Below are 57,073 nucleotides of genomic sequence, written 5' to 3'. Positions count from 1 at the left end.
ACGCCGGGACGACCGCGGGCCGTGCCACGTCCCGGACGCGGACGCCTCCGCGCGCCACCAGGCGCGGGGCGAGCGCGGCGACGGTGGGGGCCTCGAACACGTCGGCGATGGAGAACTCGGCGTCCAGGACGGTCCGGACGCGGGCGGCGAGCTTGGCGGCGAGCAGCGAGTGGCCGCCGAGCGCGAAGAAGTCGTCGTCGACGCCGACGCGTTCGTACCCGAGCAGCTCGGCGAACAGATCGCACAGCGCTGCCTCGCGCGCGTCGCGGGGCGCCCGGCCGTCCGTGCGGGCGCCGGGGGCGGGGAGCGCGCGGCGGTCGAGCTTGCCGTTGGCGGTCATCGGCAGCGCGTCGAGCCGGACGAGCGCGCCCGGCACCATGTAGGCGGGCAGTTCGGCGGCGAGCACGGTCCGCAGCCCGGCCTCGTCGGCCGTGTCGGCGCCCGGGACGTAGTAGCCGACGAGGCGCGGCTCGCCCGGCCGGTCCTCGCGGACGACGACGGCGGCCCGCGCGACGCCCGGCAGCGCCGCCAGCACGGCCTGCACCTCGGCGGGCTCGATCCGGAAACCGCGGATCTTCACCTGGTCGTCGGTGCGGCCGAGGTACTCGACGGAGCCGTCCCGGGTCCACCGCGCGAGGTCGCCGGTGCGGTACATGCGGGTGCCGGGCGGGCCGAACGGGTCGGCGACGAACCGCTCCGCCGTCAGGTCGGGGCGTCCGACGTAGCCGCGGGCGAGCTGCGCGCCCGACAGGTACAGCTCGCCGGGGACGCCCGGCGGGACGGGTCGCAGCGACGCGTCCAGGATGTGCGCGCGGGTGTTCCACAGCGGGCGGCCGATGCCGGGCTCCGGCAGGACGGCGGCGGTCGCGTAGATGGCGGTCTCGGTCGGCCCGTACATGTTCGCGGCGCTGCGCGCGCGGGCCGTCAACTCGGCGGCGAGCGCGGCGGGCAGCGCCTCGCCGCCGGTGATGATCCGCAGCCCGTCGAGCGCGGCCGGGTCGAGGGAGCCGAGCAGCGACGGCGTGCCCTGCAGGTGCGTGACGCCGCGTCCGAGGAGGCGGGCCAGCGCCGCCGGGTCCCGGACGGTCTCCCGCGGGGCGAGGACGATCGCCGCGCCGGTGACCAGCGGCAGGAGAACCTCCAGCGTCGCGATGTCGAACGCGATGGTCGTCACCGCCGCCCACCGGTCGCCGGGGCCGATCGGATGCTCGTCCCGCATCCGCGCGAGGAGGTTCGTCAGGGCGCGGTGCGGGACGGCGACGCCCTTGGGCCGGCCCGTCGAGCCGGAGGTGTAGATGACGTAGGCGAGGTCGTCCGGGTGCGGCTCGTGGACACCGTCCTCGGCGCCTTCGGCATCGAGATCGCCGTCGAGGGCGATGGCGTCGGCCTCGTCGGGGAGCAGCCCGGCCGTCTCCGGCGCCGCGACGGCGCACAGCGCGCCCGCGTCCTTCAGCATGTAGGAGACGCGGTCGCGGGGGTGGCCGGGGTCGAGGGGCAGGTAGGCGGCGCCCGACTTCAGCACCGCGAGGACAGCGATCACGAGGTCGGCGGTGCGCGGCAGCGCGAGCGCCACGACGGCGTCGGGCCCGGCGCCCCGCGCCCGCAGGACGCGGGCCAGCGCGGACGACCGCCGGTCCAGCTCGGCGTAGGTGAGGGGCTCGCCGGACCCGGTCTCGACGGCGGGAGCGCCCGGCGTGCGGGCCGCCTGCTCGGCGAACAGCGCGACGGCGCCGGGGCCGGGGACGTCGCGGGCGGTCGCGTTGGCCGCCTCCAGCCGCGCCTCTTCGGCGGCGTCCATGAGCGCGAGCGCGCCGATCGGACGGTCCGGGTCGGCGATCGCGTCGCGCAGCAGCGTCTCCAGATGGGCGAGGAGGGCGTCGATGCGCTCGTCGTCGAACAGCTCCCGGCGGAACGTGGCCTCCACCGTCATGCCCTGCGGCCGGACGAACGCCTCCAGCGACAGGTCGAAGTGCGTCATGCCGTTGTGGACGTGCGTCCACGACGTGGTGAGGCCCGGCAGCTCCAGCTCGCCGATCTCCTGGGCGAGGAACAGCAGCATGGTGTCGAAGAACGCCGACCGGCCGTGGCCGCGCGCGGGCCGCAGCTCGCGGACGAGCGCGTCGTACGGCGCCGCCTGGTGCGCGAACGCGTCGGTCACCGTCCGCCCGGTGCGTCGCAGCGCCTCGCGGAACGTCGGCCCGCCGGTCAGGTCCGTCCGCATCACGAGCGTGTTGCCGAAGTTGCCGGCGAGCCGCTCGACCTCCACGTGCTCGCGGTTCATCACCGACGACCCGACCGCCACGTCGCCGGAGCCGGTGTAGCGGTGCAGCAGGACGGAGTAGGCGGCGAGCATCACCGTGTACTGGGTGACGTTCTCCTCCTTGGCGAGCCGGCCGAGCCCCTCGGTCACGTCGTCGCCGAAGCGGCGGGCGCGGCGTCCGCCGCGCTCGGACGCGGCGGCGGAGCGCGGCCGGTCGGCGGGCAGGTCGAGCGGCGGGGGCGGCGGGTCGAGCCGGGCGCGCCAGTAGGCGAGGTCGTCCTCGGCGAGGGGCCGCTTCTGCTCCCAGTCGGCGAAGTCGGCGTACTGGACGCCGAGCGCGGGCAGGCCGTCGGGCTCGCCCGTCACGGCCGCCCGGTAGAGGGCCGACAGGTCGCGCGACATCGAGCCCCAGGTCATGCCGTCCCAGGCGATGTGGTGGACGACCAGGACCAGCGCGTGCTCGTCGCCGGCCACGCGCAGCAGTTCGAGCCGGACGGGCCTTTCCGCGCGCAGGTCGAACGGCGTCGCCGCGAGTTCGGCGGCGCGGGCATCGGGGTCGGCGCAGTCGACCGGCGCCAGGTCGAGCGAGTCGTCGCCGGTGACGATCTGCACCGCGTCCTCGCCGTCGCCGGCGTAGACGGTGCGCAGGACGGCGTGGCGCCGGATGAGGCCGCGCAGCGCCTCGCGGAGCGCGGCGGCGTCGAGCGGTCCGGCCATGCGGATCAGCAGGCACACGTTGTAGGCGGGGCTCGCCGGGAACGCCCGGTGGTGCAGCCACATGCTCTGCTGCGCGTAGGACAGCGGCGCGGGCCCGCCGGTCTCGCGCGGGCCGGGGCGTCCGGCGTCCGGTCCGCGCCGGTCCGCCGGGAGGCCGGCCTCCGCCATCCGCCGCCGCATCAGCTCGCGCCGCAGTTCGTGACCCTGCGCCGCCGTCGTCGTCTGCTCCTGCACGCCTCAGCTCTTTCGTCGTCGGCTTGATCAGCAAAAGTTAGGTTAGCCTTGCCTACAAAAATCGCACAAGGTTAGGCTTACCTAAGTTTTCGCCCGGATTCCCGACTCGGTCGGATTTCGTCACCCAAGGGAGCCCACTGCCTTGTCCCCCGGTCCGCGCACTGACGAGAAGCCCACCGAAAAGGTGGTCGAGGCCGCCCGCGCGCCGCTCGACCTGATGACCCGGCTGGCCGGATCCGGCCTCTTCGCCGACCACGTCGTGTACGAGCGGCCCGGCCGCTGGACGTTCGCCGGCGGCGTGCTCGGCGAGGTCGTCCTCGACGCCGGCGCCGTGCACGCCCGCTGGCCGGGCCGCGCGCCGGAGACCGCGCCGTACACCGGCCGGCCCGGCGCCGCGCTGCGCGAGGCGTTCGCCGCCGCGCCGCTCCCGGCCTGGAACGCCTACGGGTGGATCGCGTTCGAGTTCGCCTCGGCGCGCCCGTCCGGGCGGCTCGCGCACTTCGTCGTCCCGCGCGTCGAGGTCCGGGTGGAGGACGGCGCGGCCCGCATCGCCGGCGCCGATCCCCGCGACGTCGAGCGCGTCGCGGACCTGCTCGCCGCGGACGTCCCGCCCGCTCCCCCGGCCCCCGCGCCGGTGGACGTGCGGCAGGGCGGCGACGCCTACCGCGCGCGCGTCGCCCGGGCCGTCGACGACATCGCGGCGGGCCGCTACCAGAAGATCATCGTGTCGCGGCGGCTGGACGTCCCCTACCCCGTCGACGTCGTCGCCACCTACGCGTGCGGGCGGGCGGCCAACACCCCGGCGCGGTCGTTCCTGCTCGACCTCGGCGGCTTCCAGGCCACCGGGTTCAGCCCCGAGGTCCTCGCGAGCGTGGACGACGGCGGGCGCGTCATGACGCAGCCGCTCGCCGGCACGCGCGCCTTCGGCCTCGGCGGCGACGCCGACGCGCGCACCCGCCGGGAGCTGGAGACCGACCCGAAGGAGATCTTCGAGCACGCCGTGTCGGTCCGCACCTCGCAGGAGGAGCTGTACCGGGTGTGCGACCCGGACGGCGTCCACGTCACCGGGTTCATGACCGTGAAGGAGCGGGGCAGCGTGCAGCACCTCGGCTCCAGCGTCGGCGGCGTCCTCGCGCCGGGCCGCACCAGCTGGGACGCGCTCGACGCGCTGTTCCCCGGCGTGACGGCGTCCGGCATCCCGAAGGCCGAGGCGATCGAGGCGATCGGGGAGCTGGAGGAGCGCCGCGGCCTCTACGCGGGCGCCGTCGCCGCCGTGTCGCACACCGGCGCGCTCGACGCGGCGCTCGTGCTGCGCGCCCTCTACAACGAGGGCGGGCGGGCCTGGCTGCGCGCCGGCGCCGGCATCGTCAGCGGCTCGACGCCCGAACGCGAATACGAGGAGACCTGCGAAAAGCTCTCGAGCATCGCTCCGTACGTCGTCCCCCTCCCCTGAACGACCTGCCACACCATGTCCGATTTCAGGGCTTTTGTGGCCCGTGGTGAGGGGCGTCCGGTCCGGCCGGCAGCGAAGACTTGGGGGGAACGCGCATCCCGCGCACCGGAAGGAACGGAATGTCTGCACCTCCCACCGTCGTGCTCGTCCACGGGGCCTTCGCCGACGCGGCCAGTTGGTCGCCGGTGACCCTTCGGCTTCTCGAGCAGGGCCACAAGGTCCTGGTCCCGCCCGTCTACAACCGCAGCCTGTCCGACGACGCGGCTTCGATCAGGGCCTTCGTCGAGCGGATCGACGGGCCGGTCCTCCTCGCCGGCCACTCCTACGGCGGCGCGGTCATCACCGTCGCCGGCATGGCGGAGAACGTCGCGGGCCTCGTCTACGTGGCCGGCTACGCGCTCGAGGAGGGGGAGAGCCTCGGGCAGCTGCAAGGCGGCTTCCCCGACTCCGACCTGGCCGCCAACCTCGTCTACACGCCGTACCCGGTGGACGGCGGCGAGCCCGGGACGGACGTCTCCGTGCGGATCGAGGCGTTCCCCGCAGTGTTCGCCGCCGGGGTCGACGCGGACACCGCGAAGGTCCTGGCGGTGTCGCAGCGCCCGCTGTCGGCCGCCGCGTTCGGCGAGCCCGCCTCGGCGGCCGCGTGGCGGGCCAAGCCCGCCTGGGGCATCGTCTCCAGCGCCGACCGCACCATCAACCCCGACGTCGAGCGCTTCGGCTACCAGCGGGCCGGACTGCGCAAGGTGCTGGAGCTCGACGCTCCCCACCTGGTGATGCAGACCCACCCCGCCGAGGTCGCGGAGTTCATCGCCGGCGTGATCCCCGAACTCGGCTGATCCCGGCAGGGAACGCGTACCCCTCATCCATACGACAGGCAGATAGGAAAACCGCCATGGCAGGCAACCCGCTGGGCATTTCGCTGGAGAAGGCGGCGCAGGAGTTCGTCGACGCGACGTCCGAGCCGCCGTTCCTCTACCAGCTCGCCCCCGAGGACGGGCGCAAGGCCGTCGACGGCGTCCAGGACAGCCCCATCTCCAAGCCCGAGATCGACGAGGAGTGGATCACCGTCGAGGGCGGCCCCACCGGATCGGTGCGGGTACGGATCGTCAGGCCGCCGGCCGCGACCGGGCCGCTGCCCGTGATCGTCTACACGCACGGCGCCGGGTGGGTGTTCGGCGACGCGCACACCCACGACCGGCTCGTCCGCGACCTGGCCATCGGCGCCGGCGCCGCCGTGGTCTTCCCCGAGTACGACCGTTCGCCGGACGTGCGCTACCCCGTGGCGAACGAGCAGTCGTACCGCGTCGCCCAGTGGGTCGCCGAGCAGGGCGCCGAGAAGGGGCTGGACCCGTCGCGGATCGCCGTGGCCGGGGACTCCGTCGGCGGCAACATGGCGATCGCGCTGACGCTGATGGCCAAGGAGCGCGGTGACGTCTCGTTCGTGCAGCAGGTGCTGTTCTACCCGGTCACCGACGCGAGCTTCGACACCGGCTCGTACCACGAGTTCGCGGAGGGCTACTTCCTCGCCCGCGAAGGCATGAAGTGGTTCTGGGACCAGTACACCACCAGCGAGGAGGAGCGCGCCCAGATCACCGCCTCGCCGCTGCGCGCGACGCCGGAGCAGCTCGCGGGGCTGCCCCCGGCGCTGGTCATCACGGCGGAGGCGGACGTGCTGCGCGACGAGGGCGAGGCGTTCGCCGCAAAGCTGCGGGCCGCGGGCGTGCCGGTCGCGCAGGTCCGGTACGGCGGGATCGTCCACGACTTCGTCATGGTGAACTCCCTCCACGACACCGAGGCCGCCAAGGCCGCGGTGGCCCAGGCCGCCGCGACCCTCAAGCGGGCCCTCCACGGCTGACCCGCCCGGAGACCACCACGGGGGCGCCTGATCCGCTGAGACGCGGGTCGGGCGCCCCCGTTCGTCGTGCGGCCCGCGGTCGTTCCCGGCCGCACGGCCGCCGCGGCCTCAGGCGGCGCAGTACGGCGGAAGGTTCGCGCAGGAAGTCCGGGCTATCGCGTGCAGCCGTTCCGTCGGGACGCCCAGGCGGCTGAGCTGGATCAGCCCCTGGGAGACCAGCACGATGTGCGCCGCGAGCGCGTCGATCTCCACGTCGATCTCAGTGTCGATCTCACTGTCGATCTCTGCGGCGTCCGCGGCGGAACCGGTGACCGCGGCGCGGATCCGGGCGGCGACGCCGGACTCCATCCGCTCCGTCGCCCGCCGCGTGATCGCGACGACCTCGGGCATCCGGGTCCCGAGCTGGGCCATGCTGTTGATCATCAGGCAGCCGCGGCGGCCCGGCTGGGCGGCGCAGTCGGCGATGACGGCCTCGAAGTACCCGCTCACCGCGGACGCCGCCGACCCGGGACGCCGCACGGCCGCGCGCACGAAGTCGGCGCGCCCCTCGCAGTACCGCTCGAAGAGGGCGAGGAACAGGCCCTGCTTGCTGCCGTAGGCGGCGTAGATGCTGCCGTTCCCGACGCCGGTCGCGGCGGAGACGTCCTCCACGGACGTGTCGTCGAACCCCTTGCTCCAGAACAGCTCCGTCGCCGCGTCGAGCAGGGCCGCCTCGTCGAACCGCCGTGGACGTGCCATCCGGGCATGCTACCCAAGCGAGGCGCCCGTGAGCCCGGTCACCCCGAGTTGATTTTGGAGCGACGCCTCCATAATGTTGCGCCATGAACCTCCGGCCACCCGCCCTCCGGCGCCGCATCGGCTTCCTGGTCTTCGACGGCGTCAAGATGCTCGACTTCGCCGGGCCCGCGGAGGTCTTCGTGGAGGCCAACCAGGCGTCGGCGGCGTCCTACGAGGTCGTGCTCGTCTCGCCGGACGGCGGCGACGTCACCACGTCCATCGGCGCGCGGGTCGCCGTGCGGTGCGCGGCGGGAGCCGGCGGGCGGTTCGACACGGTCGTCATCCCCGGCAGCGAGCTGCCGCCGGCCGCCTTCGTCACGCCCGAGGTGCTGGCGGCGACCCGGATCCTCGCCGCGGGCACCCGGCGCCTGACGTCGATCTGCAGCGGCGCGTTCGTCCTCGCCGAACTGGGGCTCCTGGACGGCAAGCGGGCCACGACGCACTGGAAGTTCACCGACGCCCTGGCGCGGCGCCACCCGGAGGTCCGGGTCGAACCCGACTCCCTCTTCATCCGCGAGGGCAACACCTACACCTCCGCGGGCGTCGCCGCCGGCGTCGACCTCGCGCTCGCGCTGGTGGAGGAGGACCACGGCGCGGACGCGGCGCGGGAGGTCGCCCAGGCGCTCCTGGTGTACATGCAGCGGCCGGGCGGGCAGTCGCAGTTCTCGGCCTCACTGGCCGGGCCGGTCCCGCGCAGCCCCCTCGTCCGCGCGGTCGCCGACCTGGTCTGGGCCGATCCCGCCCGGCCCTACACCGTGCAGGAACTCGCCACCCACGCCAGGGTCAGCGTCCGCCACCTGACCCGCCTGTTCCGCGCGGAACTGCAGACCTCTCCGGCCGAGTACGTCGCCTTCGTCCGCTTCTGCCTCGCCCGGGAGAAGCTGGACGCCGGCCACACGGTCACGGCGGCGGCCGCCGCGACCGGATACGGCAGCTACGAGGCCATGCGGCGCGCCTTCGTGACCCGCCTGGGCATCTCGCCGAAGAAGTACCAGCAGCGTTTCCGCTCGACGGTCCGTCCACCCGGCATCCCGGCGGTGAGCCACGCGGCAACGGGCTGATCCCCGCGTGGCCAGCTGGCTGGCTTGAGCGGTCGTGGCGGCCTTCGGCGCACTCGAAGATCGCGCCGGCGAGTCCGCGGCGTGCCTCTCTAATGCAGGCCGGCGGCGAGGGCCTTCTTGCTGACCTTGCCCACCGGGGTGCGCGGGAAGGCGTCGGCGGTCTCCAGGCGGTCGGGCCACTTGTAGGCGGCCAGGCCGCGGTCGCGGAGGAAGTCCTTGATCTCGCGGAGCGTCGGCGGAGTGCCCTTCGCCGCGTCGCGGAGGATGAGGAACGCGCAGGTCCGCTCCCCCATCATCGGGTCGGGGACGCCGACGACGGCGGCGTCGTGGATCGCCGGATGGGCGAGGAGATGGTCCTCCAGCTCCTCGGCCGACACCTTGTCGCCGCCGCGGTTGATCTGGTCCTTCTCGCGGCCCTCCACGACGAGGTGCCCGGAGGGCAGCTCGCGGACGAGGTCGCCGGTGCGGTAGTAGCCGTCCGGCGTGAACGCGCGGGCGTTGTGCGCGGGCGCGCGGTAGTAGCCGCGCAGCGTGTAGGGGCCGCGGGTGAGCAGTTCCCCGACCTCGCCGGGCGCGACCGTCCCGCCGTCGGCGTCCACGACGCGGATCTCGTCGGCCGGGGACAGCGGGCGGCCCTGCGTCCGCTCGACCAGCTCGGGCGGGTCGTCCAGGCGGGTGAAGTTGAGCAGGCCCTCCGCCATCCCGAACACCTGCTGCACGCGGCAGCCGAGGACCCCGGGGACCTCGGCGGCGCGCTCGGCGGCCAGCTTGGCGCCGCCGACCTGCAGCAGCTCCAGCGAGGACAGGTCGTCCTCGGACCACGTGGCCGCGTCCAGCCACAGCAGCGCGATCGGCGGGACGACCGCGCAGGCCGTGGCGCGCTCGCGCTCGACGAGCGGGAACGCCTCGTCCGGCGACCCGGACGGCGCGAGCACCACCGTCCCGCCGGTCGCGAACACGCCGAGCAGGCCGGGGCAGGCGAGCGCGAAGTTGTGCGCGGCGGGCAGCACGACGAGGTAGACGGTGTCGCGGGTGAAGCCGCACACCTCCGCGCTGGCCTCCAGGTTGTAGACGTAGTCGCGGTGCGTGCGGGGGATGAGCTTCGGCAGCCCCGTCGTGCCGCCGGACAGCAGGAGGACGCCGACGTCGGAGGGGTCCGGGCGCGGGTGCTCGACGGGCTCGGCGTCCAGGTCGGCGAGCGCGGTGAACTCCTGGGCGTCGCCGTCCACGACGACGTGCTCGACGGGGAGCGTCCGGGCCATCGCCCGGTAGTCGAAGTCGCCGTCGGTCTCGCCGCAGACGTAGGCGCGGGCCTCGGCCAGCTCGCACAGGTAGCGGATCTCGCTCTCGCGGTGCGCGGGCAGGGCAAGGACGGGCGCCGCGCCGATCCGCACGAGGGCGAGGAACGCCACGACGAAGCCGGCGGTGTTGGGCAACTGGACCACGACGCGGTCGCCGTCGCGGACGCCGAGCCGCAGGAATCCGGCGGCGGTCCGTTCGGCGCGCCGGTCGAGGTCGGCGTAGGTGAGGCGGTCGCCGCCCGCGACGAGCGCGACACGGTCCGGGTCGCCGCGCAGGACGTCGCCGAGGACGCGGTCCTTCCAATAGCCCTCGGCCTTGTAGCGGGCTTCCAGGTCGGCGGGCCAGGGGGTGAAGCCGTCCACGGTGCTCAGCGTCCGGCGAGCTGGGCGGCGGCGCCGGGGACCGGCTCGCCCGGGTCGGAGCCGAGCGCGACGATGCGGTTGGCGTCGTCCACGTGGACGACGCGGGGCCGGTGGGCGGACAGCTCGGCCTCGTCCAGCGCCGCGTAGGTGATGACGATGACCAGGTCGCCGGGCTGGACGAGGCGGGCCGCGGCGCCGTTCACGCCGATGACGCCGCTGCCGGCCTCGCCGGTGATGGCGTAGGTGACCAGGCGGGAGCCGTTGGTGATGTCGACGAGGTGGACCTGCTCGCCCTCGGCGATGCCGGCGGCCTCCATCAGGTCCGCGTCGATCGTCAGCGAGCCCACGTAGTGCAGGTCGGCCTGGGTCACGGTCGCTCGGTGGATCTTTCCGTTCATCAGCGTGCGCTGCACCGGGAGGTCCCCTTCTCTCACGATCAACTAAGGATAGGCTTACCTTAGCCACTCCCCCATCCGAGGAGAACCCCCGACGATGCTCCGGCGCCTCGCCCTGGACATCGGCCCGCTGCGCGACAGCCGGCCGTTCCGCAACGTGTTCATCGCCCGCACCGTCTCGGTCTTCGGGATCGGCATGCTGGCCGTCGCCGTACCCGTGCAGGTCTACGACCTGACCGGCTCCACCGTGCAGGTCGGCGCCGTGTCGGCCGCCGAGGGCTTCGCGCTCCTCGTCGGGTTCCTGTGGGGCGGCGTGCTCGCCGACCGGCAGGACCGGCGGCGGCTCATGCTGCGCGCCCGCACCGCCTCCGGGATCGCGTTCGCGCTGCTCGCCCTCAACGCGTTCCTGCCGTCCCCCTCGTCCGCGGCGCTCTACGCGCTGGCCGCCTGGGACGGCCTCGCCACCGGCGTCGCCATCACCGCGCTGCTCGCCGCGACGCCCGCGCTCGTCGGCCCGGACAAGCTCGTCGCGGCGGGCGCGCTGAACGCCCTGACGGTCCGGCTCGGGTCGATGCTGTCGCCCGCGCTCGGCGGGCTCGTGGTGTCGGCGTTCGGCGTCGGCTGGAACTACGCGGCCGCCGCCGCCGGCACCCTCGGCACCCTCGGCCTGCTGACCTCGCTGCCGACGCTGGAACCCGCCCGCGGAGACGGGACGGACGCGCATCCGCTGAAGTCGATCGGCGGCGGGCTGCGCTTCGTCGCCTCCCACCGCGTCGTCGGCTCGCTGATGCTGCTCGGCCTGCTGTTCATGGTCGCGGGCGGCATCCCGGTGCTGATGCCGGCGTTCGCCGAACGCGGCCTCGACGGCGGCCCGACCACCGTCGGCCTGCTGTACGCCGCACCCGCCTGCGGCGCGGTCCTCGCGTCCGTCACCAGCGGCTGGGCGGGCTCGGTCAAGGCCCCCGGCCTCGCGCTGCTCGCCGCGTCCGTGACCGGGTTCGCCGCGCTGGCGTGCACGGGCCTGGCCCGGCATCCCGCGCTCGCCGTCGCGATCCTGTTCGGGTACGGATTCGCCGCGTCCGTCGAGGAGATCCTGCGCTACGGCCTCATCCAGTCGCACACCCCCGACTCCCATCTGGGCCGCGTCAACTCCCTGTGGGCGGCGCAGGAGACCGGCGGCTCCGCCGTCGGATCCCTCGGCGCCGGCGCCCTCGGCCGCGCCATGGCCCCGGGCCCGGCGATCGTCGTCTACGGGACGATCAGCGCCGTCCTCGCCCTGGCGCTCGCCGTCACCCTCACGACCCTCCGCACCGCCACCCTCACCCCCGCCCCCGAGCCCGAGCCCGAACGTTGAGGCGCAGCGCGTCGGGTTCGGTCAGCCGGCCAGGTGCGACTCGACCTCTTCGTCGGACATGGAGTCGATCTCCAGCCAGATCGCGGCGACCGCCTCCAGGCGGCCCGGGACGTCCTCCAGCTCGGTGAAGCGGCGGGCGATGCGGGCGATCGTCCGCTCGGCGAACAGGATCCGGACCGGGAGGGCGGAGGTGTCGAGGGCCTCGCGCAGCCGCGCGACCAGGGTCGTGGCGAGGACGGAGTCGCCGCCGAGGGCGAAGAAGTCGGCGCCCGCGCCGACGCGTTCCCTCCCCAGCACCTCGGCGGCGATCCGGGCCAGCACCCTTTCCAGGGACGTCCCGGGCTCGGTGTAGGGCGCGGCGTCCTCGCCCGCCTCGGCGGCGGCGAGCGCGGCGAGCGCCCTGCGGTCCACCTTGCCGTTGGCGGTGAGCGGCAGCTCGGCGACCGGTACGAGCACCTCCGGGACCATGTGCGGCGGCAGCAGGTCGCGGACGCGCGCCAGTACGGCGTCGGCGGGGACGCCCGCGGGCGTGACGGCGGCGCAGAGGCGGTCGCCCGCGAGCAGCGCGACCGCGCGTCCGACGGCCGGGTGGTCGCGCAGCGCCGCCTCGATTTCGCCGAGCTCGATGCGGAAGCCGCGGACCTTCACTTGGTGGTCGCGGCGGCCGAGGAACTCCAGCGTGCCGCCGGTGCGGTAGCGGGCGAGGTCGCCGGTCCGGTACCAGCGGGTGCCGTCGCGGACGACGAACCGGTCGGCGGTGCGCGCGGGATCCCCGGTGTAGCCGTCGGCGACGCCGGCGCCGCCGATCCACAGCTCGCCCGCGACCCAGTCGGGGCGGTCGCGGCCCAGGTCGTCCACGACGCGGCAGGCGACGCCGCCGAGCGGCACCCCGTACGGGACGGCGCGCCAGTCGGCGGGGACCTCGCCCGCGACCTCCTGCACCGTCGAGTGGATCGCCGTCTCGGTGGTTCCGCCGAGCGCCGCGAACCGGGCGCCCGGCGCCCGCTCGGCGAGCAGCCCGGGCAGGTGCGTGCCGACCCAGTCGCCGCCGAGCAGCACCAGCCGCAGGGACGGGACGGGCCCGGAGCGCAGCAGCATCTCCAGGACGGACGGCACGCTGTTCAGCACGGTGACCGACCAGCGGGCGGCAAGGGCGTTCCAGCGGGCGGCGTCGCGGCGCTCGTCCTCGTCCGGGACGACGACGGCGCCGCCCGCGGTCCAGAGGGCGAACAGGTCGAACACCGACAGGTCGAAGTCGAGGGCGGAGACGGCGAGGGCGACGTCGTCCGGTCCGAGCGAGAAGCGCCCGACGAGGTCGCCGATGGTGTTCATCGCGGCGCCGTGCGCGACCTCGACGCCCTTCGGCTCGCCCGTCGACCCGGACGTGAACAGCACGTACGCGACCTGGTTGGGGCGGACCGCGACGGGCTCGGCGAGCGGTTCCGCGGCGGGCGCGAACGCGGGGCCGATCGACGCGGCGACGGCGGCGCTCGTGCGGATCCGCTCGCGGCGCGCGTCCGGCTGCTCGGGGCCGATCGGGACGTAGGCGGCGCCCGCGGCGAGCACGCCGAGCGCGGCGACGGCCTGGCCGGGCCCCTTGGGAAGCTCGATCGACACCCGGTCGCCGGGTCGGACGCCCTGCGCGACGAGGGCGGCGGCGATGCGCAGCGCCCGATCGGCGAGTTCACCGTAGGTGAGGGTGCCGTCGTCGCCCCAGTGCAGGGCGGGGGCGCCGGGCGTGCGCCGGGCGTGCTCGAAGAACCCCTTGGTCAGGGTGGAGGGCGGCGGGGCCTCGGTGGCGTTGAGGCGGTGCCGGACGCGGAGCTGCTCCGGCGTCGCGCCGATGCCGAGCGGCGCGTCCCAGTCGGCACCGTCCGCGCCGAGCCGGGCGATCGCGGCGGTGTAGGCGGCGAACATCGCCTCGGCGACGCCGTCCGGGAACGCGGGGCGGCGGACGTCCCAGTTCAGCAGCAGTCCGCCGGACACCTCGGTGACCTGGGCGTCCAGCAGCACCTGCGGGCCCTGGGAGATGATCCAGGCGGGCTCGCCGAACCGCTCGCGGACCGCGTCGCCGAACAGCTCGCCGAGGTTCAGCGCGCTGGTGTAGACGATCGGGGCGAGCACCTGCTCGCCGCGCAGCCGCGACAGGTCGCGCAGCACCTCGAGGCCGGAGTAGTCGCTGTGCGCGCCGGCGGTGTGCAGGTTCGCCTGCAGGGCGCGGGCGCGCGCGACGAACGGCAGCTCCTCGGTGAGGTCGGCCTCCAGCATGATGGAGCCGGTGAAGTCGCCGACGACGGAGTCCACGTCGGGGTGGACGGGCTCGCGGTGGAACAGCGGCAGGTTGAGCAGGAACCGCGGCGTCGCCGACCACGCGCCGATGACCTCGGCGAACACGGCGGCGAGCGCCATCGCCGGGGTGACGCCCTCGGCGTGCGCGCGGGCGATGAGCCGGGCCTTCTCCGCCGGCGCCAGCCAGTGGTGCAGGCGCTCGACCTCGTCGCCCGGTTCGGGGACGACCGGCAGCTCGGGCGGGCCGGGCAGGTCGGCGAGCCGGTCGGCCCACCACCGCCGGTCCTGCTCGCGGGCGTCGGCGCGCGGGTCGTCGGCGAGGTAGCGGGCGTAGCCGTAGCGGATCGGTGCGAGCGCCTCGCCCTCGTAGAGCGCGGCGAGGTCGGCCAGCATGACGCGGTAGCTCATCGCGTCGGCGGCGACCATGTCGACGTCGAGGTGGAGCCGCGCGGTCCCCTCGGGGAGCAGGCTGAGGCGGGCGTCGAAGACGCGGCCGTCCTCGATGGGGAGCCGCTGCCGCGACATCTCGGCGCGAATCCGGTCCAGTTCGGCGCCGGGGTCGGCGGCCTCGCGCAGGTCGTGGACGGTCACGGCGGGCCCGGGGCGCTCCGGCAGGATCCGCTGCGTCCCGTCGTCGCCGACGGCGACGCGCAGCATGGGGTGCCGTTCGGCGAGCGCGCGCACGGCCGGCTCGAAGCGGGACGGGTCGATGGCGCGGCCGTCCAGCTCGACGTAGAGGTGCGCGGCGACCGAGCCGAGGGACTGGCCGGAGTCGCGGCCGATCCAGTACGCGTGCTGCATGAGGGCCAGCGGGAACGGCCCGCCGGGTTCGCCTTCGTCCGGCTCCGGAGCGGGCTCCGGCGGGCGGGCCTCCATCTGGCCGCGCTCGGCGAGCAGGTCCCACCAGCCGGCGAGGGTGGGCCGCTCGGCGAGCTCGGCGAAGCGGACCTCGACGCCGCGGCGGCGCAGCCGCCCGGTCAGCTGCATGAGGCGGATCGAGTCCATCCCGAGCTCGATCAGGTTGTCGCCCGGCTCTGCGTCCTCGCCCAGCACGTCGGTCAGCGCGGCGTGCAGCTCATCCCAGGTCAGCACGGAACTCCCCTCAACTTAGGTAAGGCTAACCTAAATTGATCGCCGCCCCGCCGTCAATGCGGGCGCCGTCAGGCGGCCGCGCGGCGGCCCGAGGTGAGCAGCAGCCACGCCAGGTAGGCGCCGCCGAGCACGCCGGTCACCACCCCGACCGGCATCGCCACCGGCAAGTGCAGCGAGATCAGGTCGCCGCAGGCCAGCAACGCGGCGCCGGTCAGCCCGGCGGGCAGCAGCTGCGCGCCGGGGCGGCGGGTCAGCCGGCGCGCCAGCTGCGGCGCAGCGAGCGCGACGAACGGCACCGGGCCCGCCGCCGCCGTCGCCGCCGCGACGAGGCCGACTCCCACCACCATGAGCAGCGCGCGCGTCCGCTGGACGGGCACCCCGAGCGCCCGCGCCGCGTCGTCGCCCATCTCGCCCATGCCGAGCGGGCGGGCGAGCAGCAGCGCCATCGGGACGAGGACCGCGAGCGCGGCGGCGAGCGGCACCGCCTGCGCCCACCCGCGCCCGTTCAGGCTCCCGGTCAGCCAGAACGCCGCCTCGTACGCCTCGCGCAGCTCGGCGCGGGTGATGAGGTAGGAGTTGGCCGCCTCCAGCATCGCGGCGGCGGCCACCCCGATCAGGATCAGGCGGACGCCGTGCACGCCGCCGCCCCGCCGGTAGGCGACGACGTACACGCCGGCGGCGGTGATGAACGCGCCCGCGACCGAGCTGACGGTGATCGCGACCGCGCCGCCGCCGAACACCAGGATCTGCAGCAGCGCGCCCGTCGCCGACCCGGTGGTGAAGCCGATGAGGTCGGGGCTGCCGAGCGGGTTGCGCGACATGCTCTGGAAGATCGCGCCGCTCATGCCGAGCGCCAGCCCGGCGAGCAGCCCGGTGACGGCGCGCGGCAGCCGCAGCGTCCGGACGATGAAGTCGGTCGCCTGGTCGCCCTGCCCGACGAGCGAGCGCACCACGTCCGCCGGCGGGACGGGGAACTCGCCGGACCCGACCACGAGGACGGCGGCGCCCACCGCGACCAGCGCCACCAGCCCGCACACCAGCGCCGCCCGCGGCTCCCACCGCACCGACACCCCGCCGGCCCGCACGACGCGGCTCACAGGTCACGCGTCCTTCCGCGCCGGACGATCAGCATGAACAGCGGCGCGCCGAGGAAGGCGGTGACGATCCCGGTCTGCAGCTCGCCGGGCGCGACGACGCGTCCGGCGATGTCGGCGGCGAGCAGCAGGACGGGCGCGAGCAGCAGCGAGTAGGGCAGCACCCAGCGCTGGTCGGGCCCGACGAAGGCGCGGACCGCGTACGGGACGGCGAGGCCGAGGAACGTGATGGGCCCGACGGCCGCCGTCGCCGCCCCGCACAGCAGCACGACCGCCAGCGCGCCGAGCGCCCGCGTCCGGCCCGGATGGGCGCCGAGCGCGCGGCCCGCCTCGTCGCCGAGTCCGAGGGCGTTCAGCGGGCGGGCCAGCAGCAGCGCCAGCACCGTCCCGGCGGCGATGAACGGCAGCACCCGCAGGAACACCCCGGTGTCCCGCCCAGCGAGGCTGCCGACCTGCCAGAACCGGAAGCCGTTGAAGGCGCGCGGGCTGAGCAGCATCAGCCCGGCGGTCAGCGCGCTGAACACGGCGTTGACGGCGGCGCCCGCCAGCACCAGCCGCGCGGGCGAGGTCCCGCCGCGCCCGCGCGCGCCGATCGTGTGGACGAGGACGGCGGCGCCGGCGGCCCCGACGAACGCCGCCCACACGTAGACCAGGACGTCGTCGGCGCGCAACGCCCCGATGACGATGACGACCGCGAGCGCGGCGCCGCCGTTGACGCCGAGCAGGCCGGGTTCGGCGAGCGGGTTGCGGGTGAGCGCCTGCATCACCGCGCCGGCGAGGCCGAGCGCGACGCCGACGCCGACGCCGAGGAGGGTGCGCGGGAGCCGCAGCTCCCGCACGATCAGCGCGTCCCGCGACCCGTCCGGCGCGAACACGGCCGGCGCGATCTTCCCGATCGGGATGTGCTCGGCGCCGACGGCCAGGCTCGCCGCGGCCGCCAGCAGCAGCAGGACGGCGAGGACGCCGAGCCCGGCCCAGCGTCCGGCCGGGTGCCGGACCGGAGGCGCGGCGGCCTCCTTCGCCGGGGGCGTGCGGGGGGTTCTCCGCGCGAGGGACAGCACGGTTAATAAGGCTAGCCTAAGCTAACTCGCCGCCTCCACCCCTCCCCGTTCCCGATTTCCCGGACCTCCTCGCGCCAGCGCCAATACACGCGTATGGTATACATGCGTATTGGAGATTGAACGCTTGTATTGGAGGGTTCGGAAGCGTGACGGAGACGAGCCCGGCGCAGGAAGACCTGACGGCGCGCGCGCGGATCAGGGACACCGCGCTGGAGATGTTCGCCGAGCACGGGATGAAGGGCGCGACGTTCCGCGGCATCGCGGAGGCGGCCGGGGTGTCGGTCGGGCTCGTCCAGCACCATTTCGGCTCGAAGCAGGAGCTGCGCGAGGCCTGCGACGCCTACGCGCTCGACACGATCCGCCGGCTCAGCTCCGAGAAGATCGACGGGATCGGCGACCCGGGCTTCCTCGCGCGGGCGATGCGGATCGACCTGCCCGTGCGCCGCTACCTCGCGCGCGCGCTCGTCGACGGCTCCCCCGCCGCGGCGCGGGTGTTCGACGACCTGGTCGACACCACCGAGACCTACTTCGCGTCCGACCTGCCGCCCGGGGTGAACGCGCCCGTCACCACCGACGTGCACGCCTACTCCGCCGCGCTCGTCGCGATGACGATCGGGATGGAGGTGCTGCACGACCACCTGTCGCGCGTGCTCGGCGTCGACACCTTCACCCCCGAAGGCGCGCTGCGGCTGCGCCGCGCCCTCTTCGACATCTTCAACGACCGGCTGCTGAGCCCGGAGCTCGCGGCGCGCGCCCGCGCCGCCATGCGGGAGTACGAGAGCGGCGCCTTCGGGCCGGCCGCTCGCACCGGAAAGGACGCCCCCACCGGGGAAGGTCCAGGAGAGAAGGCAGGATGACCGAGGCGGTACGGGCCGAGGGCCTGGTCAAGACGTTCGGCCGGACGCGCGCGCTCGACGGGCTGGACCTGCGCGTGGAATCCGGCGAGGTGCACGGCTTCCTCGGTCCCAACGGGGCCGGGAAGTCCACCGCCATCCGCGTCCTGCTCGGGCTGATCCGCGCCGGCGCCGGGACGGCCCGGCTGCTCGGCGGGGACCCGTGGCGCGACGCCACCACCCTGCACCGGCGCATCGCCTACGTCCCCGGCGACGTCACCCTGTGGCCGAACCTGTCCGGCGGCGAGGTCATCGACCTGCTCGGGCGGCTGCGCGGCGGGCTGGACGCCGGCCGCCGCGACGACCTGCTCGCCCGCTTCGAGCTCGACCCGAAGAAGCGCGGACGCGCCTACTCCAAGGGCAACCGGCAGAAGGTCGCCCTGGTCGCGGCGTTCGCGTCCGACGCGGAGCTGCTCATCCTGGACGAGCCGACCTCCGGCCTCGATCCCCTCATGGAGGAGGCGTTCCAGGAGTGCGTGAGGGAGGAGCGGGCGGCCGGGCGCACGGTGCTGCTGTCGAGCCACATCCTCAGCGAGGTCGAGGCCCTGTGCGACCGGGTCACCATCATCCGCAGGGGGCGCACGGTGGAGACCGGCACGCTAGCGGAGCTGCGCCACCTGACCCGCACGTCGATCCGGGCGGAGCTGGCAGGCCCGCCCGACGGCGTCCCGCTGCCCGGCGCGCACGACGTGCGCATCGACGGCGACACCATCACCTTCGAGGTCGAGACGGCGGAGCTGGACGCCGCGCTGCGGCAGCTCACCGAGATCGGTGTCCGGGCCCTGACCAGCCGGCCGCCGACGCTCGAAGAGCTGTTCCTGCGGCACTACGAGAACGACCACGCCGGGCGGGCGCTGCAGGAAGGCGGCGTGTCGTGACCGCCACGACCGTGCGTCCCCCGGCGCGCGGGGAAGGCGGCTTCGCGGGCGCAGGCACGCTGCTGAAGATGTGGCTGCGCCGCGACCGCGTGATGATGCCGGCCTGGATCTACGGGCTGACCGCGCTGGTGTCCAGCACCGTCTACAGCTTCAAGAGCGGGTACGACGCCCCGGGGTCGCTGGAAAGCTTCGCGCGCGGCATCAACGGCAACCCGTCCATGCGGGCACTGTACGGGCCGGTGCTGAACGAACGCACGGCCGCGGGCGTCAGCGCGTGGCGCGTCGGCGCGACCGGCGCCGCCCTCACCGCGGTCATGTGCGTGCTGCTCGTCGTCCGGCACACGCGCGCCGAGGAGGAGACCGGGCGGCTGGAGCTGGTCGGCGCCGCCGCCGTCGGGCGCCGCGCGCCGCTGACCGCGGCCCTGGCCGCCGCCGTGACGGCCGCCGCCACCCTGGCGGCCGTGGCCGCGCTCGTCATGATGCTGTTCGGGCTGTCGGTCGCCGGATCGATCGCGTTCGGGCTGTCCTGGTTCGGGGCCGGGCTGGTGTTCGCCGGGGTCGCCGCGCTCACCGCGCAGCTCGCGGAGACGTCCCGGCTGGCCAACGGGCTGGCGTTCGCCGTGCTCGGCGCCGCCTACCTGGTCCGGGGTGTGGCCGACGCCGGTTCGGCGCACTGGGTGTCGTGGCTGTCCCCGATCGGCTGGGCGCAGCGGGTACGCCCGCACGCGGGCGAGCACTGGGCCGTGCTCCTGCTCCCCCTCGCCGCGTTCGTGCTCCTGGCCGCCGCCGCGTACGCGCTGGCCGGGCGCCGCGACCTCGGCGCCGGGATGCTGGCCCCGTCCCCCGGCCCCGCCCGGGCCGCCCCGTCCCTGCGCGGCCCGCTCGCCCTGTCGTGGCGGCTGCAGCGCGGGACGCTGATCGGCTGGTCCGCGGCGTTCCTGGTGTACGGGCTGGCCATCGGCGGCGTCGCGGACGGCGTCGGCGACCTGGTCGACGGCAGCGACGCAGTGCTCGACGACATCCGCGAGATGGGCGGGCAGCAGGACATCGCGGACGCCTTCCTCGCCACCGCCATGGGCCTGATGGCCCTGTTCGCCTCGGCCTACGCGGTGCAGGGCGTGCTGAGGATGCGGGCCGAGGAGAGCGGGGGCCGCCTGGAGCCGGTCCTCGCGACCGCCGTCGGCCGCGTCCGCTGGGCCGCCGCGAACCTCGCCGTCACCGTCGCGGGCACGGTCGTCCTGCTGGGCGCCACCGGCCTCGCCGTCGGCCTGGTCCACGGAGCCCGCTCCGGCGACCTGGGCGGGCAGCTCCCCCGCCAGCTCGGCGCGGCGCTCGTCCAGCTGCCGTCGGTCTGGGTCATCGCCGCCGCGGCCGCGCTGATCTTCGGCCTGGTGCCCCGCGGGACGTCCGCCGGGTGGGGCGTGCTGACCGTCTGCCTGCTCCTCGGCCAGGTCGGGCCGCTGCTGAAGCTGCCGCAGGCGGTCATGGACGTCTCGCCGTTCACGCACACGCCGAAGCTTCCCGGCGGCGGTCTCGACGTCCTGCCGGTCGCCGCGCTGACCGCCGTCGCGGTGGCCGTCGCCGCGGCGGCCCTGCTCGCCTTCCGCCGCCGCGACATCGGCTGAACCGGGGTGCCGGGGCGGCCGGCCCCGGCACCCCTCCTCAGGACGCGCCGTGGCCGGGGTGGGAGAGCAGCCACGCCCAGATCTCGGCCGGGTCCTCGGCGGTGCGGCGGGCGCCGCAGTGGCAGATGCCGGTGAGCCGGTCCGAGCCGGGGGACCATTCGACCCGCAGGCGGCCCCCGCCCGCCGTACCGGCGCTCACCGCGCCGCCGTGAGCCGCTGGAGCAGGCGGCGCGCGGCAAGGCCGCCGGTGTCGATGTTGATGGACAGCTCCTGGTAGCCCTCCGGCTCGGCGGCGATCACCTTCTCCAGGGTGTTCAGCGCCGTGACGTCCTGCAGGACGACCGTGCGGTTGTTCTCGCGGAGGAACTCCGACACCCGCTCGTCGTCGAGCGCGAAGTCGCGGGCGACCCACCAGAAGTCGTGCGTGGTGGTCTCGGTCTCCGGGACGATCGCGTAGCCGACCTCCACGTGGAAAGCGCGCGGGTCGTCGCCGTCCGGGCCGGGCTCCACGCCGGTCGGCGCGATGCGGCTGTGCAGCAGGTAGAAGCACGGCGGGTGGTACTCGATGTCCTGCCACCGGTCGATGCGGCCCTCGACGCCGGTCGACTCGGAGTAGAACGGCGGGCACTCGACGTCCTTCATGCGGCGGCTGACGTAGACGACGCCGGCCTCGTCGTCCACCTCCGTGGTGATCGGCGTCTGCGCGACCTCCGGCGTGCCGATGTAGCCGGCGTGCAGGTACGTCTCGTGGGACAGGTCGAGCAGGTTGTCGACGAGCAGCTCGTACCGCGCGGCGAGCGGCTCCATGCCGCGGACGGTCGTGTAGTCCGGCGAGCTCAGCCAGGGGGCGCGCGGGATCGCGGCGGCGTCGCCCGCCCCGTCGCCGATCCACACCCAGACCAGCGAGTCCTGCTCGACGACCTGGTACGCGGGGACGCGGGCGGTGCGCGGGATCCGCGTCTGCCCCGGCACCGCGACGCACGCCCCGTCGGGCGCGTAGGTGAAGCCGTGGTAGCCGCAGACGATCCGGTCGCCGTCGCGGTTGCTCTCCGAGAGCGGGAAGCGGCGGTGCACGCACCGGTCGGCGAGCGCGACGGCCTGCCCCGCGCCCGTCCGGTAGAAGACGAGCGGCTCCCCGCAGATCGTCCGGGCGAGCAGGCCGTCGCCGACCTCCTCGCTGTAGGCGGCGACGTACCACTGGTTGCGCGCGATGGCCATGGGCTGCTCCTCGGCGGTGAACGGCGGGCGGTGCGGTCGCCACGACCTTCGCCGCCGCCCGCGAGGCCGGGCCACACCGATTCCGTCTAACGGAAGAAGCCGCCCGCGGCGCCCTGCGGGAGGTGCGCCGTCAGCCCTCGCGCCGCGCCGACTCCGGGCGCCGCAGGGCACGCGGGGCGCCGAGGGCGCGGGAGATGCCGCGGGCGGCGGCCCGCACGACCGGGACGAGCGAGCGCGCCTCCCAGCCGGATGCCGGGACCACGATCGCGACGGCCGCCACCACCGTGTCGTCCGGGCCGAACACGGGCGCGCCGACCGACATCGCGAACGTCTCGACCTGCCCGTCGCTGACCGCGGCCCCGGTGCGGCGGACCTCGGCCAGGACGCGGCGCAGCTCGGGGCCGGTGGTGATGGTCTTGGGCGTGAAGCGGCGCAGCGGCCCGGCGATCGCCCGCTCCTGCAGCTCCGGGTCGGCGTGCGCGAGCATCGCCAGGCCGACCCCGGTCGCGTGCGCCGGCCAGCGGCCCGCGACGCGGGAGAAGACGTGCACGGCGTCGCGGGCGGAGATCCGCTCGATGTAGACGACGTCCAGGCCGTCCAGCACGGCGAGGTGGACGTTCTCGTGGGTCGCCTCGTACAGGTCCTCCAGGAACGGCATCGCCGCCTCGCGCAGCACCGGGCCCCGCGCGAGCGCGCCCACCTCCCACAGCCGCAGGCCGATCCGGTAGAGGCCCGTGCCGTCGCGTTCGAGCGCGCCCCAGCAGGTCAGCTCGCCGACGAGCCGGTGCGCGGTGGACAGCGGCAGCCCGGCGCGGCGGGCGATCTGGGTGATGGTCAGCGCCGGGCGGTCCGGCGTGAAGGCGCCGATGATGTCCAGGACCCGGCTGGTCACGGTGGGACGCGGCACTGGGCCGGCGGGCAGCGGGCCGGCGGCCGTCCCGGCGGTCATGGGCGCCCGCCGCGCGGCGTCACCTCGAAGGCGCCGCGGGCGGTGCCGCGCGGCGGCGCGGGCGCGGGCCGGGAGCCGGGTCCTCCGTTGCGCATGCGGACCGTCCTCTCCGAGCGTCGACCCAGAAATTAGGCGCAATGCGCACAGCTGTCAATTATGTGCCGAACATCGGCCCGGGGGGTTCAGTCCGCCGCCGTCATCTTCGGCACGGTCTCCTCGATCAGGTGCATGATCGTCTCTTCCAGCAGCACGTGCACCTGGGCGCGGGTCAGCCTGCCGTGCCGCAGCCACTCGCGGGTGGCCGCCTCCGCCATCCCGCTGAACCCGCGCAGCGCCGAGCGCACCTCCGGATGCCCGGCGGCCAGCCGGGACAGCCCGACCACCTCGGTGACGTGGTCGACGGCGCCCTCGCGCGCCGCGTCCACCAGCCGGGCGAGCTCGTCGTCGCCCGCCGACCCGGCGGCCATGTCCAGCGCGACGAGCCAGGTCCCGGCGTTGCGCTCCAGCAGCTCCAGCCAGCCGGTGATGCTCTCGGTCACCCGCTCGCGGACGCTCGCGCCCGGCTCGTAGGCGGGCACCGGCACCGGCGGGATCTGCAGCATCCGCTCCACGACCGCCAGGTACAGCTCCCGCTTGGTGCCGAAGTAGTGGTTCAGCAGGCCGCGGCTGACGCCCGCGACCGCGGCGATCTCGGTGTTGGACACCTCCTCGTACGGCCGTTCGCTGAACAGCTCCCGCGCGCACACCAGGATCTGCTCGCGCCGCTCGTCACGGTCCTTGCGCACCCGTACCCGCACCCGCTCGTCCATGTCTCCCTGTCCGCGCCCTCATCGCCCGCCGCCGCTCGATGACGTGCTCCCGCGGCGGGGCGGGTCCCAGTGTTCCAGAACGGCGGCCGCCCGCGCCGTGCCGCGACGAGGTCGGAGCAGGCGGCCCGGCGCGCCCCTCCGGACCCGCCCGGGCCGCAGGACCTGTGCGTGGACGCCCGCGCGCGGCCCGCCCGTCAACCATCGGACCTCGGCAGGATGATCCGGACGGTGGTGCCCGCGCCGGGCGGGCTCTCGACGTCGACGTGGCCGCGCAGCGCGCGAACCCGGTCGGTGAGGCCGGCGAGCCCGCCGCCGGGGACCGGGCGGGCGCCGCCCGCGCCGTCGTCGCGGGCCTCGGCGACCACCCGGCCCGGCTCGTCCCGCACGCTCAGCCGGACCTCGCGGGCGCCGGCGTGCTTGGCGGCGTTCGCCAGCGCCTCGCAGAGCGCGAAGTACAGCGTCGACTCGACCTCCGGCGGGTACCGGCGGGCGGGTACGTCGAGCCGGACGGACGCGGCGGCGCGGGCGGCGACCGGCCGCATCGCGGCGGCCAGTCCCGCGTCGGTCAGGATCGCCGGATGCACGCCGCGAGCCAGGCCGTCCAGCTCGGCGGCCGCCTCCACCAGCTCGTGGCGGCACGCGCGCGCCTGCTCGCGGGCCCGCGGGCCGGCCGCCGCCTCCAGCCCGGCGAGCAGCGCCTCCAGCGCGCGCAACCGCTGCTGGGCGCTGCGCTGCAGCTGCGCCGCGACCCGTTCCCGCTCCGCCGCCTGGGCGCGGACCAGCCGCTCCCGCGCGTCCCGCGCCCGTTCCAGATGCGCCCGCGCCGCGGCCTGCAGCCGGACGGTCTCCAGCGCGCGGCCCCCGGCGACCAGCGCCGCCTCGACGAGCGCCCCGTGGCCGCGCAGCCGGTCGTCGGCGTCGACGGTGGCGAGCGGCTCCCCGCCGGACATGCGGACCTCGTGCCGCCAGCGGCCCGCGGCGGGCCCGGCGGCGGTGCCCGGCCCGGGGCCGGCGGCGATGGGGCGCCCGGTGATGTCGACGTAGCCGCCGTCGGCCCACAGCCACAGGTCGAGGGTGCCGTCGTGCAGGACGCGGCGCAGCGCGTCCCGCACCTTCTCCACCGACACCGGGTGGCCGGTGAGGCGCTGCATCCGCGCGGCGGCGGTGAGCTCCGCCAGCCGTGCGCGCAGCGCCGCGGCGAGGAACGCCAGTGGCAGCACCGTCGCGCACACGCCCTGGAACAGGTAGACCTCCATCACGTCGTCCAGGCTCACGTGGCCGCCGATGAGCGAGCCCTGCACCGCCAGCGCCCCGGCGACGCCGACCGTGACGGCGGCCGCGATCGGCACGGTGAAGCGGCGGTCCAGCCGGCCGGTCCCCGGCAGCCGCAGCAGCAGGATGATCACCAGCGCGCCGGCCAGCGCCGCCTCCACGGTCGTGATCGCGCGGTAGGCGCACTGGAACGCCTCGCGGCCGGGGGCGACCGTGGGCCACGCCGCCGAGGCGGCGAACCCGTTCCACTCGGGCCGCGACACCGCGCACAGCAGCGCCTGCCCGCCGACCATGACGACGGCCGTGACGCCCGTCCACAGCCGGGCGACCGTCCCGTCGAGCCGGCCGCCCGGGTAGACCAGCACGCCCACCCCGATCGTCACGAAGAACACCGACTGGGCGAACACCGACGCCACCGGCCCGGCGCCCGCGTTCCAGCTCGCCGCCCACGTCAGCGCCCACGCCGCCGCGGCGGCGGTGAACGCCGCGCCGGTCCGCCGGCCGAGCCGCCCGGCGGCCAGCAGCCCGCCCGCGACGGCGAACCCGCCGCAGCACAGCAGCGTGACCGCGGCGGCGGCCGGATGCCCGCGCCAGTGCGGCCAGCCCGCGGCGAGCGCCCCCGCCGCGACCGCGGCACCGCCCGCCGCCGCGCGGCGCAGCGGCGCGGCGAACCACAGCGGCGCCCGCACGCGCACGGACCTCACGACCGTCCCTTCCCTGTCGGGGCCCGCGCCGGGCCCGCGCCGGAGCCCGGGTCCCGTGGCCGCCCAGGGCACGCCCGCGGCCGGGGCCCCGGGGAACCACCGGACGGGCATCGGGTTTCCCCGGATGCGCCCGGGGCGCGGCGGCGGGAGGATGGGGGCGCCGGACGGCCACGGGCACCACGTCCGCGGCACGCCTCGGTGGCGTGCGGGGGCCACCACCGGTGTCACGTACCGCGACCGGGCTCGTACCGTAAGTCTTCCTCACCGCGCCGCCGCGCGCGAGAGCCCGTTACCCGATCGATGCGCGGGGCGGGTGGGACGAGCGCGCCCGGCTCCGGGCGGTCAGCGCGTCTCGGCGGCGCGCAGCCAGGTGAGCACCGCCAGCACCCGCTTGTTGCTGTCCTGCGGTCCCGGCGGGCCGCCCGTCGAGGTGATCTTGAGCTTGGTGAAGATGGCCCGCACGTGGTCCTCGACGGTGCGGGCGGACAGGTGCAGCCGCCTGCCGATGCCGGCGTTGGAGTGCCCCTCCGCCATCAGCCCGAGCACCTCGCGCTCGCGGCCGGACAGCCGGGACAGCTCCCGCTCCCGGTGCCGGGCCTCGACCAGCCGGCTCACCACGTTCGGGTCGATGACGACCTCCCCGCGCATCACCCGCTCCAGCGCGCCGCGCAGGTTGTCGACGTCGGTGACGTGGTCCTTCAGCAGGTAGCCGACGCCGCGCGGCTGGTCGCGGAACAGCTCCATCGCCTGCGGCGTCTCGTTGAAGGCCGACAGCACCAGCACGCCCATCCGGGGATGGCCGCGCAGCAGGGTGCGCGCGGCGACCACGCCCTCGTTGGTGTAGGTCGGCGGCATGTGCAGGTCGAGGATCGCGACGTCCGGCGGGTCCTCCGCGATGCGGGCGAGCAGCTCCTCCCCCGAGGCGGCGGACACCGTGACGTCGATGCCGACCGTGGTGAGCAGGGTGACCAGCGCCTGCCGGAAGATCCCGCTGTCCTCGGCCACGGCTACTCGCATGGCAGGACCATCCTTACCGTCGTGCCCCGGGTGGGATCTCCGTCGACTTCCATGTGCCCGCGCAGCGCCCTGATCCGCCCGGCCATGCCGGCCAGCCCGTCGGGCACCGCGCCGGGCTCCCCGCCCGGCCGCTCGCCGTCGTCGCTGACCTCGGCCACCAGCCGGTGGCCGTCCGGACGCACCCGGACCGTCACACGGGTCGCACGCGCGCGGTCGACAGCGTACGACAAAGCCTCGCAAAGTACGGAGTAAAGAGCGGACTCGACCTCGCGGGAGTAGCGCTCGCCGGTCACCTCCAGCAGCACGCGGGTGCCGAGCCGCTCGGCGACGACCTCCAGCGCCGGGCCGAGGCCGTCCTGGACGAGCAGCGCCGGCTGCACCTCGTGGGCGAACGCGCGCAACTCGGCCAGCGCCGCCATCAGCTCCTTGCGGCACTCGCGCGCATGGTCCTTCACCGCCGGGTCAACGGCGAGGGCCTCCAGGGTGGCGAGCATCGCGCCGAGCGCGAGCAGCCGCTGCTGCGCGCCGTCGTGCAGGTCCCGGGCGAGGCGCTCGCGCTCCACGGTCTCGGCGCGCAGCAGCCGGCCGTACGCCGACCGCACCTGCTCCAGTCCCGCCTGGACGTTGGACTGCAGCCGCGCCGTCTCCAGCGCCCGGCCCCCGGCCTCCAGCGCCGCCTCGACCAGCGACCCGTGGTCGCGCAGCGACCCGGCGAGCTCCACGATCGCCAGCGGCTCGCCGGCGGCGGTCTCGACGCGCCGCCGCCACCGCCCGGCACCCTCCTCCGGAGGGACGTCGGCGTCCGGGCCGCCGGGGTCGCCGCCGTCCAGGCCGGCGACGGGCCGTCCGGCGGTGTCGACGTAGACCTCCTCCGCCGGCGCCCAGAACCACAGTTGCAGGGTCGGGTCGTGCAGGACGTCGCGGAGGGCGTCGCGGACGCGCTCCACCGACGGCGGCGCGGTCAGCCGGAGCATCCGCCCGGCGACGGACAGCTCCGCGAGCCGGGTGCGCAGCCCGGTCGCCAGCAGCGCGAGCGGGACGAGCGCGACCACCGCGCCCTGGATCGCGTACACCTCCAGCAGCGCGTCCAGCGAGATCGACTCCTCCATGATCGGCCGCTGGGTCAGCGCCGCGGAGATCCCGACGAACGCCAGCGCGACGGTCACCGGCAGCGTGACCGCCCGCCGCATCCGGCTCATCCTCGGCAGCCGCAGCAGCAGGACGGCCGCGAAGGACAGGGCGAGCACGATGTACAGGACGGCGGAGACCTCCAGGACGACCCGGAACGCCGCGTGGTCGGGGAACGGCGCCGGCCACCACACGTGCCGGCCGCGGAAGGCGGCCCACTCCGGCCGCGAGGTCGTCCACAGCGCGGTCGGGCAGCCCCACAGGACCGCGCAGGCGAACACCGTCCAGATCCGGTCGGCGGCGTACTCCAGCCGTCCGGCCGGATACAGCAGCACGCCCGCGGCCAGCGCGAGGTAGAAGTCGGCCTGGGCGTACGGGGACAGCAGCGGCCCGGGGCCGGTGTCCCAGCTCGCCAGCCAGCTCAGCGCCCAGCAGAGCGACGCCGCCACGAACAGCAGGCCCGTCCGCCGGCTCCGGGCTCCCGTCGCCAGCAGCGCGCCGACGACCGCGATCCCCGCGGTGCCGACGAGGCTGACCGCCGCGGCGGCGGCGTGGTCGCGCCAGTAGGGCCATCCGGCGGCGAAGGCGAGCGCGGCCACCGCCAGGCCGGCGACGAGGGCACGCCTCGTCTCCGCGCCGAACCACGGTGGCGACCTGCGCCTCCGCGGGGCGGATATCACCACGACCACCCTTTCCATGCTCGGACCTGGAGGGCTCCCCTGGTACCGGGATCCCACGGGCACGCGCACCGTGGTTTCCCGGACGCGCACCGGAAGTGTCCCCGGTCCGGCCCGTCCGGGAGAAGGCCGTTACCCGATCGCGACGCACGCCGCCGGACGCGCGCCGCCGAAGGGGACGGCGGCGGATGTTTGCGCTACCACGATTGTGTTCAGGCTCTTGACATCGGTTCGCGTTATCGCAAACATTCAGGGCACCCGACCGATGTGGAGCAGATCACAGTGACCACCGCAGCGCCCCCTCCCCCGTCCGGCACCGGCTCGCCCGGTGCCGGGACGGGCGGCGGGCGGTCGCGCGCGGCGGTCATGGAGGACGTGGCGGCGCTCGCCGGGGTCTCGGCGATGACGGTGTCGCGGGTCCTGAACGACCCGGGCAAGGTCGCACCGCGCACCCGCGAGCGGGTCCTGGCGGCGATGCGCGATCTGGACTACCGGCCGAACTCGGCGGCGCGCGTGCTGGCGACCGGCCGGTCTGGGGTGCTCGGCGTGGTCAGCTTCGACACGACGCTGTACGGGCCCGCCTCGACCCTGTACGGGATCGAGCGCGCCGCGCGCAGCGCCGACTACATGATCAACATCGCCAGCCTCGGCTCGCTGACCCGGCGCTCCATCGAGGACGGGGTGCAGCGCCTGCGCTCCCAGTCGGTGGACGGGATCGTCATCATCGCGCCGCACCAGTCCGCGGCCGAGGGGCTGCGGCGGCTGCCGCCGGACATGCCGGTGGTGGCGGTCGGCGCGGGCGACGACCTGCCGGTCCCGGTCGCGTCGGTCGACCACCGCGCGGGCGCGGTCCGGGCCGTCCGGCACCTGCTGAGCCTCGGCCACGAGACCGTGTGGCACATGGCCGGCCCGGCGGACTGGATCGACGCCAGCGCCCGCGTGGACGGCTGGCGGTCGGTGCTGGCGGAGGAGGGCCGGGAGGCCCCCGAGCCGCTGGCCGGCGACTGGAGCGCCCGGTCGGGGTACGAGCTCGGCCGGCGGCTGGCCGCCGACCCGGCGGTGACCGCGGTGTTCGCCGCGAACGACCCGATGGCCCTCGGCCTGCTGCGCGCGCTGCGCGAGGCCGGCCGCCGCGTCCCCGAGGAGGTGAGCGTGGTGGGCTTCGACGACGTGCCGGAGGCGCCCTACTTCGCACCGCCGCTGACCAGCGTCCGGCAGCCGTTCGGCGAGGTCGGGCGGCACGCGTTCCAGCTGCTGCTGGAGCGCGTCGACGATCCCGGCGGCGCGCCCGGCGGCCCGCCCGCGCGCCGCAGCGTGGAACCGGAGCTGGTGGTGAGGGAGAGCACGGCCGTGCGGCCCGGAGGCCGCTGACACCGAGCACGCGGGAGGACGGCTTCCGCGGCCCGCGAATGTTAGCGCTAACACAAGCTAGTGCCAGGTTGAGTTGAGAGGGGCGGCACGTTGCGCATCACCGAGATCGGCACCCATGTCCTGGGCACGCCATGGCGGAACCTCACGTTCGTGACCGTCCGCACCGACGAGGGGCTCACCGGTGTCGGCGAGGCCCGGATGCTCGGCCACACCGACGCGCTGATCGGCTATCTCACCGAGGCGGCGCGCCGCCACATCGTGGGCAGCGACCCGTTCGACATCGAGGACCTCGTGCGCCGGATGAAGTACGGCGACTTCGGCCGGGCCGGCGAGATCGTCATGTCCGGCATCGCCTGCGTCGAGATGGCGTGCTGGGACATCGTCGGCAAGGCGCTCGGCCAGCCGGTGTGGCGGTTGCTGGGCGGCTCGGTGCGCGACCGCGTGAAGGCGTACGCCAACGGCTGGTACACCGTCGACCGGACGCCGGAGGAGTTCCACGCGGCGGCCAAGCGCGTGGTCGACAGCGGCTACCGGGCGCTGAAGCTCGACCCGTTCGGCGCCGGCCGGATGGAACTGGACCACGCCGAGACCGTGCTCGCCATCGACCTGGTCGAGGCGGTGCGCGACGCGGTCGGCCCGGAGACCGAGCTGCTGGTCGAGATGCACGGCCGGTTCTCCCCCGCGACCGCGATCCGGCTCGCCGGCCTGCTCGCCCCGTTCGACCCGGCCTGGCTGGAGGAGCCCGTCCCGCCGGAGAACCTCAAGGCGCTCGCCAAGGTGTCCGCGCACACCGGGCTGCCGATCGCCACCGGCGAGCGCGTCCACGACCGCATCGAGTTCCGCGAGCTGCTGGAACTGCAGGCCGCCGACATCCTGCAACCCGACGTCGGGCACACCGGCGGCATCTCCGAGGTCCGCAAGCTCGCCGCGACCGCCGAGACCTACTACGTGCAGGTCGCGCCGCACAACGTCGGCGGCCCCGTGCTGACCGCCGCGAGCCTCCAGCTCGGCGTCTGCACCCCCAACTTCAAGATCCTCGAACACTTCAACGACTTCGCCGACGCCGCCGTCAAGGACGTCGCGAAGGGCGCCCCCCAGGTCGTCGACGGCTACTTCGCACGGCCCGAGGCCCCCGGTCTCGGCGTCGAGCTCGACCTCGACGCGATCGCCGCGTTCCCCCAGCAGGACGCCGACTTCGACCTGTACGCCGGCGGCTGGCACTTCCGCGGGACGCGCAGTTGAGCCGCGCCGTGCTGGTGGACGCGCCGGGCCGCTGGCGGATCGACGCCGGCGACCCGCCGGAGCCGGGCCGCGGCGAGGCCCGCGTCCGGGTCGCCGCCGCCGGGCTGTGCGGCAGCGACCGGGAGCTGTTCGACGGCGCGCGTCCCGAGGGCTTCGCCCGCTACCCCGTCGTCCCCGGGCACGAGTGGTCCGGCACGGTCGAGGCGGTCGGCCCCGACACCGACCCCTCGCTGGTCGGCGCGCCCGTCGTCGGCGAGGGCTTCCGCGGCTGCATGGCGTGCGGGCGCTGCCGCGAGGGCGCCCCGAACCTGTGCGCCGCCCGCTACGACGAGACGGGCTTCACCCGGCCCGGCGCGTTCGCCGACCACCTGCTGGTCCCGGCCCGGCTGCTGCACGTGCTGCCGCCCGGCGCCGACCTGCGCGCGGCGGCGCTGCTGGAACCGGCCGCGGTCATCGCCGGGGCCGTCCGGCACGCGGCGCCGCGGCCCGGCGAGACGGTCGCGGTGGTCGGCGCCGGCACGCTCGGGATGCTCGCCCTGCAGTTCCTCGCCGCGTCGTCGCCCGCCCGGCTCGTCGCGATCGACCCGCGGGTGGAGCGCGGCGAGGCGGCGCTGGACGCGGGGGCGACCGCGTTCAGCCGGCCGGGCGAGGCCGACGAGGGCGCGTTCGACGTGGTCGTGGAGACCGCCGGGGCGGCGGGCACCGCCAGCTCGGCGGTGCGGCTGGCGCGGCGCGGCGGCCGGGTCGTCCTCACCGGCATCCCCGCCGACCCGGCCGACGCCGTCCCGACGTCGCTGCTGGTCACCCGCGCCCTGTCGCTGCACACCGTGTTCGGCTCCGGCCCCGCCGACTGGACGTACGCGGTGCGCGCGTTCGGCACCGGCGTGCTGCGGCCGGCGCCCCTGATCACCCACGAGCTGCCGCTGACCGAGTTCGCGGCGGCGCTGAAGCTCAGCGGCTCCCCCGACGCCGGGAAGGTGCTGCTGCGCCCCGACCTCGACACGACCCCGAACGGCGGGAGGACCGATGGACCCGTTCTCTGACGAACCCGGCGCCGGCCGCGCGCCCGGCGAGGAGGCGCTGCGCGCGCTCGGCCTGCCCGGCCGGGCCGCACCGCCGCCCGCGTCCGGCCTGCGGTTCCCCGACGGCGGCGCCTGGCGGACGGAGCTGCCCTCCTGCGAGGGGCCCGCCGTCCTGGCGGCCGTGCTGGAGGAGAGCGACCGGCTGGAGGTGCCGCTGCACCGCATCAGCCAGGGCAGCGGCGTGTGGATGCTCACCGACGCCGAGATCGGCGAGATGGTGGACGCCTGCGACGCGCGCGGCATCGAGCTGTGCCTGTTCCTCGGCCCGCGCGGCACCTGGGAACCGGGCGCCGGAGGCCGCTCCTACAACGCCTCCGGCCCGCGGGCCCGGGGCCGCGACCAGCTCGCCCAGTGCGTCGAGGACGCCGAGCGGGCCACCGCGCTGGGCGTGCGGTCGCTGCTGGTCGCCGACGAGGGCGTGCTGTGGACGCTGCACCGGCTGCGCGAGGCCGGGCACCTGCCCGCCGGCACGACCTTCAAGGTGTCCGCGCTGGTCGGCCCGGTGAACCCCGCCTCGTTCGCGGTGTGGGAGGGGCTCGGCGCCGACTCGGTGAACGTGCCGAGCGACCTGACGCTCGCCCAGCTCGCGGAGATCCGCGCGGTGAGCGCCGCGCCGATGGACTTCTACGTCGAGGCGCCCGACGACCTCGGCGGGTTCGTCCGCTTCTACGACGCCGCGGAGCTGATCCGCTGCGGCGCCCCCATCTATCTGAAGTTCGGGCTGCGCAACGCGCCCGCGCTCTATCCGGTCGGCCAACACCTGCTGCCCGCCGCCGTGGCGAGCGCGCGGGAGCGGGTGCGGCGCGGCCGGCTCGTCCTGGACACCCTCGCCCGGCTCGGGGCGGGCGGGGGGATGTCCCCGATCGGGTCCCGGGACCCGGGGCCGCTGCGCCGGTTCCCGTCCGTGCCGGAGACCCTGCCCGCGTCCGCCGTTCCACGCTGATTCGTTCCGCTGCCCTCCCCCCACCCCGAAGGAGAACGAGATGAGAGTCCGGCGCATCACCACGGTCCTGTCCGCGCTGGTCCTGGCGACCACCATGACGGCGTGCGGCTCCAGTGAGAAGACCGTCGACAAGAAGCCCAAGGCGGGCGACGCCAAGGGCGCGCTGATCGGCGTGACGATGCCGACCAAGTCGTCCGAACGCTGGATCCGCGACGGCAACACCGTCAAGGCCGACCTGGAGAAGCTCGGCTACAAGGTCGACCTGCAGTACGCCGAGAACGACATCCCCACGCAGGTCAGCCAGATCGAGAACCAGATCACCAAGGGCGCCAAGCTGCTGGTCGTCGCCTCCATCGACGGCACCGCGCTGACCAGCCAGCTGGAGGAGGCGCACCAGAACCACATCCCGGTGATCTCCTACGACCGGCTGATCATGCGCAGCCCGGACGTCGACTACTACGTCACCTTCGACAACTACAAGGTCGGCGTGGAGCAGGCGACCTCGCTGCTCACCGGCCTGAAGGTCAAGAACGAGGACGGCTCGGAGGGCAAGGCCAAGGGCCCGTTCAACATCGAGCTGTTCGCCGGCTCCCCCGACGACAACAACGCGCCGTTCTTCTACAACGGCGCGATGTCGGTGCTCAAGCCGTACATCGACAAGGGCACCCTCGTCGTCAAGAGCGGCCAGACCGACTTCAAGACGATGGCGATCCTGCGCTGGGACCCGGCCACGGCGCAGAAGCGGATGGAGGACATCCTCACCAAGACCTACCGGGGCGGCGCCAAGGTCGACGGCGTCCTGTCGCCCTACGACGGGCTCTCGATCGGCATCCTGTCGGCGCTCAAGAGCAACGGCTACGGCACGGGCAGCCAGCCGTACCCGGTGGTGACCGGGCAGGACGCCGAGCGGGCGTCGGTGAAGTCGATCCTCGCCGGCGAGCAGTACTCCACCATCTTCAAGGACGTCCGCAAGCTCGCCGACGAGGCGGCGAAGATGTCCGACGCGATCCTCAAGGGCGGGAAGCCGCAGGTCAACAACACCACCGACTACAACAACCAGAAGAAGGTCGTCCCCACCCAGATGCTCCAGCCGGTCATCGTGAACAAGGCCAACGTGCAGACCGAGCTGATCCAGTCCGGCTACTACACGCAGGCGCAGCTGGGATGACGCCGTGACCACCGACGAGACCAACGGCACCGCGGAACGCGACGACATCCTGCGGATGCGCGGGATCACCAAGACGTTCCCCGGCGTGAACGCGCTGGCGGAGGTCGACCTGACGGTGCGCCGCGGCGAGATCCACGCGATCTGCGGCGAGAACGGCGCGGGCAAGTCGACGCTGATGAAGGTGCTGTCCGGGGTCTACCCGCACGGCTCGTACGACGGGGAGATCCTCTTCGACGGCGAGCCGTGCCGGTTCTCCGGCATCCGCGACAGCGAGGAGCGCGGCATCGTCATCATCCACCAGGAGCTGGCGCTGTGCCCGCAGCTGTCGATCGCCGAGAACATCTTCCTCGGCAACGAGCGGGCGGCGCGCGGGTTCCTCGGGCTGCGCGGCCTGGTCGACTGGAACCGCACCAACCACGAGGCGGGCCGGCTGCTGGAGCGGGTCGGGCTGCCGGAGAACCCGGTGACCCCGATCGCCGACCTCGGCGTCGGCAAGCAGCAGCTGGTGGAGATCGCCAAGGCGCTGTCCAAGCGGGTGCGGCTGCTGATCCTGGACGAGCCGACCGCCGCCCTGAACGACGAGGACTCCGCGCACCTGCTGAACCTGATGCGCGGGCTCCGCGACGACGGCATCACCTGCGTGATCATCTCGCACAAGCTGAACGAGGTGCTGGCGATCGCCGACACCGTCAGCGTGCTGCGGGACGGCCGGATGATCGAGACGCTCGACGCGTCCGGCGGCCGGGTCACCGAGGACCGCCTCATCTCCGGCATGGTCGGCCGCGACCTGGAGCACCGCTTCCCGCCGCGCGAGCCGGAGATCGGCGAGGAGGTGCTGCGGATCGAGGACTGGACCGTGCACAGCCCGGCGCAGCGCGACCGGGCGGTGGTGTCGGAGGCCGCCCTGACGCTGCGGCGCGGCGAGATCGTGGGGCTGGCCGGGCTGATGGGCGCGGGCCGCACCGAGCTGGCGATGAGCGTGTTCGGGCGGTCCTACGGGGTGGACATCTCCGGCCGCGTCTACAAGGACGGCGAGCCCGTGCAGCTGCGCACCGTCCGGGACGCGATCCGGCACCGCATCGCCTACGCCACCGAGGACCGCAAGCGCTACGGCCTCAACCTCATCCAGGACATCAAGAGGAACGTGTCGGCCGCCCGGATCGGGAAGCTGGCCAGGGCCGGGTGGGTCAACGAGTTCGAGGAGTACAAGGTCGCCGAGGAGTTCCGCGGCGGGATGAACATCAAGGCGCCGAGCGTGCTGGCCGCGACCGGGCAGCTGAGCGGCGGCAACCAGCAGAAGGTCGTGCTGTCCAAGTGGATCTTCACGGATCCGGACGTGCTGATCCTGGACGAGCCGACCCGCGGCATCGACGTCGGCGCCAAGTACGAGATCTACACGATCATCAACCGGCTCGCCGCCGAGGGCCGGGCGATCCTGCTGATCTCCTCGGAGCTGCCCGAGCTGCTCGGCATGTGCGACCGGATCTACACGATGGCGGCCGGCCGGATCACCGGCGAGGTGCCGCGCGCCGAGGCCACCCAGGAGCGCCTCATGACCTACATGACCATGGGAAGGGAGCAGGTCGGATGAGCCGGACCGCACCCGCCGGGACCGACACCGCGGCCACCGCCGGCACCGCGCCCGCACCGCGGGCGGCGCCCGGCCGGGCACGGCTGACGATCAACATCCGGCAGAGCGGCATCTACATCGCGTTCGCGCTGATCGTCGTGCTGTTCGCGGTGCTGACCGGGGGTGATCTGCTGCAGCCGCAGAACATCTCCAACATCATCGTGCAGAACTCCTACATCCTGATCCTGGCGATCGGGATGATCCTCATCATCATCTCCGGGCACATCGACCTGTCGGTGGGCTCGCTGGTCGGCGTCACCGGCGCCATCGCCGCCTGGCTGATGGTCAACCACGATGTCGCCTGGCCGCTCGCCCTGCTGCTGACGCTCGTCGCGGGCGCCGCGATCGGCGCGTGGCAGGGGTACTGGACGGCCTTCTTCGGCATCCCGTCGTTCATCGTCACGCTGGCCGGGATGCTGCTGTTCCGCGCGCTGACCATGACGGTGCTCGGCAACCAGGGCCTCGGGCCGTTCCCGGACCAGGTCCGCACGCTGTCGAACGGGTTCACCTCCGGCTACTTCGGCAACGTCGGGCTCGGCCCGCTGGGCGGCGCGGACCTGTTCAGCCTGCTCGTCGGCATCGTGGCCGTCGCGGGGCTGGCGGTGTCGCGGTGGCGCACCCGCACGACGCGGCTCGGCTACGGGCAGACCGTCGACCCGGTGCCGGTGTTCCTGCTGAAGGTCGTCGCGGCGGGCGCGCTCATCATGGCGGTGACCGTGCAGCTGGCCCGGTTCCACAACCTGCCGTGGGTGCTGGTGCTGCTGGCGGTGCTGGTGCTGGGGTACTCGCTGCTGACGGGCCGGTCGGTGTTCGGCCGGCACGTCTACGCGGTCGGCGGCAACCTGCAGGCGGCCGTGCTGTCCGGCGTGCGGGCCAAGTCGGTGGTGTTCTGGCTGTTCGTCAACATGGGCGTGCTGTCGGCGCTGGCCGGGATCATCTTCGCCGGCCGGCTCAACCAGGCGGGGCCCACCGCGGGCAACACCTTCGAGCTGGACGCGATCGCCGCGGCGTTCATCGGCGGCGCCGCGGTGCAGGGCGGCGTCGGCAAGGTGGTCGGCGCCATCACCGGCGGCCTGATCATGGGCGTGATCAACAACGGCATGTCGCTGATGGGCGCCCCCAGCGAGCGGGTGATGCTGGTCAAGGGCCTGGTCCTGCTGGCCGCCGTCGCGTTCGACGTCTGGACCAAGCGGCGGGCCGGCTCGCCGCTGCTGCGCTGAGCCGGCGGCGCCCCCCCACCACTTTCCGGCCGCACGACCGGGGGGCCGGCGGCGATCCGCCGGTCCCCTTCCCAACAGAACACGCAAGTCCGTCTCCTCCCTCCCCCCATGCGAGAGGAACACCGATGAAGCGCGTCCCACCCCTCACCGTCCCGCTGGCCACCGCCGCCCTGCTCGCGGGCGGCCTGCTCGCCGTCCCGGCCACCGCCGCGTCGTCCGGGCCGACCATCGCCAAGGAGCCGTTCGGCGCGCTGCCGGACGGCACGAAGATCGACCGGTACACGCTCGGCAGCGGCCACGGGATGAAGGTCCGCATCCTCACCTACGGCGGCATCGTCCAGTCGCTCGACGCCCCCGACCGGCACGGCCGGTCCGGCAACGTCGCGCTCGGGTTCGGCAAGCTCGACGGGTACCTCAGCGACACCTACAAGGACGCGAACCCCTACTTCGGGGCGCTGATCGGGCGCTACGGCAACCGGATCGGCGGCGCCCGGTTCACCCTCGACGGCAAGACCTACAAGGTCCCCGCCAACGACGGGAACAACAGCCTGCACGGCGGCACGACCGGGTTCGACAAGCGGGTGTGGACGGCGCAGCCGGCCAAGGACGGGGACGGGGCGTCGCTGCGGCTGTCGTACGTCAGCCCGGACGGCGAGGAGGGCTACCCCGGCACCCTCCGCACCACCGTCACCTACACCGTCACCCGCGGGAACGACCTGCGCATCCGCTACCAGGCGACCACCGACAAGCCGACCGTGGTCAACCTGACCAACCACACCTACTTCAACCTGGCCGGTGAGGGGTCCGGCGAGGTCTACGACCACAAGGTGCAGATCAACGCGTCCCGCTACACGCCGGTCGACTCCACCCTCATCCCGACGGGGCAGTTGGCCACCGTGCACGGCACGCCGCTGGACTTCACCCGCCCGCACACCATCGGCGAACGCATCCGCGACGGCCACCAGCAGATGGTGTACGGGCGCGGCTACGACCACAACTTCGTGCTCGACGGCACCGGCATGAAGCTCGCCGCCCGCGTCACCGAGCCGGCCACCGGCCGGGTGATGGAGGTCCGCACGGACCAGCCCGGCCTGCAGTTCTACTCCGGCAACTTCCTCGACGGCCGGCTCGTCGGCACCGGCGGGAAGATGTACCGGCAGGGCGACGGGTTCGCCATGGAGTCCCAGCACTTCCCCGACTCGCCCAACAAGCCGCAGTTCCCGAGCACCACGCTGCGGCCCGGCCAGACTTACGACTCCACCAGCGTCTACTCCTTCTCCACGTCCTGATCCGAGCCGGGGGGGGGGGCCCCGGGGGGGGGGGGGACCGGGCCCGCCCGCGCCGGGGAGCGGGCACCGGGGGTCGCGCGCGGGTGCCCGCTCCCGGCCGTCCGGACCGACCGAGGAACCCATGGACCACCGCATCGAGATCGCCCTGCCCTCCCGCGTCCGGCTCGGAGAGGGACCCAACTGGCACGCCGCCGCCGGCGTGCTGCTCTGGGTCGACATCCTCGGCAACGAGGTGCACGCCTACGACCCGGCCACCGGCGCCGACACCGTCCGCCACACGGCCCAGCACGTGGGCGCGGCGAGGCCCCGGGCGGGCGGCGGCCTGGTCGTCAACCTCCGCGACGGCGTCGGGCTCTACGACGCCGGCGGCGCCTTCCGCTGGCTCGCCGAGCACCCCGTCCCCGGCTGCCGCGGCAACGACGCCGCCGTCGGCCCGGACGGTGCGCTCTGGGCCGGGACGATGCGCTACGACGAGGCGCCGGGAGGCGGCCGCCTGCGCCGCGTCCGCCCCGATGGCGAGACGGACACGGTGCTGGACGACGTGACGATCAGCAACGGGATCGCCTGGAGCCCCGACGGGCGCCTCATGTACTACGTGGACACGCCCACGCGCCGCATCGACGTCTTCGACTTCCGCCCCGAGGAGGGCGCCACCCGCCGGCGCGCGTTCGTCTCCGTTCCGGGACAGCCGGACGGGCTGACCACCGACGCCGACGGCCGGATCTGGGTGGCCCTGTGGGGCGGCGGCCGCGTCCTCTGCTACACGCCCGGCGGCGACCTCGACCGCACCGTCGAGGTGCCCGCCGCGCAGACCACCGCCTGCGCGTTCGGCGGCCCGGACCTCCGCGACCTCTACATCACGACGGCGACCGTGGGCGCGCCGAAGGACGATCCCCATGGCGGATCGCTGTTCGTCGTCCCCGGCGCGGGGCAGGGCCTGCCCTCCCCCGCGTTCGCCGGCTGACCCCGCGGGCGGGTCAGGCGCGGCGGCCGACGCCCGCGAGCGTGAACGTCCGCTCGGGGTGCCCGATCTCCGCGCCGGGCTCGGGCCGCCACAGCGGGGTGTAGGTCAGGCCGGGGTCGAGCAGCTCGAACGGCGCGACGAGGGCCTCCACCTCGGCCCGGGTCCGGCCCCAGAAGTGCCAGGTCGGCTTGAACACCTCGGTCACGTCCCTGCTGGACTCCGGCTGGGGCTCGTGGGTGATGTGGGTGAACACCAGGTGCCCGCCGGGCGGCAGCGCCGCGTGCAGCCGCCGGACCGTCTCCGTCGCCGCGGCGGTGTCGCGGATGAAGTGCAGGACCCGGTCGAGCACGATCGCGACCGGTTGGGAGAAGTCGATGTGCTCGCGCACGAGCGGGTCGTCGGCGAGCGTCTCGGGGCGCGTGAGGTCGCACTGCACGACCGCCGTGCGCTTCGTGCCGGCCAGCAGCGCCCGGGCGTGCACCAGGACGACGGGGTCGCCGTCGGCGAACACGACGGTCGCGTCCGGGGCGACCTCGGCCGCGACCTCGTGCACGTTGCCGGCCGCGGGCAGCTTGCTGCCGACGTCGATGAACTGCCGCACGCCCCGCCCGGCGAGGTGCCGGACGGCGCGGCCGACGAACCCGTGGTTCTCCCTGGCCGCCGTCCGCGCCTCCGGGATGACGGCCAGCAGCTGCTCGGCGACCTCGCGGTCGGCGGCGTAGTTGTCCTTGCCGCCGAGCAGGTAGTCGTAGATCCGCGCCGTGTTGGGCGTGGTCAGGTCGACGCCGGCGGGGGACCACCTCTCCTCGGCCATCGCAGTCTCCGCTTCGTCCCGGGGAGAACGATCGTCTCATGGGACGCGCCGTGCTCGCGCCGGGACGCACCGCGTCCGCAGGCGAACGGCGGCGCGGGCCGGCGGCGCGGGCCGGCGGCGACGGCCTCGGCACCGCGGAGGGGACTGCGCCGCGCTCAGGGCCGGGCGCCGCCGAGGTCGTCGGAGCGCCCGGCTTCGAGACGGGACAGCTGCGCGGTCGGACGCCCGCCGGTCCGCCAGTTGTGGCCGTCGCTCTCCCACGGGCGGGGCCACCCGGCAGGCGAGTCCTCCCAGCCCTCCTGCCGCCCGTACACGGTCATGTCGAGCAGCCCGCAGGTCGGGGCCATCGGCTCCACGCCGCGGCCGGTGGTCCAGTACGTCTCGAACACCCGGTCGCCGTCGCGCAGGTAGCACGCCAATCCGAAGCTGCTCCGGTCCGCGTGCAGGGCGCCGATGGAGTCCCGTGCCGAGTACCAGGGCACGTCCCAGCCCATGAAGTCCCGGTAGCGGACGCTGGTCTCGTACGGGCCCTTGCAGAACGTGGCGTAGGTGACGTCACGGGCGTGCAGGTAGGACAGCTCCCGCACCTGCGAGTTGAAAAACGTGCATCCCTCGCACTGCTCGGCGGCCGGGTGGCCGTCGTGCCACATGTGGTGGTAGGCGATCAGCTGCCGCCGGCCCTCGAACGTCTCCAGCAGCGTGACGGGCCCGGCCGGGCCGGTCAGCGGGGCGGCGGCGTCCACCTCCACCATGGGCAGCCGCCGGCGCGCCGCCGCGATCGCGTCGCCCTCGTGGGTGTGCGCCTTCTCCCGCACCAGCAGCGCGTCCCGCTCGGCCTGCCAGGTGGCCCGGTCGACGATCCTGGGCAGCGCCTCGGCGGCCGCCGTCGTGTCCGTCCTGCCGTTCATGATCCCCTCCGTGTGCCGGCGTCCGCCGGCCGTAGGTGGTGTCCGGGTCATTGCTCGAGGTGGTCCTTGAGCGCGTCGAGCCGGTCGTCCCAGTCGCCGGCCAGCACGTTCAGGAACTGCTGCGCCACCCGCATCGGCGCGGTGCGCACCCGGTAGCGGACCCGGCGCCGCTCCCCGGGTTCGGCCGTCACCAGGCCCGCCCCGGTGAGCAGGGCGAGGTGCTTGGCGATCGCCTGCCGCGTGATCGGCAGCCGGGCGGCCAGGTCGGTGGCGGTGGCCGGCCCGTCCGCGGCGAGCGTCGCCAGGACGGAGCGCCGGGACGGGTCGGCCAGCGCGGCGAAGACCCGCTCGGCGGTCGCCTCCAGGTCAGGCCGCATCGAGGTGCCCGGCGAGTTCGCCCAGTTCCGCCGCCCAACCGCCGACGTGCGCGTCGTACTCCTCCTGGTACACGTCCTCGGGGAGCTGGGCGAAACCGGTCTCCACCACGTGCAACCGGGTGCCCGCGCCGGACGGTTCGAGGGTGAACTCGACGTAGGTGCGGCGCGGGTCGTCCGCGGGCAGCCCCTTGAGCTGCCAGGTGAAGCCGAACACCCGGGGCTCCTCGATCCGTTCGACGCGCATGGCGACGGCGGACCCGTCGCTCCAGCCCATCCAGGCCCGCCCGCCCGGACGCGGGTCGATGGCCGCCTCCTCGCCGAACCAGGCGGCCAGCCCCTCGGCCGTGGTGAGCGCCGTCCACACCTTCCCCGGCGGGGCGGCGAGCTCCACGGTCCGTTCGATCCGATCGGGAAACCCCATGGCGACCTCCGTATAGCAACCCAACGGTTGCCACACTATGGCAACCGTTGGGTTGCGTCAACGGGTCAGGGACCGAGCAGGTCGATCACCTCGGCGTCGAGGCCGATGCCCGGGTCGGCCGCGCGCGCGGCGCGCAGGGCGGCGGCCAGGGTCGCCGCCGCGAGGACCGCCAGCCGGTCGCGCGGGACGTCGCGGTGCCGAAGATGGTCGATGACGACCTCGTCCAGGTAGCCGACCCAGCCGCGCATCGTGGTGCGCAGCACCGGACGGGCCGGATCGGGCACGCCGAGCGCGTCCAGCAGCCGTTGCGCGCCCTGCCAGCGCAGGTCCTCCACGATCGCGCGGACCTCGGGGTCGGAGCCGTTGCCGCCGCGCATGACCGCCAGGAACCCGGCGGCGTTCGCCTCCATGAAGGCGATGTGCCGGTCGAGGGCATCGCGCAGCTGCTCCCCCGGCGTCGCGCCTTGCGGCTCCGCCTCGTGGACGACCCGCAGCCGGTCGGCGGCGGCGCGGATCGTCGCCAGGTACAGGCCGCGCTTGTTGCCGAAGTGGTGCGCGATCAGCCCGTAGGCGACGCCCGCCCGCCGGGCGATCTCGGTCGTGGTGACCTCGTCGTAGGCGCGTCCGGCGAACAACTCGGCGGCGGCGTCGATCAGCATCTGCCGGCGGTCGGGCCGGGGCATCGGCGGCTCCCTCGGATTGACGTGCGGTCGCGGGCGAGTCTAGCCTCTCGAACTGATTGATAATCAGTCAACATCGGGAGGCGATGATGGCCCGGATCGAGCTGACGGACGCGCCGGTCCTGCTCACCGGCGCGTCCAGCGGGATCGGCCGCGCCCTGGCGTTCGCGCTGGCCGGGCGCGGCGCGCGGCTGGCGATCGCGGCGCGCCGGCGGGACGCGCTGGAGGACGTGGCCGACCGGATCGCGGCGCGCGGCGGGACGCGCCCGCACGTCATCGAGGCCGACCTGTCGCGTCCGGGCGCCGCCGCCGCGCTGGCCGGCGCGGCGGAGCGGGCGCTGGGCGGTGTGCGCGTGCTGGTCAGCAACGCGGGCGCGGGGCTCGTCGCGGCCCAGGGCGAGCTGGGCGACGGCCCCGACGCGCGGGCGCTGTTCGAGACGAACTTCTGGTCGCCGCTCGCGCTGGCCCGCGAGCTGCTGCCCGGGATGCGCGGCGGCGGCGTGATCGTCAACGTCACGTCCACGCTGCAGGCGCTGCCGGTTCCGATGCTCGGGTACTACGGCTCGGCCAAGGCCGCGCTCGCGCACGCCACCCGCACGATGCGCAACGAGCTGCGCGGCACCGGCGTCACCGTCCTGGAGTACGTCCCGGGCGCCACCGACACCGATGCCCGCGACGTCGGGCTGCTGCCCTGGCGCGGCCGGCCGGTGCGCACGCTCCCGCCGGTCTCGCCCGAGTCCGCCGCGCGGGCGATCGTGCGGGCGATCGAGCGCGGCGAGCGCCGCCGCGTCCACCCGTTCCCCTCGCTGCTGCCGCTGGAGGTCCCGGCGGTCGGGCGCCTGGCGGCACGGGCCGCGGCGCGGCGGATTCAGGTGCCGCGGAGCTTCTGAAGCCCCCGATCGGACGCGCTGCCCGGCGCCGCCGTGTACAGGACGACCCGGTGCTCGCCGCCGCCGGGCACCGGCAGGATCTCGCAGTCGAGTTCCAGCTCGCCCGCGACGGGGTGGACGGCGCGCTTGGTGATCGTCCGTTGCACCTCGATCTCGCGGGCGGCCCACATCCCGGCGAACTCCGGGCTGGCGGCGGACAGTTCGGCGACGATCGCGCGCACGGCCGGGTCGCCGGGATAGCGGCCGCTCGCCCGCAGGTCGGCGACGCATCTGCGGGCCAACTCCAGCTTGGCGCCATCCAGCGGCCCGCCGAAAAGCCAGCGCAGCGTGTTGCGCCGTTCCGGCGGCGCCTGCGCCAGGTCGCCGATCAGCGCGGTCAGCATCCGGTTCCACGCCAGCACGTCGTAGCAGACGTTGATCACCATCGCCGGAACGCCGTCCAGCCGGTCGAGCAGCCGCAGCACGTTGGCGGGGACCTCCGCCGCGGCGGGCGCGGGCGGCGGCGCGGCGAAGCCGAGCAGGTAGCCGGTCTCGTCGCCGGTCAGCCGGAGCGCGCGGCCGAGCGCGGCGAGCACCTGCGCGGACGGCCTCGGCCCGCGCCCCTGCTCCATCCGGATGTAGTAGTCCACCGAGATGCCCGCCAGCAGCGCGACCTCCTCGCGGCGCAGCCCGGGCGTCTGGCGGCGCCCGCCCGCGGCGAAGCCCGCCTCGTCCGGCCGGACCCGGTCGCGCCGGCTGCGCAGGAAACCGGCCAGCTCTCGCCTGTCCATCCCCACCCTGTCCATCCCTGTCATGATGCCGCCATCCGGGTGGTACCGCCGGTCCCAGGCCCGGCCGTGCCTACCCGTCCCGGCCGGCGCGGCACCAGCCTGGAGCCATGACGATCTTGGTCACCGGAGCGCGCGGCAACGTCGCGCGCAGCCTCGTCCAGCAGCTCCTCGGCGCGGGCCTGCCCGTCCGCGCGGCCGGCCGCGACCCCGCGGCGGCGCGCCTTCCCGGCGGCGTCGAGGCCGTCCGCGCCGACCTCGCCGATCCCGCCACGCTCGGCCCGGCGCTCGACGGCGTCGCGCGCGTCTTCCTCTACGCCGAACGGCAGGGCCTCGGCGGCTTCACCGAGCGGGCCCGCGCCGCCGGCGTCGAGCACATCGTGCTGCTGTCGGCCGCGGGCGCCGACGCCGCGTCGGCGGACCCGATCGCCCGGCTGCACGGCGAGGCCGAAGAGGCCGTCGCCCGCTCGGGCATCGCCTGGACGTTCCTGCGCCCCGGCGGCTTCGCGACGAACGCGCTGCAGTGGGCGGGCACGATCCGCGCGGACGGGACCGTCCGCGACCCGTTCCCCGAGTCGTGGACGGCGCCGATCCACGAGGCCGACATCGCCGCGGTCGCGCTGCGCGCCCTGACCGAGCCGGGGCACGCGGGGACCGCGCCGGTCCTCACCGGGCCGGAGCGGCTGACGAGGCGGCAGCAGGCCGAGCGGATCGGCGAGGCGATCGGCCGGCCCATCGCCGTCGAGCGGCAGGACCTGGACGAGCACCGCCGCGACCTCGCCCGGTGGGGGCCGCCGGAGGTCGCCGAGGCGCTGATCCGGCACTCGGTCGCCGCCGTCGACGCGCCGCCGCCCGTCACCGCGGACGTCCGGCGGATCACCGGGCGCCCGGCGCGCACGTTCGCCGCATGGGCCCGCGACCACGCCGCCGACTTCGGCTAACCGGACGGCTCGTCGGGCAGGGTCGGCACCGTGATGCCCGGGTCGCGGCCGAGCAGCACCGCGCGGGTGATCGCGGCCGCCCCGAACCGGCCGCGGACGCCGTCGACGGCGGCGTCCGCGGCCGCGCCCGCCTCGAACGGCAGCGCGAGCTGGACGACCCGGTCGTCCTGCAGGGAGCCGAGGGACACCCCGATCAGCGTCAGCCCGCGCTCGGCGACCAGCGGGGCGGCGCCGCCGAGCAGCCGGCGCGCCGCGTCCAGCAGGACGGCCGTCTCGGCCGTGGCCTGCGGCAGCGTGTGCGAGCGGGTCGCGCGCGCGTAGTCGCCGAACCGCAGCCGCAGCGTGACCGTCCGGCACACCCGGTGCGCGCCGCGCAGCCGTCCCGCGAGCCGGTCCAGCAGGCCGACCAGCATCGCGTCCAGTTCCTCGGGTGTCCGGGCCCGCCGGCCGAGCGCGCGCTGGGCGCCCATCGACCGGCGCCGGACACCGGTGCGGACGGGCCGGGGGTCCCGGTTGCGGGCCAGCGCGTGCAGGTGGCGTCCGGCGCCGGGGCCGAGCAGCGCCACCAGCGCCGCCTCCGGCATGTCGGCGACCTGGCCGACCGTGGTCACGCCGTACCCGGCGAGCTTGGCGGCGGTCGCCGGGCCCACGCCCCACAGCCGCCGCACCGGCAGCGGGCGCAGGAAGTCCAGCTCGCCGTCCGGCGGGACGACGAGCAGCCCGTCGGGCTTGGCGACGCCGCTGGCCACCTTCGCCAGGAACTTCGTGCGCGCCACGCCGATGGTGATCGGCAGCCCGACCTCCTCGGCCACCCGGCGGCGCAGCCCCGCCGCGATGCCGGCCGGCGTCCCGGAGATCCGGCGCAGGCCGTCCACGTCGAGGAACGCCTCGTCGATCGACAGGCCCTCGACGAGCGGCGTCGTGGCGCGGAACAGCGCGAACACCGCCTTGCTCGCCTCGGCGTAGGCGTCCATCCGGGGCCGGACGACCACGGCGCCCGGGCACAGCCGCCGCGCCTGCCCGCCGCTCATCGCGGTCCGGACGCCGTGCGCCTTGGCCTCGTAGCTGGCCGCCAGCACCACGCCCCCGCCGACGATCACCGGCCGCCCGCGCAGCGCGGGGTCGTCGCGCTGCTCGACCGACGCGTAGAAGGCGTCCAGGTCGGCGTGCAGGATCGTGGCGGCGCCGGACACGAACATATGTTCGCATACCCGTCCCGGACCTGGGCCGGTACGCTCCCCGCGTGACCGAGGTGGGGTACGCCGCGTCCAGGGACGGGACGGTCGTCGGCTACGAGACGATCGGCGAGGGACCGCCGATGGTGCTCGTGCACGGCGCGGCCGTCGACCGCCGCTGCTGGGCGCCGGTGCTGCCGCGGCTCGCCGAGCACTTCACGGTGCACGTGATGGACCGCCGGGGGCGGGGCCGCAGCGCCCGGGAGGGCGGCCCGTACGCCGTCGAGCGCGAGGGCGAGGACATCGCCGCGGTCGTCGAGGCGGCCGGACGGGACGTCTTCCTCGTCGGCCACTCCTACGGCGCGGTGTGCTCACTCCACGCGGCCATGGCGACGGACGCGATCGGGCGGCTGGTGCTGTACGAGCCGCCGATCACGACGCCCTGGCGCGAGGCCGCCTCCCCCGAACTGCTGGAGCGGCTCCGCGGGTTCGCCCGCGAGGAGGACTACGACCGGCTCCTGGAGACGGTGTTCCGCGACGTGATCGGCCTGTCGCAGCGGCAGGTGGACGCGCTGCGCGGAGCCCGCCGGTTCTGGGCGGCGTACCTGGGCAACGCGCCGCCGCTCGTCCGGGAGAGCGAGAGCGTGCCGCGGATCGAGGACTGCGCCCGGTTCGCCGGGATCGGCGTGCCCGTGCGGCTGCTGGTCGGGGAGGCGAGCCCGCCGTACCAGCGGCCGACGGCGGACGCGCTCGCCCGCGTCCTCCCCGGCGCCGAGGTCGTGGAGCTGCCGGGACAGGGCCACATGGCGATGGCGGCCGATCCGGACCTGTTCGCCAAGGCGCTGACGGCGTTCGCGGGGTGAGCGGTCATCCCTTCGTCGCGCCGGCGGTCAGGCCGCCGATCAGCTGGCGCTCGGCGACGGAGTAGAACGCGATCGCCGGGACCATCGCCAGCACGATGTAGGCGATGACGAGCGCGTAGTTCGTCGCGTACTGCCCCTGGAACTGCTGGATGCCGACGGGGATCGTCTGCCATTTCGGGGTCCCGAGCACGAGCAGCGGCAGCAGGAAGTTGTTCCAGCTCGTCACGATGGCGAGGACCGACACCGTGCCGAGCGCGGGCCGCGCCATCGGCAGCAGGATCCGCCAGAAGAACCCGAACCGGCTGCAGCCGTCGATGACGGCGGCCTCCTCCAGCTCGCCGGGGATCGTCCGGAAGAAGGACCGCAGGATGATGAGCGTCATCGGCAGCGCGAACGCGGCCTGCGGGAGGATCACCCCGAGCGGGTTGTCGAGCAGCCCGAACGAGCGCAGCAGGACGAACAGCGGCAGCACCGCCACCGCGGGCGGGAACATCAGGCCCGCCGCGAACAGCGTGAAGAAGAACTCGCGGCCGCGGAAGGCGTAGCGGGCGAACGCGAACGCGGCCAGCGCGGCGGCCGCCACGGTGATCAGCGTGGTGGCGACGGCGATCAGCACGCTGTTGCCGATCTGATGCCAGAACGTGCCGGACGTCAGGATGCCGGTGTAGTTCGACACCTTCCACGGGTGCGGGAGCCCGATGGGGTCGGTGGTGAGGTCGCCGGTGGTCTTGAACCCGGAGACGACGGCGTACAGGAGCGGGACGACGACGAAGGAGCCGAGCACCCACACCAGCACGTGGCGGGACAGGCCGCGGACGGCGGCCGCCCTCATCGCCGGCCTCCCGCCGAGGTGACCGCGCCCCGCAGGTCGCGGCGCAGCGCGAAGCGCTGGTACAGCAGGGAGAAGACCATGCTGATGAGGAACATCGCCACGCTGATCGCGCTCGCGTAGCCCATCTGGTACCGCTTGAAGCCGAACTGGAACATGGTGACGGCCATCGTCTCCGTGGAGTTGGTCGGCCCGCCGGTCGTGGTCACCCACACCAGGTCGAAGAGCTGGATCGAGCCGATGACGGACAGGAACACGCTGATCCGCAGGGTCGGCGCGAGCAGCGGCAGCGTGACGGCGCGGAACCGGCGCCACGGCCCGGCCCCGTCGATGGCGGCCGCCTCCAGCACCTCCGTGGGGACGCCCTGCAGCCCGGCGAGGTAGATCATCATGTGGAAGCCGAAGTACTTCCAGGTCATGACGGCGAACAGGGTGGGCAGCGCGGTGCCGGGATCGGAGAACCAGGTGCCGGCGAGGCCGCCGACCAGGGGCAGGCCGCCGACGACGTGGTCGGCGAGCCCGCCGCCGGGCAGGAAGATGATGCCGAACAGCACGCCGGCGATCACCTCGGACAGGATGTAGGGCGCGAAGAAGACCGCCCGGTACACCGCGCGGCCCCGCATCCGCTGGTTCAGCAGGACGGCGGTGCCGAGCGCGATCGGCAGCTGGACGGCCAGCGACAGCAGGACGATCAGCAGCCCGCGCCACAGGTCGCCGCGGAAGACCGGGTCGCCGGACAGCTTGCGGTAGTTGTCCAGGCCGACGAAGTCCTCGGGGCGCCCGAAGCCGCCCCACTTGAAGAAGCTCGTGTAGAGGGCGACGGCGATCGGGATGAGGACGAACAGGAAGAACAGCAGCAGGGCCGGCAGCAGGAACCAGCTGGTGGACGCCCAGCCGCGCAGCCGCCGTCCGAGCGGCGCCCGGGAGCCCCGCTCGGACGGGGTCCGGGCGGGGCGCCGCCGGTCCCCGGCCGCGGCGGGCAGCGTCAGGGGTTCGGTCATTGGCTCTTGGCCGCCTTGGTCACCTGCTGGGCGACCTGCTCGGGCGTCGCCTTGCCGCCGATGAGCGCGGCGACGCTGTCGTTGACCTGCTGCCCGACGGCCGGCGGGAACGCCTGGTCGAGGTACAGCTGGAATCCGGTGGAGGCGCCGAGCGCCTCGGCGACCTGCTTGCGGTTGGGGTCGGTGAGCTCGTTCTCGGCGCCCTTCACGACCGGCATGAAGGCGCCGGAGGAGACGAGTTCGTGCTCGTTCTGGGCGTTGAGGAGGAAGGCGAGGAAGTCGACGGCCTCCTTGGGCGCGTCCTTGCCGAGGGCATGGCCGTTGCCGCCGCCGAACACGTCGGTGAGGGCGCCCTGCCCGCCGTCGACGGCCGGGAACGGGAACCAGCCCTCGTCGTCGCCGAGGCCCTTGCCGGAGGCGTCCTTCTCCACCGACGGCGCCCACTGCCCCATCAGCTCCATGGCGGCCTTGCTCGCGCCGACGCTCGCCGCCTCCCCGCCGGGGGCGTCGAAGCCGGCGTTCTGGAAGCCGGGCTGGAAGGGCTGCAGGTCGACGAGCTCCTTGAGGCGCTGCCCGGCGCCGACGAACGCGGGCCCGGTGAAGTCGTTGGTCTTGGCGGCCTGCTCCATCGCGGACATGCCGCCGATGCGCATCGCGAGGTAGGCCCAGTAGTACATGCCGGGCCACTTGTCCTTGCCGGCGAGCGCGATGGGGACGATCCCGGCGGCCTTGAGCTTGCGGATGGCGTCCAGGAACTCCGCCCAGGTCTTCGGCGGTGCCTTGATGCCGGCCTTCGCGAAGTGCCGCTTGTTGTGCCAGAACCCGACCATGCCCATGTCGTACGGGACGGCGTAGGTCTTCCCGTCGAACTGGTAGGCCTTCAGCGACACCGGGGTGATGGTGTTCAGCAGGCCGGACGCGGAAGAGGTGAGGTCCTTGACGAGCCCGGCGTCGATCTGCTGCTTGAGGACGCCGCCGCCCCAGGTCACGAAGATGTCGGGCACCTTCCCGGAGGCGGTGAGCGCCGTCATCTTCGACTTGAACGCCTCGTTCTCCAGGTTGGTGAGCCTGATCTTGACGTCCGGGTGCGCGGCCTCGTACGCCTTGGCGATCTTCGGATAGATCGTCTTGGAGGGCTCGGTGGTGGCGATGTCCATCCATTCGATCGTGACCTTGCCGCCCGATCCGGAGCCGCCGTCGCCGCAGGCGGCGAGCAGCGGCGCGGCGGTGACCGCGGCCGCCCCTGCGGAGACTGCGGTCAGGAACGAGCGGCGCGACAGGTGGGGGTTGCCCATGGTGGTCTCCTGGATGGGGGGTGGGCGGCGGCCGGAGCGGAGGGCGTTCCGCTCGAAACATTTCGAAACTCTTCGAGGCTCCGTTGCCGTGGAACTCTAAGAACGCACTCCCCTGCGGTCAAGGCCTTCCGGGCACTTGACCGCCTCCAGTGCGCACTTACCGCGCCGGAAACCGCACCCAGAACGCCCGGATTACGTGGTCTCGGGGCTAGGAGAGCGCGAAACATTGCGATACTGTTCGCAATCGTTTCCTCGGGGAGGAGAGAAGCGTGCCCGTGCGCACCACCGACGAGATGCCGGATCCGCCGTCCCGGCCGACCCTGGCCGTCATCGCCGCCGAGGCGGGGGTCTCCACCGCGACGGTGTCCAAGGTCCTCAACGGCCGCACCGACGTGGCCGCCGCGACCCGCGAGCGGGTGGAGGCGCTGCTGCGCACCCACCACTACCCGGGTCCCGGCGGCGTCGCCCGGCGCACCCGCCGGTCCGGGCTGATCGACCTGGTGCTCGCCGGGCTGGACAGCCCGTGGGCGGTGGAGATCCTGCGCGGCGTCGAGGCCGAGTGCGCCGAGCACGGCACCGGCGTCGCGGTCTCGCTCGTCCGCGACGACGACGCCCGCCCGCCGAGCTGGCAGAACCTGCCCGCGCTGCACCACAGCGACGGCGTGATCCTCGTGACGTCCCGGATGACGCACCGCCAGCGCGCCCAGCTGGAGAAGGCGGGCGTCGGCCTGGTGCTGGTCGACCCGGTGAACCTGCCGGACACCGACATCGCCAGCGTCGGCGCCACCAACTGGGCCGGCGGGCTGGCCGCCACCGAGCACCTCATCGGGCTCGGCCACCGCCGCATCGGGATGATCGGCGGCCCCGCCGACATGCTCTGCACGCAGGCCCGCGTGGACGGCTACCGGACGGCGCTGGAGCGCGCCGGGATCGAGGTCGACAAGGACCTCGTCCGGTACGGCGACTTCCACCACCGGGGCGGCTTCGCCCGCAGCCGCGAGCTGCTGGAGCTGCCCGATCCGCCGACCGCGATCTTCGCCGGCAGCGACGAGCAGGCGATGGGCGCCTACCAGGCGGCCCGGCTCGCCGGCCTGCGCATCCCCGAGGACCTCAGCGTCGTCGGCTTCGACGACCTGCCGACCTGCGAGTGGCTGTCGCCGCCGCTGACGACCGTCCGGCAGCCGCTGGAGGAGATGGGCCGCGTCGCCGCCCGCACCCTGCTCCAGCTGCTGGACGGCCGCCCGCCGCTGACCCCGCGCGTGGAGCTGGCCACCGACCTGCGCGTCCGCGCGTCCACCGCCCCGCCCCCCACGGAGGAACGATGACCGAAGCCGTCCCGGCCGCGCGCGCGGCCGACGAACCGTGGCGGGACCGCGGGCTCCCGGCCGCCGCGCGGGTCGCCGACCTGCTGGCCCGGATGACGCCGGAGGAGAAGGCGGGCCAGCTCGCCGGCTTCTGGGCGATGCCCGCCGCGCCCGGCGAGCCCGTCGCCCCGATGGAGGACGACTCGCACGAGACCGCGCCGTCCCTGGAGGAGGTGGTCGGCCAGGGCCTCGGCCAGCTCACCCGCGTGTTCGGGACCGCGCCCGTCCCGGCGGGCGAGGGCGCCGCGCGGCTGCGCGAGCTGCAGCGCCGCGTCGCCGCCGGCAACCGGTTCGGCATCCCGGCGATCGCGCACGAGGAGTGCCTCAACGGCTTCATGGCCTGGGGCGCGACCATCTTCCCGAGCCCGCCCGCGTGGGGCGCCACGTTCGACGCCGCGCTGGTCGAGGAGATGGCCGCCGCGATCGGCTCGGGCATGCGGGCGGCGGGCGTCCACCAGGGCCTCGCGCCGGTGCTGGACGTCGTCCGCGACCCCCGCTGGGGCCGGACGGAGGAGTGCGTCGGCGAGGACCCGTATCTCGTCGGCGTCCTCGGCACCGCCTACGCGCGGGGGCTGGAACGGTCCGGCGTCGTCGCGACGCTCAAGCACTTCGCCGGCTACTCCGCGTCCCGCGGCGGCCGGAACATGGCGCCCGCGCCGATCGGGCCGCGCGAGCTCGCCGACATCGTCCTCGAACCCTTCGTCATGGCGCTGCGCGGGAGCGGCGCCCGGTCGGTCATGCACTCCTACACCGACGTGGACGGCATGCCCGCCGCCGCCGACGAGCGGCTCCTCACCGGCCTGCTCCGCGGCGAGCTCGGCTTCACCGGCGTCGTCGTCGCCGACTACTTCGGGATCTCCTTCCTGGAGACCCGCCACCACGTGGCCGGCTCGCGAGGCGAGGCCGCCGCCGCCGCGCTGCGCGCCGGCGTCGACATGGAGCTGCCGACCGTCCGCTGCTACGGCGCGCCGCTGATCGAGGAGGTCCGGCGCGGCGCCGTCCCCGCGGAGCTGCTCGACCGCGCCGCCGAACGCGTCCTGACGCTCAAGGCCGGCCTCGGCCTGCTGGACGGCCCGCCCGACCCCGCCGCCGCGACGGCGCCGGACCTCGACCCGCCCGCGCACCGGACGCTGGCACGGCGCGTCGCCGAGGAGTCGGTGGTGCTGCTCGCGAACGACGGCGTGCTGCCGCTGGCGCCCGGAGCGCGGGTCGCGCTCGTCGGCCCGCTGGCGGACGACCCGTACGCGATGCTGGGCGCCTACACCTTCCCCGGCCACGTCGGGCGCGCGCACCCGGAACTGCCGCTCGGCGTGGACGTCCCGACGCTGGCGGAGGCGCTCCGCGACGAGGGGGCCGACCTGCGGGTCGCCGCCGGCGGAGACGTGCTGGTGCCGGACGACGCCGACATCGCCGCCGCCGCCGAGGCCGCCCGGGACGCCGACGTGTGCGTCCTCGCGCTCGGCGACCGCGCCGGCATGTTCGGCCGCGGCACGTCCGGAGAGGGCAGCGACGCCCCGACCCTCGCGCTGCCGGGCCGGCAGGCCGACCTTGCCGCCGCCGTCCTGGACACCGGCACGCCGACCGTCGTCGTGCTGCTCACCGGCCGCCCCTACGCGCTGGAAGGCGTCGCCGGCCGCGCCGCCGCGATCGTCCAGGCGTTCTTCCCCGGGCAGGAGGGCGGCCCGGCGGTCGCCGGGGTGCTGACCGGGCGGGTCGAGCCGTCCGGGCGGCTGCCGCTCAGCGTGCCGCTCGGCGCGTCCGGCCCGTCCGTCCCCTACCTGCGCTCGGCGATGGACGGCGCACACGACTGGAGCACCGTCGACCCGGCCCCGCTGTACCCGTTCGGGCACGGCCTGACCTGGACGCGGTTCGAGTACGCGGACCTGCGGGCGGACGAGCGGGCGGGCACCGACGGGACGGTCACGGTCAGCGCGGTCGTCCGCAACGCCGGGGACCGCGCGGGCACCGAAGTCGTCCAGCTGTACCTGTCGGACCCCGTCGCGTCGGTGGTGCGGCCGACGCACTGGCTCGCCGGGTTCGCCCGGATCCGGCTGGAGCCGGGCGAGGCGGCCCGCGTCGCGTTCGAGGTGCACGCCGACCGGACCTCGTTCACCGGCCCGGACCTGCGGCGCATCGTCGAGCCGGGGGTCGTCGAGGTCGCGGTGGGGCCGTCCAGCGCCGACCTGCCGCTGCGCGGCTCGTTCACGCTGGACGGCCCGGTCCGCGAACCCGGACAGGACCGCGTCCTGACCGTCCCGGTGCGGGTGGTGCGGCTGTGAGGCGGTTCCGCAATCCCGTGCTGCCGGGGTGCCATCCCGACCCGTCGATCTGCCGCGTCGGCGACGACTTCTACCTCGTGACGTCGACGTTCGAGTGGTTCCCCGGCCTGCCGATCCACCACAGCCGCGACCTGGTGCACTGGCGGCCGGTCGGGCATGCGCTCGACCGGCCGGAGCAGCTCCCCCTGGACGGCGTCCCGGCGTCGGGCGGCCTGTACGCGCCCACGCTCCGGTACCACGACGGCACCTTCTACCTGATCTGCACGCTCGTGGAGGGCACCCAGTGGTCGGGCCACTTCGTGATGACGGCCGACGACCCGACCGGGCCGTGGTCGGACGCGGTGCGGCTGGACGGCGACGGCATCGACCCGTCGCTGTTCTTCGACGACGACGGCCGCGCGTGGTGCACCGGCACCCGGCCGACCGGCCGGTACGAGGGGCACACCGAGATTTGGCTGCGCGAGTTCGACCCGGCGTCCCTCTCCCTCACCGGCGAGGAGCACGTGATCTGGGACGGGGCGCTGAAGGGCGCGATCTGGTCGGAGGGCTCCCACCTTTACCGGATCGGCGGACGGTACTACCTGCTGACGGCCGAGGGCGGCACCGCGATGGACCACGCGGTGGTGATCGCGCGGGCCGATCACGTCACCGGCCCCTACGAGGGCAACCCCCGCAACCCGGTGCTGACCCATCGCGACCTCGGCACCGGCCACCCGATCGTCGGGGTCGGGCACGCCGACCTGGTGGAGACGCCGGGCGGCGAGTGGTGGATGGTCCTGCTCGCCATGCGACCGCACCACGGGGACCGCTGCGCGCTCGGCCGGGAGACGTTCCTGGCCCCGGTCACCTGGGAGGACGGCTGGCCGGTCACCGGCGGGCGGGTCGAGGAGCAGCCCCCCGTGCCGTCGCTGCCGGAGCACCCGTGGCCGGCCGTCCCGGCGTGCGACCAGTTCGATGGGCCCGAGCTCGGCCCGTCCTGGACCATGCTGCGGACCCCGCGCGAACGGTGGTGGAGCTTGTCGGACCGCCCCGGACATCTGCGGCTGCGCCTGCGTCCCGAGGGGCTCGCCGACGTCGCCAATCCGTCCTTCGTCGGACGGCGGCAGCAGCACCAGGCGTTCGCCGCCTTCACCGCCCTGGATTTCGCACCCGCCGATGACGAGGAGGCAGGGCTCGCGCTCGTGCAGAACGACGGCTTCCACGTCGTGCTGGCCGTGACGGGCGACGGGCTGCGGCTGGCCAAGCGCGAGCGGGGCGCCATGACCGTCCTGGCCGAGGCTCCGTCCGTGCCGGGGGTCGTCGGGCTCGGGTTCGAGGCCCACGGCCGCTGGTACCAGGCGTCCTACTCGCCACGGCCGGGGCACTGGGCGCCGCTGGGCGACCCCGTCGACGGCGACCTGCTGACCAGCCAGGTCGCCGGCGGTTTCACCGGCGTCCTCGTCGGCCCCTACGCCACCTCCAACGGACGGGCCAGCGCGAACCACGCCGACTTCGGCTGGTTCGAGTACCTCCCGCTCTAGAGCAGGAGCGCCGGGTCGGCGATCACACGCTCGATGACCAGGCCGGCGGCGCCGAGGACGGCGGCGCCCTCGGCCAGGCCGGACACCTCGACGGGCGGGGCGCCGCGGCGCAGCGTTCCCGGCCCGGCGGCGAGGACGGCCTCCAGCGGCGGGCGGATCCACTCGGCGAGCGGCGAGAAGACCCCGCCGAGGACGATCGCGTCCGGGTCGAAGAGGTTCACGACGGAGGCGAGCGCGCCGCCGAGCGCGCGGCCCGCGCGGTCCACCGCGGCGAGCGCGGCGGCGTCGCCGGCGTTCAGCCGGTCGAGGAGCGCGCCGACCGAGCCGTCCGGGCCGGTGACCGTCCTGGCCTGCGGGATCCCGGCGGCGCGCAGCATCGCCTCCTGCCCGGCGATCTGCTCCAGGCAGCCCCGGCCGCCGCACGAGCAGGCCGGCCCGGACGGGTCGGCGACCAGATGCCCGAGCTCGCCGGCGAAGCCGTGCGCGCCGCGGAAGACCCGGCCGCCGACGACGATGCCGGCGCCGATCCCGATCTCGCCGGAGACGTGCACGAAGTCGCCGAGCCGCGCGCCGCCGCCGAACCACAGCTCGCCGAGCGCGGCGAGGTTCGCCTCGTTGTCGTACTCGGCGGGCAGCGGTGCGGCGCCGGCCGGCAGGGCGACGGGGACGTCCGTCCAGCCGAGGTTGGGTGCGTGCCGGACGACGCCGTGCTCGCGGTCGAGCAGGCCGGGCAGCGCGACGGCGGCGCCGGCGACCGCGAGGCCCTGGCCCGCGACGGCGGCGACGGCCTCCCCGGCGAGCGCCGACAGCGCGGCGAGGACGGCGGCGGGCGGGCGGCCGCGGTTGTCGGCGCTGACCACGTGCCGGTACCGGACCTGCTTGCCGAGGTCCAGGACGCAGGCGGCGAGGTAGTCGACGTTGACCTCCAGGCCGAGCCCGGCGGCGCCGTCCCCGGCGATCGACACGCCGACGCCGGGCCGGCCCCGCTCCCCCTCGTGGACGGGCGCGCCGTCGCGGACGAGGCCCGCGCCCTCCAGCAGGCCGACGAGGTTGGAGACCGTGGTCTTGGTGAAGCCGGTCAGCTCGGCGAGCCGGGCCCGGGTGACGGGCTGGTGCCGGGCGACGTGCTCCAGCACGACGGCGAGGTTGCGACCGCGCATCGTCGCGTGCCGGACGGGGGCGTTCCCGGACTTCGTCATGAACCCACCCTAATTCAATCCGGTGTCTGGGCAGGGCCCAGGTCATCTGCTAGTTTCTTTAGTCCAAAGTCTTTACGAAAGAGGGCGGATGGCCGAGACCCTGGTGGCGGGCGTCGATTCGTCGACGCAGTCGACGAAGGTCGTGCTCTGCCGCGCCGAGGACGGCGCCGTCGTCGCGCGGGCCTCCGCGCCGCACCCCGACGGCACCGAATGCCACCCCCGGCACTGGTGGGACGCGCTGTCCCAGGTCCGCGAGGTGCTCGAACGCGCCGACGCGGTCGCCGTCGCGGCCCAGCAGCACGGCATGGTCGCGCTCGACGGCGCCGGCGAGGTCGTGCGGCCCGCGCTGCTGTGGAACGACACCC

The 57,073-nt window shown here is 74.8% G+C and carries 49 protein-coding genes (2 of these 49 running past the window's edge); 24 read left to right on the top strand and 25 right to left on the bottom strand.

Annotated features, from left to right (window positions below; all coding sequences use genetic code 11):
- Positions 1–3,211 carry the 5' portion of an amino acid adenylation domain-containing protein gene (locus tag ACA514_RS07990; protein ID WP_375040374.1) on the bottom strand. Its footprint begins 8,861 nt before the window's first position, so 3,211 of the gene's 12,072 nt are visible here — the first part of the coding sequence; its start codon is at positions 3,209–3,211; the stop codon falls past the left edge of the window.
- Positions 3,212–3,353: 142 nt separating this feature from the next.
- Between ACA514_RS07990 and ACA514_RS07985 the strand changes: the two genes are divergently transcribed.
- The 3 genes from ACA514_RS07985 to ACA514_RS07975 all read left to right on the top strand — a co-directional run bounded on the left by ACA514_RS07985 (position 3,354) and on the right by ACA514_RS07975 (position 6,519).
- Entirely contained in the window at positions 3,354–4,664 is a 1,311-nt protein-coding gene (locus ACA514_RS07985; protein WP_375040373.1) for a salicylate synthase, read from the top strand.
- Positions 4,665–4,783: 119 nt separating this feature from the next.
- Positions 4,784–5,500 carry an alpha/beta fold hydrolase gene (locus tag ACA514_RS07980; protein ID WP_375040372.1) on the top strand — a complete coding sequence of 239 codons (717 nt, stop codon included), beginning with the start codon at positions 4,784–4,786 and terminating at the stop codon, positions 5,498–5,500.
- Positions 5,501–5,556: 56 nt separating this feature from the next.
- A complete protein-coding gene (locus ACA514_RS07975) occupies positions 5,557–6,519 on the top strand; it encodes an alpha/beta hydrolase (RefSeq protein WP_375040371.1) in 963 nt (320 codons plus the stop codon).
- 108 nt (positions 6,520–6,627) lie between these two features.
- Here ACA514_RS07975 and ACA514_RS07970 read toward each other — a convergent pair whose 3' ends face one another.
- Positions 6,628–7,257, bottom strand: coding sequence for a TetR/AcrR family transcriptional regulator (locus ACA514_RS07970; RefSeq protein WP_375040370.1), 630 nt, complete (start codon positions 7,255–7,257; stop codon positions 6,628–6,630).
- A gap of 83 nt (positions 7,258–7,340) precedes the next feature.
- Between ACA514_RS07970 and ACA514_RS07965 the strand changes: the two genes are divergently transcribed.
- Entirely contained in the window at positions 7,341–8,357 is a 1,017-nt protein-coding gene (locus ACA514_RS07965; RefSeq protein ID WP_375040369.1) for a GlxA family transcriptional regulator, read from the top strand.
- 89 nt (positions 8,358–8,446) lie between these two features.
- On the opposite strand, the gene ACA514_RS07960 is transcribed toward ACA514_RS07965, so the two are convergent.
- Complete coding sequence (locus ACA514_RS07960; protein ID WP_375040368.1) at positions 8,447–10,021, bottom strand: (2,3-dihydroxybenzoyl)adenylate synthase; 1,575 nt, start codon at positions 10,019–10,021, stop codon at positions 8,447–8,449.
- 5 nt (positions 10,022–10,026) lie between these two features.
- Positions 10,027–10,434 (bottom strand): aspartate 1-decarboxylase, encoded by a 408-nt coding sequence (panD, locus tag ACA514_RS07955; protein WP_375040692.1) that lies wholly within the window; start codon positions 10,432–10,434, stop codon positions 10,027–10,029.
- Positions 10,435–10,513: 79 nt separating this feature from the next.
- Here panD and entS point away from each other — a divergent pair, with 79 nt between their 5' ends.
- Positions 10,514–11,770 (top strand): enterobactin transporter EntS, encoded by a 1,257-nt coding sequence (entS, locus tag ACA514_RS07950; protein ID WP_375040367.1) that lies wholly within the window; start codon positions 10,514–10,516, stop codon positions 11,768–11,770.
- A 21-nt stretch (positions 11,771–11,791) separates the two neighbouring features.
- On the opposite strand, the gene ACA514_RS07945 is transcribed toward entS, so the two are convergent.
- The 3 genes from ACA514_RS07945 to ACA514_RS07935 all read right to left on the bottom strand — a co-directional run bounded on the left by ACA514_RS07945 (position 11,792) and on the right by ACA514_RS07935 (position 17,306).
- Entirely contained in the window at positions 11,792–15,151 is a 3,360-nt protein-coding gene (locus ACA514_RS07945) for an amino acid adenylation domain-containing protein (protein WP_375040366.1), read from the bottom strand.
- Between the two features lie 68 nt (positions 15,152–15,219).
- Positions 15,220–16,248 carry a FecCD family ABC transporter permease gene (locus ACA514_RS07940; RefSeq protein ID WP_375040365.1) on the bottom strand — a complete coding sequence of 343 codons (1,029 nt, stop codon included), beginning with the start codon at positions 16,246–16,248 and terminating at the stop codon, positions 15,220–15,222.
- Complete coding sequence (locus ACA514_RS07935) at positions 16,245–17,306, bottom strand: FecCD family ABC transporter permease (RefSeq protein WP_375040364.1); 1,062 nt, start codon at positions 17,304–17,306, stop codon at positions 16,245–16,247. The genes ACA514_RS07940 and ACA514_RS07935 overlap by 4 nt, the downstream gene beginning before the upstream one ends.
- A gap of 146 nt (positions 17,307–17,452) precedes the next feature.
- Between ACA514_RS07935 and ACA514_RS07930 the strand changes: the two genes are divergently transcribed.
- Genes ACA514_RS07930 through ACA514_RS07920 form a run of 3 tightly spaced genes read left to right on the top strand, consistent with a single transcriptional unit; the run spans position 17,453 to position 20,702 of the window.
- A complete protein-coding gene (locus tag ACA514_RS07930) occupies positions 17,453–18,163 on the top strand; it encodes a TetR/AcrR family transcriptional regulator (protein ID WP_375040363.1) in 711 nt (236 codons plus the stop codon).
- On the top strand, positions 18,160–19,077 hold the full coding sequence (locus ACA514_RS07925) for an ATP-binding cassette domain-containing protein (protein WP_375040362.1): 918 nt from the start codon (positions 18,160–18,162) through the stop codon (positions 19,075–19,077). Before ACA514_RS07930 ends, ACA514_RS07925 begins: the two co-directional genes overlap by 4 nt.
- Positions 19,074–20,702, top strand: coding sequence for an ABC transporter permease (locus tag ACA514_RS07920; RefSeq protein ID WP_375040361.1), 1,629 nt, complete (start codon positions 19,074–19,076; stop codon positions 20,700–20,702). The genes ACA514_RS07925 and ACA514_RS07920 overlap by 4 nt, the downstream gene beginning before the upstream one ends.
- A 37-nt stretch (positions 20,703–20,739) precedes the next feature.
- Here the strand turns inward: ACA514_RS07920 and ACA514_RS07915 are convergent, their stop codons facing one another.
- The 7 genes from ACA514_RS07915 to ACA514_RS07885 all read right to left on the bottom strand — a co-directional run bounded on the left by ACA514_RS07915 (position 20,740) and on the right by ACA514_RS07885 (position 28,497).
- Complete coding sequence (locus ACA514_RS07915; RefSeq protein ID WP_375040360.1) at positions 20,740–20,901, bottom strand: hypothetical protein; 162 nt, start codon at positions 20,899–20,901, stop codon at positions 20,740–20,742.
- Positions 20,898–21,920, bottom strand: a complete 1,023-nt coding sequence (locus tag ACA514_RS07910; protein WP_375040359.1) for a Rieske 2Fe-2S domain-containing protein — start codon at positions 21,918–21,920, stop codon at positions 20,898–20,900. The genes ACA514_RS07915 and ACA514_RS07910 overlap by 4 nt, the downstream gene beginning before the upstream one ends.
- Before the next feature lie 130 nt (positions 21,921–22,050).
- Positions 22,051–22,869 (bottom strand): IclR family transcriptional regulator, encoded by an 819-nt coding sequence (locus tag ACA514_RS07905; protein ID WP_375040358.1) that lies wholly within the window; start codon positions 22,867–22,869, stop codon positions 22,051–22,053.
- Positions 22,870–23,051: 182 nt separating this feature from the next.
- The gene (locus ACA514_RS07900) at positions 23,052–23,678 is read right to left on the bottom strand and encodes a TetR/AcrR family transcriptional regulator (RefSeq protein ID WP_375040357.1); all 627 of its coding nucleotides are present in this window, start codon (positions 23,676–23,678) and stop codon (positions 23,052–23,054) included.
- 194 nt (positions 23,679–23,872) lie between these two features.
- The gene (locus ACA514_RS07895; RefSeq protein WP_375040356.1) at positions 23,873–25,654 is read right to left on the bottom strand and encodes a sensor histidine kinase; all 1,782 of its coding nucleotides are present in this window, start codon (positions 25,652–25,654) and stop codon (positions 23,873–23,875) included.
- A gap of 342 nt (positions 25,655–25,996) precedes the next feature.
- Positions 25,997–26,671, bottom strand: coding sequence for a response regulator transcription factor (locus tag ACA514_RS07890; RefSeq protein ID WP_375040355.1), 675 nt, complete (start codon positions 26,669–26,671; stop codon positions 25,997–25,999).
- Entirely contained in the window at positions 26,662–28,497 is a 1,836-nt protein-coding gene (locus tag ACA514_RS07885; RefSeq protein WP_375040354.1) for a sensor histidine kinase, read from the bottom strand. The genes ACA514_RS07890 and ACA514_RS07885 overlap by 10 nt, the downstream gene beginning before the upstream one ends.
- A 345-nt stretch (positions 28,498–28,842) precedes the next feature.
- On the opposite strand from ACA514_RS07885, the gene ACA514_RS07880 reads away from it, so the two are divergent.
- From ACA514_RS07880 to ACA514_RS07840, 9 genes are all read left to right on the top strand, one after another.
- Complete coding sequence (locus ACA514_RS07880) at positions 28,843–29,847, top strand: LacI family DNA-binding transcriptional regulator (RefSeq protein WP_375040691.1); 1,005 nt, start codon at positions 28,843–28,845, stop codon at positions 29,845–29,847.
- Between the two features lie 90 nt (positions 29,848–29,937).
- Positions 29,938–31,089 (top strand): mandelate racemase/muconate lactonizing enzyme family protein, encoded by a 1,152-nt coding sequence (locus tag ACA514_RS07875; RefSeq protein ID WP_375040353.1) that lies wholly within the window; start codon positions 29,938–29,940, stop codon positions 31,087–31,089.
- Positions 31,086–32,132: a zinc-binding dehydrogenase gene (locus ACA514_RS07870; RefSeq protein WP_375040352.1), complete on the top strand. Its 1,047-nt coding sequence runs from the start codon at positions 31,086–31,088 to the stop codon at positions 32,130–32,132. Before ACA514_RS07875 ends, ACA514_RS07870 begins: the two co-directional genes overlap by 4 nt.
- The gene (locus tag ACA514_RS07865; RefSeq protein WP_375040351.1) at positions 32,116–33,114 is read left to right on the top strand and encodes a hypothetical protein; all 999 of its coding nucleotides are present in this window, start codon (positions 32,116–32,118) and stop codon (positions 33,112–33,114) included. Before ACA514_RS07870 ends, ACA514_RS07865 begins: the two co-directional genes overlap by 17 nt.
- A gap of 40 nt (positions 33,115–33,154) precedes the next feature.
- Positions 33,155–34,282 (top strand): multiple monosaccharide ABC transporter substrate-binding protein, encoded by a 1,128-nt coding sequence (chvE, locus tag ACA514_RS07860; RefSeq protein WP_375040350.1) that lies wholly within the window; start codon positions 33,155–33,157, stop codon positions 34,280–34,282.
- A gap of 55 nt (positions 34,283–34,337) precedes the next feature.
- Complete coding sequence (mmsA, locus tag ACA514_RS07855; protein ID WP_375040690.1) at positions 34,338–35,873, top strand: multiple monosaccharide ABC transporter ATP-binding protein; 1,536 nt, start codon at positions 34,338–34,340, stop codon at positions 35,871–35,873.
- Complete coding sequence (gene mmsB / locus ACA514_RS07850) at positions 35,870–37,132, top strand: multiple monosaccharide ABC transporter permease (protein WP_375040349.1); 1,263 nt, start codon at positions 35,870–35,872, stop codon at positions 37,130–37,132. The genes mmsA and mmsB overlap by 4 nt, the downstream gene beginning before the upstream one ends.
- Before the next feature lie 125 nt (positions 37,133–37,257).
- The gene (locus tag ACA514_RS07845) at positions 37,258–38,421 is read left to right on the top strand and encodes an aldose epimerase family protein (protein ID WP_375040348.1); all 1,164 of its coding nucleotides are present in this window, start codon (positions 37,258–37,260) and stop codon (positions 38,419–38,421) included.
- Between the two features lie 121 nt (positions 38,422–38,542).
- Positions 38,543–39,385, top strand: a complete 843-nt coding sequence (locus tag ACA514_RS07840; RefSeq protein ID WP_375040347.1) for an SMP-30/gluconolactonase/LRE family protein — start codon at positions 38,543–38,545, stop codon at positions 39,383–39,385.
- Positions 39,386–39,398: 13 nt separating this feature from the next.
- Here the strand turns inward: ACA514_RS07840 and ACA514_RS07835 are convergent, their stop codons facing one another.
- The 5 genes from ACA514_RS07835 to ACA514_RS07815 form a co-directional block, all read right to left on the bottom strand.
- Positions 39,399–40,199, bottom strand: a complete 801-nt coding sequence (locus ACA514_RS07835) for an SAM-dependent methyltransferase (RefSeq protein WP_375040346.1) — start codon at positions 40,197–40,199, stop codon at positions 39,399–39,401.
- Positions 40,200–40,354: 155 nt separating this feature from the next.
- Positions 40,355–41,107 carry a DUF899 family protein gene (locus tag ACA514_RS07830; protein ID WP_375040345.1) on the bottom strand — a complete coding sequence of 251 codons (753 nt, stop codon included), beginning with the start codon at positions 41,105–41,107 and terminating at the stop codon, positions 40,355–40,357.
- Positions 41,108–41,154: 47 nt separating this feature from the next.
- Positions 41,155–41,484, bottom strand: a complete 330-nt coding sequence (locus ACA514_RS07825; protein WP_375040344.1) for an ArsR/SmtB family transcription factor — start codon at positions 41,482–41,484, stop codon at positions 41,155–41,157.
- Positions 41,474–41,905: an SRPBCC domain-containing protein gene (locus ACA514_RS07820; RefSeq protein ID WP_375040343.1), complete on the bottom strand. Its 432-nt coding sequence runs from the start codon at positions 41,903–41,905 to the stop codon at positions 41,474–41,476. The genes ACA514_RS07825 and ACA514_RS07820 overlap by 11 nt, the downstream gene beginning before the upstream one ends.
- A 65-nt stretch (positions 41,906–41,970) precedes the next feature.
- Complete coding sequence (locus tag ACA514_RS07815) at positions 41,971–42,588, bottom strand: TetR/AcrR family transcriptional regulator (protein ID WP_375040342.1); 618 nt, start codon at positions 42,586–42,588, stop codon at positions 41,971–41,973.
- Between the two features lie 86 nt (positions 42,589–42,674).
- Here ACA514_RS07815 and ACA514_RS07810 point away from each other — a divergent pair, with 86 nt between their 5' ends.
- Positions 42,675–43,475, top strand: coding sequence for an SDR family NAD(P)-dependent oxidoreductase (locus ACA514_RS07810; protein ID WP_375040341.1), 801 nt, complete (start codon positions 42,675–42,677; stop codon positions 43,473–43,475).
- On the opposite strand, the gene ACA514_RS07805 is transcribed toward ACA514_RS07810, so the two are convergent.
- Positions 43,454–44,260: a helix-turn-helix transcriptional regulator gene (locus tag ACA514_RS07805; RefSeq protein WP_375040340.1), complete on the bottom strand. Its 807-nt coding sequence runs from the start codon at positions 44,258–44,260 to the stop codon at positions 43,454–43,456. The genes ACA514_RS07810 and ACA514_RS07805 overlap by 22 nt on opposite strands.
- Before the next feature lie 92 nt (positions 44,261–44,352).
- Between ACA514_RS07805 and ACA514_RS07800 the strand changes: the two genes are divergently transcribed.
- Positions 44,353–45,183 (top strand): NAD(P)H-binding protein, encoded by an 831-nt coding sequence (locus ACA514_RS07800; RefSeq protein ID WP_375040339.1) that lies wholly within the window; start codon positions 44,353–44,355, stop codon positions 45,181–45,183.
- On the opposite strand, the gene dinB is transcribed toward ACA514_RS07800, so the two are convergent.
- Positions 45,180–46,376: a DNA polymerase IV gene (gene dinB / locus ACA514_RS07795; protein ID WP_375040338.1), complete on the bottom strand. Its 1,197-nt coding sequence runs from the start codon at positions 46,374–46,376 to the stop codon at positions 45,180–45,182. The genes ACA514_RS07800 and dinB overlap by 4 nt on opposite strands.
- Positions 46,377–46,426: 50 nt before the next feature.
- Here dinB and ACA514_RS07790 point away from each other — a divergent pair, with 50 nt between their 5' ends.
- Entirely contained in the window at positions 46,427–47,221 is a 795-nt protein-coding gene (locus tag ACA514_RS07790; RefSeq protein WP_375040337.1) for an alpha/beta fold hydrolase, read from the top strand.
- 4 nt (positions 47,222–47,225) lie between these two features.
- Here ACA514_RS07790 and ACA514_RS07785 read toward each other — a convergent pair whose 3' ends face one another.
- Genes ACA514_RS07785 through ACA514_RS07775 form a run of 3 tightly spaced genes read right to left on the bottom strand, consistent with a single transcriptional unit; the run spans position 47,226 to position 50,346 of the window.
- Entirely contained in the window at positions 47,226–48,053 is an 828-nt protein-coding gene (locus ACA514_RS07785) for a carbohydrate ABC transporter permease (protein ID WP_375040336.1), read from the bottom strand.
- Entirely contained in the window at positions 48,050–49,051 is a 1,002-nt protein-coding gene (locus ACA514_RS07780) for a carbohydrate ABC transporter permease (RefSeq protein ID WP_375040335.1), read from the bottom strand. Before ACA514_RS07780 ends, ACA514_RS07785 begins: the two co-directional genes overlap by 4 nt.
- Positions 49,048–50,346: an extracellular solute-binding protein gene (locus tag ACA514_RS07775; protein WP_375040334.1), complete on the bottom strand. Its 1,299-nt coding sequence runs from the start codon at positions 50,344–50,346 to the stop codon at positions 49,048–49,050. The genes ACA514_RS07780 and ACA514_RS07775 overlap by 4 nt, the downstream gene beginning before the upstream one ends.
- Before the next feature lie 293 nt (positions 50,347–50,639).
- Between ACA514_RS07775 and ACA514_RS07770 the strand changes: the two genes are divergently transcribed.
- Genes ACA514_RS07770 through ACA514_RS07760 form a run of 3 tightly spaced genes read left to right on the top strand, consistent with a single transcriptional unit; the run spans position 50,640 to position 55,509 of the window.
- The gene (locus ACA514_RS07770) at positions 50,640–51,671 is read left to right on the top strand and encodes a LacI family DNA-binding transcriptional regulator (protein WP_375040689.1); all 1,032 of its coding nucleotides are present in this window, start codon (positions 50,640–50,642) and stop codon (positions 51,669–51,671) included.
- Positions 51,668–53,989 (top strand): beta-glucosidase, encoded by a 2,322-nt coding sequence (locus ACA514_RS07765; protein ID WP_375040333.1) that lies wholly within the window; start codon positions 51,668–51,670, stop codon positions 53,987–53,989. Before ACA514_RS07770 ends, ACA514_RS07765 begins: the two co-directional genes overlap by 4 nt.
- On the top strand, positions 53,986–55,509 hold the full coding sequence (locus tag ACA514_RS07760) for a glycoside hydrolase family 43 protein (protein WP_375040332.1): 1,524 nt from the start codon (positions 53,986–53,988) through the stop codon (positions 55,507–55,509). The genes ACA514_RS07765 and ACA514_RS07760 overlap by 4 nt, the downstream gene beginning before the upstream one ends.
- Here the strand turns inward: ACA514_RS07760 and ACA514_RS07755 are convergent.
- Positions 55,506–56,708: an ROK family protein gene (locus ACA514_RS07755; RefSeq protein WP_375040331.1), complete on the bottom strand. Its 1,203-nt coding sequence runs from the start codon at positions 56,706–56,708 to the stop codon at positions 55,506–55,508. The two genes, ACA514_RS07760 and ACA514_RS07755, sit on opposite strands and share 4 nt — an antisense overlap.
- 88 nt (positions 56,709–56,796) lie before the next feature.
- Between ACA514_RS07755 and xylB the strand changes: the two genes are divergently transcribed.
- Positions 56,797–57,073, top strand: the 5' portion of a protein-coding gene (gene xylB / locus ACA514_RS07750; protein WP_375040330.1) for a xylulokinase. 1,112 nt of this gene lie beyond the right edge of the window; 277 of the gene's 1,389 nt are visible here — the first part of the coding sequence; the start codon lies at positions 56,797–56,799; the stop codon falls past the right edge of the window.

Origin of the sequence: Actinomadura sp. NTSP31, assembly GCF_041951385.1 — a bacterium.
Taxonomy (GTDB): Bacteria; Actinomycetota; Actinomycetes; order Streptosporangiales; family Streptosporangiaceae; genus Spirillospora; species Spirillospora napierensis.
The sequence above is the reverse complement of the archived record's forward strand: the minus strand, read 5'-3'. Positions and strand labels throughout refer to the sequence as shown.

Bases quoted from the DNA above. Each gene is read 5' to 3' on its own strand.
- chvE (WP_375040350.1), top strand. From the start codon at position 33,155: ATGAGAGTCCGGCGCATCACCACGGTCCTGTCCGCGCTGGTCCTGGCG.
- ACA514_RS07770 (WP_375040689.1), top strand. From the start codon at position 50,640: ATGCCGGATCCGCCGTCCCGGCCGACCCTGGCCGTCATCGCCGCCGAG.
- entS (WP_375040367.1), top strand. From the start codon at position 10,514: ATGCTCCGGCGCCTCGCCCTGGACATCGGCCCGCTGCGCGACAGCCGG.
- ACA514_RS07905 (WP_375040358.1), bottom strand. From the start codon at position 22,869: ATGACCGCCGGGACGGCCGCCGGCCCGCTGCCCGCCGGCCCAGTGCCG.
- ACA514_RS07815 (WP_375040342.1), bottom strand. From the start codon at position 42,588: ATGCCCCGGCCCGACCGCCGGCAGATGCTGATCGACGCCGCCGCCGAG.
- ACA514_RS07970 (WP_375040370.1), bottom strand. From the start codon at position 7,257: ATGGCACGTCCACGGCGGTTCGACGAGGCGGCCCTGCTCGACGCGGCG.
- ACA514_RS07900 (WP_375040357.1), bottom strand. From the start codon at position 23,678: ATGGACGAGCGGGTGCGGGTACGGGTGCGCAAGGACCGTGACGAGCGG.
- ACA514_RS07835 (WP_375040346.1), bottom strand. From the start codon at position 40,199: ATGGCCGAGGAGAGGTGGTCCCCCGCCGGCGTCGACCTGACCACGCCC.
- ACA514_RS07780 (WP_375040335.1), bottom strand. From the start codon at position 49,051: ATGACCGAACCCCTGACGCTGCCCGCCGCGGCCGGGGACCGGCGGCGC.
- mmsA (WP_375040690.1), top strand. From the start codon at position 34,338: ATGCGCGGGATCACCAAGACGTTCCCCGGCGTGAACGCGCTGGCGGAG.
- ACA514_RS07890 (WP_375040355.1), bottom strand. From the start codon at position 26,671: ATGCGAGTAGCCGTGGCCGAGGACAGCGGGATCTTCCGGCAGGCGCTG.
- ACA514_RS07965 (WP_375040369.1), top strand. From the start codon at position 7,341: ATGAACCTCCGGCCACCCGCCCTCCGGCGCCGCATCGGCTTCCTGGTC.
- ACA514_RS07880 (WP_375040691.1), top strand. From the start codon at position 28,843: ATGGAGGACGTGGCGGCGCTCGCCGGGGTCTCGGCGATGACGGTGTCG.
- ACA514_RS07755 (WP_375040331.1), bottom strand. From the start codon at position 56,708: ATGACGAAGTCCGGGAACGCCCCCGTCCGGCACGCGACGATGCGCGGT.
- ACA514_RS07980 (WP_375040372.1), top strand. From the start codon at position 4,784: ATGTCTGCACCTCCCACCGTCGTGCTCGTCCACGGGGCCTTCGCCGAC.
- ACA514_RS07775 (WP_375040334.1), bottom strand. From the start codon at position 50,346: ATGGGCAACCCCCACCTGTCGCGCCGCTCGTTCCTGACCGCAGTCTCC.
- ACA514_RS07845 (WP_375040348.1), top strand. From the start codon at position 37,258: ATGAAGCGCGTCCCACCCCTCACCGTCCCGCTGGCCACCGCCGCCCTG.
- ACA514_RS07925 (WP_375040362.1), top strand. From the start codon at position 18,160: ATGACCGAGGCGGTACGGGCCGAGGGCCTGGTCAAGACGTTCGGCCGG.
- ACA514_RS07810 (WP_375040341.1), top strand. From the start codon at position 42,675: ATGGCCCGGATCGAGCTGACGGACGCGCCGGTCCTGCTCACCGGCGCG.
- ACA514_RS07865 (WP_375040351.1), top strand. From the start codon at position 32,116: ATGGACCCGTTCTCTGACGAACCCGGCGCCGGCCGCGCGCCCGGCGAG.
- ACA514_RS07840 (WP_375040347.1), top strand. From the start codon at position 38,543: ATGGACCACCGCATCGAGATCGCCCTGCCCTCCCGCGTCCGGCTCGGA.
- ACA514_RS07785 (WP_375040336.1), bottom strand. From the start codon at position 48,053: ATGAGGGCGGCCGCCGTCCGCGGCCTGTCCCGCCACGTGCTGGTGTGG.
- ACA514_RS07765 (WP_375040333.1), top strand. From the start codon at position 51,668: ATGACCGAAGCCGTCCCGGCCGCGCGCGCGGCCGACGAACCGTGGCGG.
- ACA514_RS07830 (WP_375040345.1), bottom strand. From the start codon at position 41,107: ATGAACGGCAGGACGGACACGACGGCGGCCGCCGAGGCGCTGCCCAGG.
- ACA514_RS07910 (WP_375040359.1), bottom strand. From the start codon at position 21,920: ATGGCCATCGCGCGCAACCAGTGGTACGTCGCCGCCTACAGCGAGGAG.
- ACA514_RS07825 (WP_375040344.1), bottom strand. From the start codon at position 41,484: ATGCGGCCTGACCTGGAGGCGACCGCCGAGCGGGTCTTCGCCGCGCTG.
- ACA514_RS07885 (WP_375040354.1), bottom strand. From the start codon at position 28,497: ATGGAAAGGGTGGTCGTGGTGATATCCGCCCCGCGGAGGCGCAGGTCG.
- ACA514_RS07800 (WP_375040339.1), top strand. From the start codon at position 44,353: ATGACGATCTTGGTCACCGGAGCGCGCGGCAACGTCGCGCGCAGCCTC.
- ACA514_RS07975 (WP_375040371.1), top strand. From the start codon at position 5,557: ATGGCAGGCAACCCGCTGGGCATTTCGCTGGAGAAGGCGGCGCAGGAG.
- ACA514_RS07820 (WP_375040343.1), bottom strand. From the start codon at position 41,905: ATGGGGTTTCCCGATCGGATCGAACGGACCGTGGAGCTCGCCGCCCCG.
- ACA514_RS07805 (WP_375040340.1), bottom strand. From the start codon at position 44,260: ATGGACAGGGTGGGGATGGACAGGCGAGAGCTGGCCGGTTTCCTGCGC.
- mmsB (WP_375040349.1), top strand. From the start codon at position 35,870: ATGAGCCGGACCGCACCCGCCGGGACCGACACCGCGGCCACCGCCGGC.